A 51,251-nucleotide genomic window follows, 5' to 3' on the forward strand; every position below is an offset into this window, starting at 1 on the left:
AATGAGACCTAAAAATTATACAGGTGTATATGGAAAAAAATACAAATAGTAAATAAGCATAGGACTATATGAACCTATGCTTATCAGAATATTCAAAAATTAATTCCCGAAGGGAGCGTGGCGAAAGCCACTTTTTTTATTGTTTATAATTTTGTAATTATAAGTTTTAAGAATAAAAATTTATAATAAATACTTCATTCTTACTATAATTTATTAAATTAAGGTTTAAGGGGGCATTTAAAATGGTAGTAATATTAAAACCAAAAACAAGTGATGAAGCAATTAAAAAATTAACAGGAGAATTAGAATCTTTAGGGGTAACGGTAAATCCAGTTATCGGTACAGAAATGAGTATATTAGGATTAGTTGGAGATACAACAAGAATAGATCATTCATCTATTGAAGCGAATCCTAATGTTGAAAGGGTAATGCATGTTCAAGAACCTTTTAAGAAAGCAAATAGATTATTCCATCCAGAAAATACAGTAATTGATGTTAATGGACATACTATTGGAGGAAATAAAATTGCAGTAATAGCTGGACCTTGTTCAGTTGAAAATAAAGAACAAATATCCTTAGTTGCAGATGAAGTTAAAAAGTATGGAGCTAGTTTCTTAAGAGGTGGGGCATTTAAACCAAGAACTTCTCCATATAGTTTCCAAGGCTTAAAATATGAAGGTTTAGAATTATTAAATGAAGCAAAAGCTAAAACAGGATTACCAATAGTTACGGAACTTATGTCACCATATGATATAGAAACATTTGTTGAAAAAGCTGATATAATTCAAGTAGGGGCAAGAAATATGCAAAACTTTGATTTGTTAAAAGAGTTAGGTAAAATTAATAAACCAATACTTTTAAAGAGAGGCTTATCAGCAACAATAGAAGAGTTATTAATGAGTGCAGAATACATTATGGCTGGTGGTAATGAGCAAGTTATTCTTTGTGAAAGGGGAATAAGAACTTTTGAAACTTATACTAGAAATACCTTAGATTTAAGTGCTGTACCAGCAATTAAAAAGCTAAGTCACTTACCAGTAGTAATTGATCCAAGTCACTCTGCAGGAAAGTGGTGGATGGTAGAACCATTATCAAAGGCGGCAATAGCTGTAGGGGCTGATGGTCTTATAATTGAAGTTCATAATGATCCACAAAAAGCATTATGTGATGGACAACAATCATTAAAGCCAGATGTATTTGCAAAATTAATGGAAGATTTAAAACTTATTGCAGCAGCAGTAGGACGTGAAATATAAATCAGTTAGGAGTTAGTAGTCGATGAATAGTTTTGAGCTTCATCCTAATTTACTAATTGCTAATTAAGATATAAGGAAGGATAGTAGTATGGAACTAAAGGTTGATTTAAAAGATAGAAGTTATCCAATTATAATTGAGAAGGGACTTATTAATAGAGTTTCAGAAGAGATTATAAAGGTATACAAGGGGAAGAAAATATTTATTATTACAGATGATAATGTAAATAAGTATTATGGAGGAAAAATTAGTGAAGAATTAAAAAATAACGATTTTGAAGTTAAGTTATTATCATTAAAACCAGGTGAGGAAACTAAAAACTTTAATACATTACCTATTGTGTATAATGAACTTCTAGATTTTAATTTAACTAGAAGTGATTTGATAATTGCATTAGGGGGAGGAGTTATAGGAGACCTAGCAGGCTTCGTAGCTTCTACATATTTAAGAGGAGTTGACTTTGTGCAGATACCAACATCACTTTTAGCACAAGTTGATAGTAGTGTTGGAGGGAAAGTAGCAGTAGATTTAGATAGAGGAAAAAACTTGGTAGGAAGTTTTTATCACCCAAAATGTGTATTAATAGATCCAGAAGTATTAAATACATTAGATAATAGATTTTTTATAGATGGAATGGCGGAAGTTATTAAATATGGATGTATTAAGGATAAACAATTCTTTGGTTATCTTGAAAAAATGGAAAATAATCAACAATTGATTAATAATATGGAAGTAGTTATCCACAAATGTTGTGATATTAAGAGGCAAGTTGTGGAGAATGATGAAAAAGATAAAGGTGAAAGAATGCTTTTAAATTTTGGTCATACTTTAGGTCATGCCATAGAACAATATTATAATTATACTAAGTACAGTCATGGTGAAGGTGTTGCCATTGGAATGTATGTAATAAGCAAAATTAGTGAAGAAAAAGGATTAACTAAAAAGGGAACTTCTCAAAGAATTAAGGATATTTTAGTTAAATATAATCTTCCATATGAATTGAATGTTAATATTGAAGAAACTTTAGAAGCAATTAATTTAGATAAGAAGAAGTTAGGAAATGATTTAAATGTAATTATTTTAAAGGAAATAGGAAGTTCAGAAATATATAAAACTACAGCAGAATTTTTTAAGATATAAAAGAGGAGATTGTATGGCAGATTTGAAGATATATCCATCAAAGCTTAAGGGAGAGGTAAAAATACCTCCTTCAAAAAGTATGGCACATAGAGCAATTATTTGTGCTGCTTTAAGTGATGGATTATGCATTATAGAAAATATAGATTATTCAGATGACATTATAGCAACTATTGATGCAATGAATTCTTTAGGAGCTAAAATAGTTAAACACAAAGATTATATTGAAGTAATAGGAGCATATGGAAGTGATGAAAAGCCACAAGAAACTAGAATTATTGATTGTAATGAATCAGGTTCCACTTTAAGATTTTTAGTTCCTATTTCACTATTATTTAAAGGTAGCAGCAAGTTTATAGGTAGAGGTAATTTAGGAAAAAGACCATTAACTACTTATTATAATATATTTGAAAGACAGGGAATTGAATATTCTTACGAAGAAGGTAATCTTAACTTAGTTATAAATGGGGAATTAAATCCTGGAACTTTTGAAGTAGAGGGTAATGTAAGTTCCCAATTTATAACTGGATTATTATTTACGTTACCATTATTAAAGGAAGATTCTAAAATTATAATTACTACTGAAATGGAATCAAAGGGATATATTGATTTAACATTAAGAGCAATGAGTGATTTTGGAGTAGAAATAATTAATAACAATTATAGAGAGTTCATTATTAAAGGAAATCAAAAATATAAAGCAAGAAATTACAGAGTTGAAGGGGATTATTCTCAAGCTGCATTTTTCCTTTGTGCAGATAGCTTAGGTAATGATGTATTATGTAAGGATTTAGATTTAAATTCTCTTCAAGGTGATAAAGAGGTAATAGATATATTAGAAAGAATGAATGTCATATTTAATGCAAATGATATAGGGGTAAAGGGGACTACTAATGGTGAATTAACTAGTACAGTAATTGATGGAAGTCAATGTCCAGATATTATACCAGTCCTTACTTCAGTGGCTGCATTAACAAAAGGTACAACAGAAATGGTAAATGCAGGAAGACTTAGAATTAAGGAATGTGATAGGCTTGCAGCAGTAACATCTGAGCTAAATAAATTGGGGGCTAAGATAATAGAAAAAGAAGATGGATTAGTAGTTACAGGAGTAGAAAAGCTACAAGGAGGAGTGGAAGTATGGAGTCATAAAGATCATAGAATAGCTATGACTTTAGCAATATCTTCTACAAGATGTGAAGAACCAATAGTGATAAAGGATTATGAATGTATAGCTAAATCTTATCCAAACTTCTTTGAAGATTTTAAAGCTTTAGGAGGAAATATTCATGAGTGGAATGTGGGGAAATAATATAAAAATATCTATTTTTGGAGAATCTCATGGAAATGCTATAGGAATAAATATCGATGGTTTACCTTCAGGTTTTCATATTGATATGGATAAGGTAATGGTAGAAATGGCAAGAAGAGCACCAGGAAAAAGTCCGTTATCAACTCCAAGAAAAGAAGGAGATATACCAGAAATATTAAGTGGATATTTTGAAGGTAAAACTACAGGAACTCCACTTTGTGCAATAATAAGAAATTCTAATACTAAATCTAAGGATTATTCAAAGCTTAAAGACGTAATGAGACCAGGACATGCAGATTATACTGGTGTTATGAGATATGATGGTTTTAATGACTATAGAGGTGGAGGGCATTTCTCAGGAAGAATAACTGCGCCACTTGTATTTGCAGGAGCTATTTGTAAGCAAATATTAGAAACTAAAGGAATATTGATTGCAGCGCATGTTAATTCTATAGGAAGTATTAAAGATAAAAGCTTTTTAGATGTAGATATAAATGAAGAATTAATATCATCATTCAATGGAAATGAATTACCTTTAATTAATTCAAAATTAGAAGAAGCTATGAGACAAGAAGTTATGAATGCAAGAAAAGATATGGATTCTATAGGTGGAACTATAGAGTGTGCTGTTTTAGGTATAAAGCCTGGAATAGGTAATCCATTCTTTGATTCAGTAGAATCAACATTAGCTCATTTAATGTTTTCAGTACCAGCAATTAAAGGTATTGAATTTGGAAAAGGATTTGATATCTCTAAAATGAGAGGGTCAGAAGCTAATGATGAATATTACTTAGATGATAAAACTATAAAAACAAAAACTAATAATAATGGTGGAATTTTAGGTGGAATAACTAATGGAATGCCAATAGTATTCAAGGTTGCAATAAAACCAACAGCATCAATATTTAAAGAACAAAGTACTGTTAATATAGCTACAATGGAGGAAACTAAGTTAAGCATAGAAGGAAGACATGATCCATGTATTGTACAAAGAGCACTTCCAGTTATAGAAGCAGTAACTGCCATTGGAATATTAGAATTGATGTAGCATAATCCAAATATTGGAGTTACCTCCGGGGAGCATACAAATATTGGATTATACTAGGAGGTGAAGAAGGAGGTAAAACATGAATCTTTCAGAATGTAGAAATGAAATTGATAAAATAGATAAAGAGTTAGTTGAATTATTTGAAAAGAGAATGAATGTTGCGATAAATGTAGCGAAGTATAAGATAGAAAATAATATTCCAATTTTTAATGGAGCGAGGGAAGCTGAAGTTATTGAAAAGAATATTAATAGACTTAATAATAAGGATTATTCGAAGCTTACAGAAAAATTTTTCACTCATTTAATGGAATTAAGTAGGAGCCTTCAAGCAAATATTATTGATGAGAATAATAAAGATAAGATGATAGGATCAATAGAAGAAAATATATCAGCTAACGAAAATAAAAGAGATTTAAACAATATTAAAATTGGATATCAAGGTGTAAAGGGCTCTTTTAGTGAAGAGGCTATGATTAAATACTTTGGTGAAAATCATACAACTACTGATTATGAAGAATTTGAAGATGTATTTGTAGCTTTAAAAAATAATGAAATAGATTATGGAATATTACCTATAGAGAATTCAAGTACAGGAGCAATAACTACTGTTTATGACTTATTAGTTGAGTATGGACTTTATATAGTTGGGGAAGAGTGTATAAAGATAGATCAAAACTTAATAGGAGTAAAAGGAAGTAAGCTTGAGGATATAAAAGAAATATATTCACATCCTCAGGGATTTGAACAAAGTAGTGAGTTTTTAAGCAAACAAAATAATTTAAAGCTTATACCATTCCATAATACAGCCATAAGTGCTAAATATGTTTCAGAGCTTAATGATAAATCAAAGGCTGCTATTGCAAGTTTAAGGGCAGCAAAAATTTATGGATTAGATGTAATTCAAAAAGAAATAAATGATAAGAATAATAATCATACAAAGTTTGTTATAGTAGGAAGAAAACTTGAATCAGCTAAGGAATGTAATAAGATTACTGTTGTATTTTCATTAGATGATAAGGCTGGTACTTTATATAAACTTTTAAGACACTTTGCAGAAAATAATATTAATATGCTAAAGATAGAATCTAGACCAAGCAAAAATGAACCTTGGCAATATCTTTTATATGTAGACTTTGAAGGTAATATAGAAAATGAAGATGTTAAAAAAGCAATTAAGTTAATTGAAGAAAAAAGTGAATATTTCAAATTGCTTGGATGCTATGAAGGAGTTAATGAGTTAAGAAGTTAAGAAAGTTCTTAATTTTAGAGGAAATAAATATTAATATTTTAAATTATATAAGGGATGTTTATAATATTAATTTCTTAGTTACTAAAAGGTTAGGTGTTTAAATGGAGTTCTATGGATTATTAGGTGAAAAGTTAAGTCATAGCTTATCCCCAAAAATCAATAAGATAATATTAGAGAAAAGTAATACAGAAGGTGCTTATAAATTATTTGAGGTTCCTAAAGATAAATTAGATAGTTTTGTTGAAGCAGTTAAATTGCTTAAGATAAAAGGGTTTAATGTTACAATTCCATATAAGGAAAGTATAATGAAATATTTAGATTGTATTTCAGCGGAAGCAAATAGAATTGGTGCTGTTAATACAGTAATGCTAAAGGATAATAAGCTTTATGGATATAATACTGACTATTTTGGAATTGAAGTTATGATTAAAAGTAAAAATATAAATATAAAAAATAAAACTGCAGTTATATTAGGTTCAGGAGGAGCTTGTAAGGCTGTAATTACTTATTTATTAGATAATGAAATAGAAAAAATATATATAGTAAGTAGGAGACCAGAAAGTGTTAATTTAAATAATATAAATAAAAGGATATCAATAATTAACTATTATGAATTAGATAATATAAGTGGATATCTAATAATTAATACAACTCCTGTTGGAATGTATCCTAATAGTGATAAATCTGCAGTTGATAATAATATAATGAAAAATTTTGATGTGGCTGTAGATTTAGTATACAATCCTACGAAAACTAAATTTCTTAAAATAGCAACAGAAGAAGGAAAAGTTGCTATAGGTGGATTGCATATGTTGGTTGGTCAAGCAGTTAAAAGTCAAGCTATCTTTAATGATGGGCAAATAAGTGAAGAATTAATAAATTATATATACACTGAGGTGGCAAAAGATTTTAAGTAGGAGAGAGAGTATGAAGGATATGGAGAAGAGTATTACACTAATAGGGTTACCTGGATGTGGAAAGACTACAGTAGGAAATTTACTTTCAGATAAATTAAATTATAAGTTTATAGATATGGATTATTATATTGAAGAAAATCAAGGAAAGACTATTATTGAATTATTTAAAAATGGTGAAGATTATTTCAGAAATATAGAAACTGAAACTTGTAGAGAACTTGGTGAAAAAGAAAAAACAATTATTTCTTCTGGTGGAGGAGTTGTTAAAAAGGGAATAAATATAGAATATTTAAAGAAAAATTCTATAGTAGTTTTTATTGATAGACCAGTAGAAAATATTTTAGGTGATATAGAAGTTGAAAAGAGACCTTTACTAGCAAATGGTAAAGAAGTATTATATAAGTTATACGATGAAAGATATGAGCTTTATAAAAATTATTGCGATTACAGAGTTGAAAATATAGGAAGCTTAGAGGATGTTGTAAATAGTATTGCAAGTCTTATATAAATTGAAAATTAAAATGAAACTTACTACTCACGTTTGTTTGTAGGAGTAACTTCTAATAAGCAAATTAAAATTTAGATTATCAGTTAGGTAGTATGGAGGTATGGTAGAAATGATTATTGTAATGAATTCAAAATGTAGTGAAAGAGAAATTACTAATGTAAAAGATGAATTAACTAGACAAGGGTTAGGAGTTCATCTTTCTCAAGGTGAAACTTTCTGTATAGTAGGGATTGTTGGGGACACTAGAAGGATAGACTCAGACAGTTTATTAACTTTTGATGGTGTTGATAAAGTATTAAAGGTTGAAGAACCTTTTAAAAAGGCAAATAGATTATTTAAGCCAGAAGATACAATTATTAATGTAAATGGAACATTAGTTGGTGGAAATAATCTTGGAATTATGGCTGGACCATGTTCTGTTGAAAGTGAAGAACAGATAATAGGAATAGCTAAGGCTGTTAAAGAATCAGGAGCTAACTTCTTAAGAGGGGGAGCTTTTAAACCGAGAACTTCACCTTACAGTTTCCAAGGATTAGAACTTGAAGGGTTAAGATTATTGAAGCGTGCTAAAGAAGAGACAGGACTTTCAATAGTAACAGAAATAATGTCTACTGATTATATAGATGAATTTGTAAGAGATGTTGATGTAATTCAAGTTGGAGCAAGAAATATGCAGAACTTTGATTTATTAAAGCAACTTGGTAAAACTAACAAGCCGATTTTATTAAAGAGAGGGTTATCTTCAACTATAGAAGAGTGGCTTATGAGTGCTGAATATATAATGGCTGGTGGGAATGAAAATGTAATTCTTTGTGAGAGAGGAATTAGAACTTATGAAGGATACACTAGAAATACTTTAGATTTAAGTGCAATACCAGTAATTAAAAAGTTATCTCATTTACCAGTGATAGTTGATCCAAGTCATGCTTCAGGATATTGGTACTTAGTAGAACCATTAGCAAAAGCAGCAATAGCAGCAGGTGCAGATGGACTTATGATAGAGGTTCATAATGACCCACAACATGCATTAAGTGATGGGCAACAATCAGTAAAGCCTGAATTATTTGATAAGATAATGAAAAAAGTAAAAGTTTTAGCCGAGATGGAAGGAAAGACTTTATAAAGTGATAAGTGGCAAGTGAAAAGTTTAAGGAAAAATATATTTTAGAAACTACCTTAGGAAGTTTCAACCTTAACTTGAAACTTGCCACTAAAATAATAGGGGGTATTATGAAAATAGTTATTGTAGGTCTTGGTGTTATTGGTGGTGGATATGCAATGGCACTTAAGGAAGCAGGATATGAGGAAGTTTACGGAATAGATAAAGATATAGATACATTAAGGAAGGCAAAAGCTTTAGGAATTATTAAAGAGGACTATGAAGATGAGAGGGAAATAATAAAAAGTGCCGATTTAATTGTGTTAGCTGTTTATCCTAATTTAGTTAAAAATTTTATAATTAATAATAAAGATAATTTTAAAGATGGAGCTATAATTACAGATGTTACAGGGATTAAAGAGTTGTTTATTAATGAAATAACAAATATATTACCAGAAAATATTGATTTTGTTTTTGCTCATCCAATGGCTGGAAGAGAGAAAAAGGGGATAGATTATGCTACAAATCAAGTTTTTAAAGGTGCAAATTTTTTAATTACAGTAACTGATAAAAATAAAGGTAAAAATTTAGATATAATTGAAAATTTGGCATATAAAATGGGATTTAAGAATGTCAAAAGAATATGTCCTAAATACCATGATGAAATGATAGCATTTACTAGTCAATTACCCCATGCTTTGGCTGTAGCTCTTATAAATAGCGATATTGAGGGACGAAATACAGGTGAATTCATAGGGGATAGTTATAGAGACTTAACTAGAATTGCAAATATTAATGAATCTTTATGGAGTCAATTATTTTTAGGAAATAAAGAAAATTTACTAAAAGCCATTTATAAATTTGAAAAAGAATTGGATAAAATTAAAGATTCTGTGAAAAATGAAGATAAAGAAACTCTACAAGAGTTATTTATTAAATCTTCTTTAAGAAGAGAAAAGTTGTAATATATTAATTAATAAGATAGTTATTATATTTGAATTTGTACTGTATAATATTTACATACTAGTTTAAGGGGGAATTAATATGTATTGTAAAAATTGTGGAGAAAAATTAAATGAAGGTGTTAATTTTTGTTTTAATTGTGGCTTTAAGTCAGGAGAAGGACAAGGGTATTGTGATAAGTGTGGAGTAAAATTAAATAGTTCTACTTGTAGTAATTGTGGAAATATTATAGAAGATTATAAGGAAAATTTAAATAGAGAGAGTTATAATAATCAAAATTACTATACAAATAACAATCAAGGTTATTCTAATAACTACAATAATCAAAATTATAATTCAAATTATGTAGAAAGAAAGCCAAAATCTAAGGTTGCAGCAGGAATATTAGGAATTTTAGTAGGTGGACTTGGCATTCATAGATTTTATTTAGGTTATGTGGGAATAGGGATTTTACAAATTGTAGTTACTATTTTAACTTGTGGTGCAGGTAGTCTTTGGGGATTTATTGAAGGGATACTTATATTGTGTGGTACCACAATAACTAAAGATGCAGATGGTATACCTTTATCAGATAATTAGCTATACTAAAAAAAGGGTGATTATAGATGAGTGAAAAAATTGAGAAAATAGTAGAATATGAATTAGAAAAGGGGAATTTAGCTGGAGCAAGTATTTATGTAATTAAAGATGGAAAGGAGATTTTTTCTAAACAATTTGGCTATTCTAATTTAGAAGAAAAAATAGAAATGAAAAGAGATACTATTTTTAGTATATATTCAATGAGTAAACCAATCACAGCTGCAGCTACAATGCTTTTAATTGAACGTGAGTTATTATCATTAGATACTCCTGTGTCTAAATTTTTAAATGGATTTAAAAATCAAAAGGTATTATGCAATGGAGAGATTGAAGACATTAATAGAGAGGTAGTAATAAAGGATTTATTAACTATGACTTCAGGTGTTGCATATCCAAGTGATAGTGAAGTTGGACAGAAAGTTAATGCTATAGTTAATGAAGTTATTGAAAAAGAGTTAATGAGAACTCCACTAACTACAGTAGAATTTGCAAATAAATTAGGACAAATTCCTTTAGAATTTCAACCAGGTGAAAAATGGGCTTATGGATTTTCAGCTGATATTCTTGGAGCTGTAATTGAAGTTGTATCAGGAAAGTCATATAGAGATTTTTTAAGAGATGAATTTTTTATACCATTAGAGATGGTTGATACAGATTTTTATGTTCCGGAAGAAAAGTGGAATAGATTTGCGAAAGTATATGAATATTTTGAAGAAGAACCTAAATTAAGACCATATGAAGGATATAATTTAGCAATAATGAGACAGAATAAATTACCGGGCTTTCAGTCTGGTGGAGCAGGGCTAGTATCAACATATGAAGATTATTCACATTTTGATAGTATGATAATTAATGATGGAGTTTATAATGATAAGCAAATTTTAAAAAAGGAATCTATAGACTTTATGAGAACTAATCATTTAAGTGAAAAACAATTAAAAACTTATGACTGGGAAGATTTAAAAGGATATGGATATGGAACTTTGGTTAGAGTTTTAGAAGATAAAAAAATAGCTAATACTCCATGCGATGTAGGTGAATTTGGATGGGGAGGATGGGCCGGAACAGAGTCTATAATCGATCCGAAAAATAACACTATAATATTATATTTTATTCAAAGAATTAATAAGTGTGATAGCGTTGAAAAAGAAATAAGAAAGTATATTTATAAAGAATATTTGAATAAATAGTTTTTTATTAAGTATTGAATATATAATTAAGAGGACAGGAAAAAACTTGTCCTTTTTATTTTGCTTTAATAAAGAGTTAAAGTAGAAATAGTATTTAGATTTAGTAAAAGAATTTTGGAAGAATATTTTTATATATGATATTATAATAGTGCAATTTAAAAAAATAGGGGGATGAGCAAAGATGATAGGAAGAGACTTCAATAGAAGTAAATACAGAATGAAAAAAAATAAAAAAAATGCTATTATCTTAGTGATATGTATTTTAATAATTAGTGTAGTAGGGATAGGAATTAAGGTTATTCTAAAACAAAATAAAGAAAATGTACAAATTACTACAAAACCTAATGAGAAAATAGACTCTGAGGATAAAGAGTTAACAGATAATTCTGAAGAAGTAGAAAGTAACATATTAGATAATAGTGGTTATTTATTACTTGAAGAAGATTCTAATGCGGATGATGCAGCTATGGTTGCTGAAAATACTAAAGGACTTTTAAATGGAACTAAACAATATCCAGTAAGAAATGATGGTAAAAAAGTTGTTTATTTAACTTTTGATGATGGACCATCAACGACCAATACTCCAGGAATACTAGATGTATTAGATAGATATAATGTTAAATTTCCAGGAGGATACTGGTCATGGGAAGATCGTACGGCAATGAAGGAAGCTATGGAGCAGAATGGATACTATAATGTAGATTGGAATGCATTAAATAAAGATGCTGAAGGAAAGGCAAAGAATGCAGATGAATTATTACAAAGCACTAAGGATACAATAGAAGTATTAGGACCTAATGCAGATAGTGTTGTTCTTTTAATGCATGATACATATGGAAAAGAAGAGACAGTAAAGGCACTTCCGCAAATAATAGAGTATTTACAAGGGAAAGGCTTTGAATTTAGAACTATTAAGTAGTAAAAAAATTAAGATTAATGGAATGAGTTTTAACTTATCCCTATTATGTTTTTAGAGTGAAATTAATTTGTAACACTTTTGTAACGAATTTACCAATGAGTATAATGTATATTAATATTATAGAGAAAAATAAGTTTAAAGTAAGAAATTAGCTTGAAAAAATAATTTAAAATACAAAATGTGGAGGAAAACATAGAATGATGAGTAAAAATAAGAGTAGAGTTAACAGGAAGAAAAAAAGACAAAGAAATCAAGCAATTTTGATAACAAGTGTTTTAGTGATATTAGGAATATTTGTAGTTATTAAATTTATTCCTAAACATAAACAAGAAAATGTACAAATTGCAAACCCAGGTGAGAATAAAACTGGGACAAGTGATAATACAGAATCTAACAATAAAGATCATGTAGAAAATAATAAGGAGCAAGTTGAAGATAATGAAAATGAATCAAATGATAACAATAAAGAGGAGAATAATAAGTTAGATAATAGTGGTTATTTATCATTTGAAGAAGATCCTAATGCAGATGATGCAGCTATGGTTGCTGAAAATACTAAAGGACTTTTAAATGGAACTAAACAATATCCGGTGAGAACAGATGGTAAAAAGGTTGTTTATTTAACTTTTGATGATGGACCATCGACAACAAATACTCCACAAGTATTAGATATATTAGATAATTATAATGTTAAGGCAACATTTTTTGTATTAGGTTCATCAATAGATAAGAGTGAAGGTGCAAAAGATATATTAAAGGAAACTGTTAATAGAGGACATGCAATAGCAAATCATACATATGGACATGATTATTCATATTTATATCCTAATAGAGTTATGAATGTAGATAATATTTTATCAGACCTTGAGAAAAGTCAAAATTCAATGAAGGCAGTATTAGGCCAAGATTTTTCTACAAGAGTTATTAGATTACCAGGTGGATACTGGTCATGGGAAGGACGTACTCCTATGAAAGAAGCTATGGAGCAAAATGATTATTATAATGTAGATTGGAATGCATTAAATAAGGATGCAGAAGGAAAAAAGAAAAATTCTGATGAATTAGTGCAATGTGTAAAAGAAAGTGTAGAGGTTCTAGGACCTAATGCGGATAGTGTAGTTTTATTAATGCATGATACATATGGAAAGGAAGAAACAGTAAAGGCACTTCCAAGAATAATAGAATACTTACAAAGTCAAGGTTTTGAATTTAGAACTATAAAATAAAAAAACTGCTCACAGTTGTGGGCAGTTTTTTGTTATCTTCCTTTAATTTTACCTTCAATTCCTCTTTCAGATAAAATTTCATATATAGTTTTAGATGTAGTATCAGCTAAGGTGTAGCCAATTAATTTTAAAATTTCCTCAAGCTTTTCTTCAGAAGTAGTTTCGATTTCTAAATAAGGGAAAGGACAGAAACTCTTATCATTAATATCAATTTCAATTAAAGAATCATTAAGTTTATAACTTTCTCTATATTTAGAAATAGATTCTTGAAGTACAAGTCCTAAAGATTTGAATATTCTTCTAGCCATTTCTCCATCTTCAACAATAGTTTCATTTTCCTCCATAACTTTAAATGTACCTTGACTTAACATTTTTTTAGTAGTCATAAATACAGTTTCTTTTCCAGTAAGTCTATCAATAGTAGTTCTAACTCTAGCATATCCCTTATCAGCTAGAAGCCTACCATCTTCAAAATCATATATTTCATTAACTTGATCTTCAGATTTAACTTTAATTGCTCCTAAAGATTCCATTTTATTTCTAATATCATCAACATCAATATCCATTACTCTAGTTTCTAATTCTTTCATTAATAATGCTCCTTTCAATTTTAAAATAACAATATTTATATTATACAATAAAAAGCATAACAATAAGCCAAAAAGAAATTTAAACATAAAGATTTCCTTTATAAATTTAAACAAAATTACAGGAAAAGATTGACAAATAAGATTAACAGTCATATAGTTAATTATATAAGTAATTAACCAATTAACCAAGTAAGAGAAGGGAGGTTAAAAATATAATATGATTATAGAATTTAATAATGATATTCCTATTTACATTCAAATAGCGCAGGCAATAGAGGACAATATTATAAAGGGAATTTTTCAAGAGGATGAAATGATACCATCAACTACAGAAATATCAGTAAAGTATAAAATTAATCCTGCAACTGTAGGAAAGGGATTTAATATTTTAGTTGATGAAGGAATTATATATAAAAAAAGAGGTGTTGGGATGTTTGTTTCAAAGGGAAGTAAAGAGATATTAATGAATAAAAGAAAAGAGAGCTTTTTCAATAATTATATAGTTACACTTTTAGATGAGGCAAAAAAGTTAAATATATCAACTGAAGATATTATAAAAATGATTAGTAAAGAGAGGTAAGTATATGGCTATAATAGAGGTTAAAGGGGTCAATAAAACATATAATAAAAAACAAGTTTTAAAAGATATAAATATAATATTTGAAGAAAATAAAATTTATGGGTTGTTAGGAAGAAATGGGGCAGGAAAAACAACTTTATTAAATTTAATTACTGATAGAGCAATAGTAGATTCTGGTGAAATCACAATTAATGGAGAAAATGTATATGAAAATGATAATGCTTTAGAAAAGATATATTTTATGACTGAAAGAACTCTTTATCCAGAAGATTTTAAAGTAAAAGATGTATTTAAATGGACTAAAGAATTTTACAGTAATTTTGATAGCAACTATGCCTTAGAGTTATCAAAGAAATTTAGTTTAAATATTAATACTAAAATGAAAAATCTTTCTACAGGATACATTTCAATATGCAAAATAATAACTACACTTGCTTCAAATGCTGAAGTTTTGATATTTGATGAGCCTATACTAGGGCTTGATGCAAATAATAGAGAGTTATTTTATAAAGAGTTAATGGAGAATTATATTGAAAACCCTAAAACTATAATTTTATCTACTCATATTATTGAAGAGGTTTCAAATTTAATAGAGAAGGTAATTATTTTAAATAATAGTAAGATTATTAGTAGTGATGAAGCTGAAGAATTATTGGATAAAGCATATACTGTTTCTGGATTAACTGAAAATATAGATAAGTTTATAAATGCAAAAAATATAGTTAATATTGAGGAGATAACATCATTTAAATCTGCCACTATAATAGGTAATTTAACTAAAGAAGATAAAAAATTAGCAGAAGATTTAGATTTAAAGTTTTCAAAAGTTGAATTGCAAAAGTTATTTATATATTTAACTGAAAAGGAGGAGGTTTAAGATGAAAAGTCTAAAGATTGCAAAGATGAATTTTGAAAATATTATGAAATCAGCAATTTTATATTATTCAATGTTTATTTTTATATTTTTAGTTTTATGTATAATAAATTATACTAGTGGTCTACAAGGCACAATGTCAGGAATAGAGTTTGTAACTATAATATTTTTATTTATTTCTGGATTAAATTCTTTTAAATCAAATTTCTATTTTGCAAAAAGTAATGGTATTTCAAGAAAGACATTTATAAAAGGTCTAATAATTTCAAGTTTACCAATAGCGTTAGTAGTATCAATTTTAGATATTACAATTAATAGAATAAATAATATTTTTATTAAAAATCCAACTCTTTATGATATGACCTATGGAAGTTTATTAGGAAATATGGCTAATGTTTTTAATGATAGCTGGGTACAAAGTAATAGTTTTACCACTATAATAAATACATTTTTATTTCAATTTTCATTTTGTCTTTTAGCTTATGTAGCTGGAATAGTTATTAATATGATTTATTATAGATCTAATAAATATGTAAAAGTATTGGTATCAGTTACGCCAGTAATGCTTATAATATTTAATACTACTCTTCCAATAAGAAATCCTAGGTTAGCAATGAAATTAAATGAGTTTCTTGATTATATATTTGGATTTGATCCATTAAATGTTTTTGCATGTATAACTACATTTTTAGTAATTACAGTAGTTTTATCAGGAATAGCATTTTTATTAATTAGAAAAGCTGTAATTAAAGAAAGATAATAAATTAAAATATTATATAAAATAAGAAACTTACATTAATTTAGGTTTCTTATTTTATTAAATAATAAGAAAACGTTGACGAATAACATTATTTGAGTTATTATGTAAGTGGAACTGGGTAGTAATTGCTTAAGTGCAAGCTAAGCCTATTCATTAATGTGCAGAGGATATCTATAGGTATTTTGTGCATTATAATGAATAGGTTTTTTTGTTTTTATAAATAAATTATAAGGTAAAATATTAATATACTTTATAAAGTTTAAAAGGAGAAGATAAGATGATTATTACTAGGTTATTGAATAATAATGTTGTAATTACTTTAGATTCTAATGATGAAGAAATAATAGTAATGGGAAAAGGAATAGGATATCAAAAATCAAAAGGTGATACTATTGATGAAGAAAAGATAAATAAGGTATTTAGAATATCAAATAAAGAAGTTTCAAATAAATTTCAAGAGTTGTTTAATAAAATTCCAATGGAACATATGAATCTATCTAGTGAAATAATTGAATATGCAGAAGGCGTATTAGGTAAGAAACTAAATGATGGAATTTATATATCTTTAAGTGATCATACTTACACAGCTATAAAAAGAATTAAAGATAATATTACAGTAAAAAATGCTCTTTTATGGGATATTAAAAGATTCTATAGAGATGAATTTAAAATAGGTATGAAGGCATTAGATATTATAGAAGAGAAAACAAAAATAAGGCTTCCAGAAGATGAAGCTGGATTTATTGCTCTTCATATGGTAAATGCACAATTAAATGAAGAACAACCTCAAGTTCAAGGAATTACAAAATTAATAGAAGAAATTCTTACTATTGTTAGAATAAATCTTAGGGTAGAGTTTAAAGAAGAATCAGTATTTTATTATAGATTTATAACACATTTAAGATATTTTGCACAACGACTATTTTATAATAATACATATAATGGAGATTCAGATGATGAACTATTAAGTATAATAAAAGGTAAGTATCCAAAGGAAGCCGAGTGCATAGATAAAGTAAAACTTTTTATTAATAAAAAATATAACTATGAGTTATCTAGTGATGAGTATATATATTTAACTATTCATATTGCAAAGTTGCTACAAGACTCAAAGTTATAATTATATATATTTTACAGGAAGGGATGTGACAAGTATTTAAAATTATTAATTTAACTATAAGCTGGATGGTAACATTAAGTTGGCCAAACCTTCAAATTTCAAAAAATAGAAATATGGAGGAATAGAAATGGGAAAGTATAATGAATTAGCAAAAGAGATTGTCAAAAATATTGGAGGAAAGGAAAATGTAATTAGCTTAACACATTGTATTACAAGATTACGTTTTAAGCTTAAGGATGAAAGCATAGCAAATGATGATGTGTTAAAGAATATGCAAGGTATTGTTACAGTTATGAAGAGTGGTGGACAATACCAAGTAGTAATAGGAAACCATGTACCAGAGGTATATGCAGATATATGTCAATTAATAGATATTGATAATTTAAGTAGCGATGAAGAACCTAAGAAGTCAGGAAAATTATTGGATAAGGGAATAGATATTGTATCAGGTATTTTTCAGCCAATATTAGGTATTATGGCTGCTTGTGGAATGGTAAAGGGTCTAAATGCATTATTTATTGCACTTGGATTATATAGTGATACATCTGGTGGAGCTTTAATTATAAATGCAATAGGAGATGGATTATTTACATTTTTACCACTATTTTTAGGCTATACATCAGCTAAAAAGTTTGGATTAAAACCAATGATAGGATTAGTTATTGGTGCAATTATGTGTTATCCAGGCATTCAATCCGGAGCAATATCATCTATGGGTGATGCAATGTATACAATGTTTGCTGGAACTATGTTTGAGTCACCAGTTTACATTAGCTTCTTTGGAATTCCTGTAATATCAATGGATTACACAGGAACAGTTATTCCAGTAATTTTATCAGTTTATTTTGCTTCAAAATGTGAAAAGGTATTTAATAAAATTGTACCAGATTTAGTTAAATTTTTCTTTGTGCCAATGTTAACTCTTTTAGTAGCGCTACCAATTACATTTATAGTTATAGGTCCAATTGCAACATTTGGTTCAACAATAATTTCAGAATTCGTATTCGCAGTAAGAGATTTTAGTCCTTTAATTGCAGGTGCTATTGTAGGACTTACTTGGCAGATACTTGTTATCTTTGGAATGCATTGGGGATTTATACCAGTGTATATAAATAATATTATGACTAATGGATATGATAATGTAATGATGCCGTTCTTTGCATGTACATTTGCTACTTCAGCAGTTGTTTTAGCTATATTCTTTAAGTCAAAAGATAAAAAGATTAAAGAAATGGCATTGCCTAACTTTATATCTGGAGTTTTTGGTGTAACAGAGCCTGCTATATATGGTATATTATTACCATTAAAAAAACCATTTATAATTAGCTGTATTACAGGTGGTATTGGAGGAGAGTTTTATGGTTTCTTCAATTTAAGAAAGTTTATGGTTGGTGGAATGGGAATATTTGAATTACCAGCAATGATTGAACCAGATGGAGCTATGGGAAATTTAATAGTAGCATTATTTGGTATTGTAATTTCAATGGTAGTAGGATTTGTTTTAACTATGATTTTCTATAAGGATAAGGAAGAAGTTACAGAAGTTAAGGAAGTAGTTGAAGAAAATAATAGTGAAGATAAATCTAATTCTTTGAAGAAGATAGTTATTTCTAGCCCTATAAAAGGAGAAACAATAAAATTAGAAGATATTGAAGATGCTGCTTTTGCTACAGGTGTATTAGGACAAGGTTTAGCTATTAAACCAACAGAAGGAAAAGTAGTTGCACCAGTTAGTGGAGAAGTTACAACTTTATTCCCAAGTTTGCATGCTATAGGTATTACTAGTGATGAAGGTGTAGAAATACTTATTCATGTAGGATTAGATACTGTGCAATTAGAAGGTAAAGGCTTTAAAGCACATGTAAAACAAGGGGATAAAATTGTTAAGGGACAAGAGTTAGTAACCTTTGATATTGATTTTATACAAAAGTCAGGCTATAGCATAGTTACACCAGTAGTAGTAACAAATTATAATGATTATTTTGAAATAGCTGCTACTGAAAGTAAAAATTTAGAGCTTGGTGATAAAGCTATCACTGTAATAATTTAATATTTAATTTAAGCTCTGTTTTAACTTGGTTGAGGCAGGGCTTAATAAATACTGTAAAAATTTTTATATTACAATATGGAGGAAAGTATGAAGTTTAATGATAATTTTTTATGGGGTGGAGCTACTGCTGCAAATCAATGTGAAGGTGGATATAATGAAGATGGTAGAGGATTAGCTAATGTTGATGTTTGTCCTACAGGCAAAGATAGATCTTCTGTAATTACAGGGAATTTAAAAATGTATGATTTTGATGATGAGCATTTTTATCCTGCTAAGATAGCAATAGATATGTATCATAATTTTAGAGATGATATTAAGTTGTTTGCAGAGATGGGATTTAAGGTTTATAGAATGAGTATTGCTTGGAGTAGAATTTTTCCTAATGGAGATGAAGAAACTCCAAATGAAAAAGGATTAGCTTTTTATGATGAAATATTTAATGAATGTAAAAGGTATGGAATAGAGCCCTTAGTAACAATATGTCATTTTGATTGCCCAATGTATTTAATAGAGAATTATGGTGGATGGCGTAATCGTAAGATGATTGGATTTTACGAAAAATTATGTAGAACTGTATTTGAAAGATATAAGGGAAAGGTAAAATACTGGATAACATTCAATGAAATAAATATGATTTTACATGCACCATTTATGGGAGCAGGGATTTGCTTTGAAGAGGGAGAAAATAGAGAAAAGATAAAATATCAAGCAGCACATCATGAATTGGTTGCTAGTTCTATTGCAACTAAAATTGCAAGGGAAATAGATAAGGATTATAAGATTGGATGTATGTTTGCAGCAGGAAGTGCATATCCATATAGTTGTAATCCAAAGGATGTTTGGGAGGCTACAAAGGTAGATCGTGAAAGTTATTTCTTTGTTGATGTTCAAGCAAGAGGTAAGTATCCTAATTATGCTTTAAAAGAAATGGAACGTAAGGGAATTACTCCAGTTATGGAAGATGATGATACAGATATATTAAAGAAATATACTGTGGACTTTATTGCATTTTCTTATTATAACAGTCGTTGTGTAAGAACAGATAATAGCGATGATGTAGCAGAGGGAAATTTATTTGCATCAGCAAAGAATCCTTATCTTTCATATAGTCAATGGGGATGGCCTATAGATCCATTAGGGTTAAGAATAACATTAAACCATATTTATGATAGATATGAAAAGCCATTATTTATTGTTGAAAATGGATTAGGAGCAAAAGATAAAATTAATAAAAATGGTGAAATAGAAGATGACTATAGAATAGACTATTTAAGAGAACATATTAAAGCAATGAGGGATGCTGTAAACTTAGATGGTGTAGATTTAATTGGATATACAACTTGGGGACCAATTGATTTAGTTAGTGCTGGATCTGGAGAAATGGAAAAAAGATATGGTTTTATATATGTGGATAGAGATAATGAAGGAAATGGAACATTAGAAAGAAGAAGAAAGAAGAGTTTCTATTGGTATAAAAAAGTTATAAAATCAAATGGATCAGATTTAGATTAAATAAAGTAAAAAATAAAAGGCTGTGATTAATCACGGCCTTCTATTATATATGTAATTAACAATTATAGATTTCTTTATTTAAGCAGCCTTCGGAATTAGCTACAACTACTGCAGTAGCAGAGTCACCAATTACATTCAAGCAAGTAATAAGCATATCTATAGGTCGATTTATAGCAATAATTAATGAATAAGCTATAAGTGTAGCTTCATTATTAAATCCCATTCCTGTTAATACTGTAAAAAGTATTATTGATGATGAACCAGGTGCAGATGGTGTTCCTACAGAAGCTATTAATGCTAAAACTGCTATTAAAATTATATTTTGAATAGTAAGAGTATATCCAGAGCTAGCTGCAATAAAAATAGCTGCTATTACTTGCATTATTGCAGTACCATTCATATTAATAGTCATACCTAATGGAAGTACAAAAGAAGCAATATCCTTATTAACTCCAAGCTCTTCAACAGTTGTTTTTTCATTTAGTGATAAAGCAGCAGAAGAAGCTGCAGCTGAAAATCCTAAAAGAGCAACCTTAGCAACTTTTTTCATAAATATAATAGGATTTAGTTTTGTTCCTAAATAAACAAACAATGGATAAGCAGTAATAAAAAATAGTGTTGAAGTTATAGCAACTGTAAGCATATATGCTAATGCTGGTTTCAAACGATCTAAACCATATACAGCAAAAGTTCTAGTTACTAATATGAAAACTGCTAATGGACTAAATTTAGTTATAACGAATTCTAAAAATACACCAATTATATTATTTAAATCAATAAGTAAATTCTTTAAAATTAATATTTTTTCACCAAGAGTATTTATACATAAACCAACAACTACAGCTAAAAAAACTATAGATAATACCATTGAATTATCTGACATAACATTAGTTATATTACTAGGAACTGCATCAAGTATTACAATTAATGGATTGCTTCCATTAGATGTAGCTACAGGTGTAGAAGAACCACTAGAAAGATTAACATTGAAAAATCCAAGCTTATAAGCTGTAAATCCAAATATACAGGCAGTAGCTAATGCAAATATGGATGTTGTTAAAAAGCCTAGGAGTGTTTTAGATGATATTCTTCCAAGTTTTTTAGTATCACTAATATGGCACATAGCAAGAGCTATTGATGAAAATACCATTGGAATTATTATTAATTGAAGGCAATTAATAAATAACTGACCAAGTATATAGAAAATACCTAAAGAGTTTTTACCTTTTTCAGTAGTTATATCTTGAAATAGAATACTATTAATAGAATTCCATATATAAGCTTTATTATTAGCAATTAATGATTCTCTTAGTAATATAAAAGCAGTACCAACAAGTATGGCTAGTATAAGAGAGAGGGCCATTCTTATAGCTAGTGCAGTAGATTTATTTTTTGCTTTTGTAAACTTAAATTTCATAAAATTATCTCCCAATAATTAATATTATAATTATGCTAATAAACAAGTGGTGTAAAAGTTGTAAATTAACATATTAAAATTAAGTGTTGAATATTTTATTAAAGGAATATAATTATTTAACGTTATGATAAATAATATATTAGATGAAATAATATGTCAATAATTTAACTAATGAATGTGGTATTAATAGTCCATATATGGAAGGTAGTAAATAAAGTTAAGAAAACTTATAGATAAAAACTATTAAATTGATAGGAAATATCTATAAAAAACATTACTAATTGAATTTAAAAGTGATAAAATATATATAATAATTTAATTATAAGGGGGCTTATGAGATGAAATTTAACAAATTAAATAAGGGGCAACATAATATGATGGAAGTTAAAGAAACACTTAAGTGCAGTATTTGTAATGAAGATACTAATTATATAGATTATTGGAATGGAAATAAGTTCTGTTCTATAGAATGTCAAGAAAAGTACTATAATTGGATGAAGAAAAATAATGAGTCAATTGCATAAATAGTTTATAATGATGAATCAAGATAGTATTATCTAAAATTCATCATTATTTTTATATGATTAAAAGAAAATTTTATCTATTATTAATATATAAAATTATAAAGGATAGTTATGTAATATTATTAATATATAGGTTATATCTATAGATAATGTGGTTAAAATCAATTGGATTACTATAGAATAGTGGAATATAATAAAAGTAAATTAAGTGTTAAATATTTAACGTTCATTATTTTATTAAATACTAAGACGGTTTAAATTGATTAGAGTAGCTTAAACATAAATAAGCTATTGAGATAAAGGAGAGAATACAATGGAAAGACGTATTTCAGGTTATACTACATTAATAGGATTATTAGCAACGCCAATTAAGCACACAAGTTCACCAAAGATGCACAATGAAGCATTTAGATACTTAGGATTAGATTATGCTTATCTTGCATTTGAAGTTGGAAATGAAGGTTTAGAAGATGCAGTAAAAGGATTAAGAGCCATGCAAGCTAGAGGATGCAATGTATCAATGCCAAATAAAACTGTTATCCATAAATACTTAGATAAATTAACTCCAGCTGCAGAATTAGCAGGTGCTGTAAATACAGTTATAAATGATGATGGTGTTTTAACTGGACATATAACTGATGGTGTTGGTTACATGAGATCATTAAGTGATGCCGGATTCGATGTTATTGGTAAGAAGATGACTATAGTTGGAGCTGGTGGAGCAGCTACAGCAATTTGTATCCAAGCAGCTTTAGATGGAGTAGCTGAACTTTCAATATTCAACCAAGATGATGAATTCTTTGCAAGAGCAGAAGAAACAGTTAAGAAGATAAATGAAAAAACTAACTGTAAAGCTAAATTATTTAGATTAGAAGATAAAGAAGCTTTAAGAGCAGAAATTGCTGATTCTGTAATATTCACAAATGGTACTGGAATGGGTATGAAACCATACGTTGGTCAAACTTACATAGAAAAAGATATGTTAAGACCAGATCTTATAGTAAGTGACGTTGTATATCAACCAGCAAAAACTAGATTATTAGAATTAGCAGAAGAAGTTGGATGCCCAACAATTAATGGATTAGGAATGATGTTATTCCAAGGTGCAGAAGCATTCAAATGTTGGACAGGACAAGAAATGCCAATAGATCACATGAAAGAATTCTTATTTGGAGATAAGTAATCTTGTCAAAATAAGTTACAGCTTTTAATGAAAAGAGATATTTAAATAAAAAATAGAGTAAAATTAGTTATATTTAGAAATATAGAGTAATGAATTAATTTAGGAGGAAATAGATATGAAATTCATGGTAATAAACGGACCAAACATAAACATGATAGGTGTTAGAGAAAAAGGAATATACGGATCAAAGAGCTTTACTGAAATATGTGAATATATAAAAGAAGAAGGAGAAAAGAGAGGACACGAAGTTACTCTTCTTCAAAGTAACTGTGAAGGAACTATGATAGACTTCTTACAAAGAGCATACTTTGAAAAGTTTGATGGAGTTGTTATAAACCCAGGTGCATACACTCACTACAGCATAGCTTTACATGATGCAATAAAAGGAAATACAGGAATTCCAACAGTTGAAGTTCACATTTCAAATGTACATGCTAGAGAAGAATTTAGAAAAGAATCTAAAACAGCTCCAGCTTGCATAGGACAAATGTGTGGATTTGGTGAAAAAGGTTATGTTTTAGCTATGGAAGCTTTAGAAGACTATATTACTAGAAATAAATAAGATATTAGCAAATTATGGCTGTTGCAATATGCACAGCCTTTTTTAATTTTTGCAAATTAATAGAATATATCTATAAAAAAAGATAAAAATATTCATTAGATTTATATTTTTTTTAGAGTTATACTGAAATAAGAAGTTATATGAAAATAAAAGTTAAAACTTTATCAATATATATTTATAGGAGAATGTAGGATGAATAAGTACCAAAACATATTTACACCATTAACAATAAAAAATATGACAATCAGAAATAGAATTGCCATGCCTCCAATGGGAACTAACTATGGTGGAGCAATGGGAGACTTCACTGAAGAGCATGTTCAATATTATGAAAAGAGAGCTAAAGGTGGAACTGGTTTAATAATAGTAGAAAATGCTTGTGTTGATTTTCCAATGGGTTCAAACGGAACAACTCAAATTAGGTTAGATCATGATAGATACATGCCAAATCTATTTAGATTAACTGAAAGATTACATAGACATGGTGCTTGTGTTGCTATTCAAATAAATCATTCTGGAGCATCAGCTGTACCAGGAAGAATAGAAGGAAATACTCCAGTATCATCTTCAAATGTTCCTTCAAAAACAGGTGGAGCAATTCCAAGACCATTAACAGTTGAAGAAATATATGCAATTGCTGATAAGTATGCAGAAGCAGCAAAAAGAGCTCAAATGGCTGGATTTGATGCTGTTGAAATTCACGGAGGACATTCATATTTACTATGTCAATTCTTATCACCTTTATATAACAAGAGAACTGATGAATTTGGTGGAAGTTTAGAAAATAGAGTAAGATTCCCTAAATTAGTATTAGAAAAAGTTAGAGCTGCAGTGGGACCAATGTTCCCAATAAGCTTTAGATTTAGTGCAGATGAATTCATGGAAGGTGGAAATACATTAGAAGATACATTAAAAATGATGGAATATCTTGTTGATGAAATTGACATATTAAATGTATCAGCGGCAGTTAACGATACACTTCAATATCAAATAGATGCTAACTACTTAAAGGATGGATGGCGTTCATACATGGCAAAGGCTTTCAAAGAAAAGTTCAATAAGCCAGTTATAACATCAGGAAACATAAGAAATCCAAAGGTTGCTGAAAAGATATTAGCAGAAGGACATGCTGACTTATTAGCAATGGGACGTGGACTTATAGCTGATCCAGAATGGGTTAACAAAGTTAAGAGTGGAAGAGAAGATGAATTAAGAAAATGTATATCTTGTAACATCGGATGTGCAGGTCACAGAATCGGAATAAATAGACCAGTAAGATGTACAATAAATCCAGAAGTTATATTAGGAGAAGAAGCACATACTTCTATGAAAGTAAATAAGCCAGTAAATGTTGTTGTTATTGGTGGAGGAACTGCAGGATTAGAAGCTGCTTGTACTGCTGCTGAAGTTGGATGTACAACATTCTTATTTGAAGCTAAACCTTACTTAGGTGGATTAGCTAGAGAAATAGCTAAATTACCAGCTAAAGATAGAATTAATGATTTCCCAGATTACTTAATCAATAGAGCTAAGAAATTAAGAAATCTTTATATATTTACAAATACTGCTGCTACAATAGAAGCAATAGAAAATTTAAAACCAGATGTAGTTATTAATGCTACAGGATCAACTCCTCTTTTACCTCCAATTACAGGATTACATGATAGAGTTGATAAAGAAGATTCAAAAGTATTATCAATCTTTGGATTAATAAGCAATATTGAAAAGTTCAATGGAATGGACTTAGAAGGAAAGAAAATAGGAGTTATCGGTGGAGGAGCAGTTGGACTAGATGTAGTTGAATACTTTGCTCATAAGGGTGCCCAAGTTATTATAGTTGAAAGAATGCCAGCTGTAGGAAATGGAATGGATATAATAACTAAGCTTGACTTCATGACTATGCTTAAGAAGAAAGAAGTAGATGTAAGAGTTGAAACTTCATTATTAGAAATAAAAGATAGTAGCTTTATAGTTAATAAAGATGGTGTAGATGAAGAAATTAACTTTGATTATGGATTTGTATGTTTAGGAATGAGAGCATACTCTCCATTAATGGCACAATTACAAGAAAAATTTGCTGGAACTAATGTAGAAGTTATTAACATTGGTGATAGTGTAAGGGCTAGAAGAATTATTGAAGGTGTTGAAGAAGGTAGACATATGACTGATACACTTAAGAGAATTGGTGCCATTTAATAGATAATATGGAATAGGTTTTTATATAACCCGGCTGAGAAAATCAGCTGGGTTATTTTCAAGTTTATATAAAGATTAATATTATCTCTTTTATAAATTATTTAAATATAATCATTAAAAAGTCTTTTAAAAATATTGTTAATTCATAGATTTACTTTTAATTAAAATAATATGAATTGGTTAAAATAAAATTAGGTGGTGAAGCATATGGAAAATAAAAAAAAGAGTTTTAATATAAAAAATTCTTTAATAGGGCTATTTACAGGGTTCATAAATGGGTCTTTTGGTTCAGGAGGAGGAACTCTTTTAGTACCAATTCTAAATGATATTATTAAGTTAGAGGAGCACAAGTCTCATGCTACAGCATTAGCCATAATTGTATTTTTAACGGCAGCAAGTTCAACTATTTACATTTTAAAAGGTACTTATGATTTTCAACTAACATGGAGAGTTGCCATAGGAAGTATAATAGGGGGAATTATTGGAGCTAAATTATTATGTAAAGTTACAGGAAAGTTTTTAAGAATAATCTTTGGAATAATAATGATAATAGCTGCATTTAGGATGGTGTTTTAATGATATATACAATAATAGGTTTTTTTGCGGGAGTAATTGGTGGAATGGGAATGGGAGGAGGAACTATTCTTATACCGGCTTTAATTATGTTTGTAAATATTGATCCTAAGATTGCGCAAAGTATTAATTTGCTTTCATCTATACCAATGGCTATTTTTGCTCTTATAATTCACATTAAAAATAAAAATGTTGTACTTAAATTAGTAATACCAATAGCTTTATTTGGAGTATTGGGATCTATTGCAGGTGCTTTTTTAGCAAATTACTTATCTTCTGAATGGTTAAAAAAGGCTTTTGGTGTTTTTTTATTTTTAATTGGATGTTTTGAAGTTAAAAAGGGCTTTTCTCAAAAACAAGTTAAAAAATAAGCAAATAATAATATAAATTAAAAAAGTTGCAATAGATTAAATTAATACATTTGATCTATTACAACCTTCTTTTAGCTATGAATAATTTTATATACTTATTTAATATCCAAAAATTCTTCAAGAGATCTTATATTAGTTTTTTTACCGATAACTACAATTAAGTCATCTTTCCTTAGTATATAGTTAGGATCAATTTCTATTATTGTATTTCCATCTCTTTCTAAGGCTATAATATTTAAATTAAAATTGTCACGTATCTTAGCCTTAGATACTGTTTTTAAATCTAATCTATCAGTTATTTTTACTTTTTCTATATGAATATCATTATTTAATTCAATAAACTCTAAAGCCTCTTCATTTAATAATCTATTTGCAATTCTAATAGCCATATCACTTTCAGGATATACAACTTCTGCACCTATTTTTTCTAAAACACAACCTTGTTCATAAGTTATTGCCTTAGAAATTACCCTAGGTACACCTAAATTAATAACATTCAATGTAGTTAAGATATTTACATCTATTTTTTCACCTATGCATACAAATACAGTTTCGCAATTTTGAATTCCAGTTTCCTGTAAAGTTTCTTTATCTAAGTTATTAACTACAAATGCATTATCTGTAAGGGATCTGATATTCTTTATTTTATTTTCATCACAATCTAAGACAATAACATCTCTTCCTGCCTCTATTAATGCTTTTGCTAGGGAAAATCCAAATCTACCTATTCCTATTATTCCAAATTCTACTACTGATTTATAATTAAACATAAAAATTTCTCCTATCCTATTATAACTGTTTCTTCTGAGTAACGTGCATTTGATGGCTCTTTACAACACCAAATAGTAGCTATTGTCATAGGGCCTAATCTTCCAATAAACATAATTAATGAAATAATAACTTTACTTATATCAGAAAGGTCTGGTGTTATTCCAGTTGACAATCCTACTGTGCCAAAGGCGCTAGTTACTTCAAATAATAATTGCATAAAGGTATAATTTGGCTCTAAAATACTTAAGATAAATGTTCCTATACATATAATAAACAAAGCTAAGATAGTAATGTTAAATGCTTTTAATATTACAGCAAGAGGTATTTTTCTTTTAAAAGCTACGCAATGCTTGTTAGTTGATGTACTGTAAATACTTTTATATAGGGTAAATAAAGTTGTAGTTTTTATACCACCACCAGTTGACCCTGGTGATGCACCTATAAACATTAAAATAATTATCACAAATAATCCGCCATTGGTAAAACTACTTAATGGATAAGTACTAAACCCTGCTGTTCTAGCAGATGTACTGAAAAAGAATGCTCCAAGCCATGATATATTTTCAGTAAGCTTTAATAATATAGTTCCTACTATTAATAATATTACTGTCATTATAATAACTATTTTTGTATGTAGAGTGAATTTTTTAAAGGACTTTACCTCAATAATTTCTTTAATAACTAAAAATCCTATTCCACCAAATATAATTAATCCACATGTAGTTAAATTTAAAAGTATATTATTTTGATAAGGTATTAAGTTTTGAAGTCCCCCTAATATATCAAATCCTGAATTGTTAAAGGCAGCAACTGAGTGAAACAAACTAATTCCTAAAGCATCCAAGGGTGCATAATCTTTTGAGAATACAATATAACTTAAGATTACTCCTATACTTTCAAATATTAAGGTCATGAGCAAAATAGACTTAACTAATTTTACAACTCCCTTTAAGGAATCTAAATTCATAGATTCTTTTATGAGAGTTCTCTCCTTAATACCTATTTTTCGTTTCATTAGCATAATAAATCCAACTCCAACAGATGTAACTCCAAGGCCTCCTATTTGAATTAATAAAGCAACTACGGTTCGTCCAAATATAGTGAAGGTATCTGCTGTATCTATTGCTATTAAGCCAGTTACACAAACAGCACTTGTAGATGTGAATAGTGCATCTATAAATGATACATTTTTACCTTCATTTATAGATATGGGTAACATTAATAATATAGTTCCTAATAATATTACCATTAGAAAACCTAATACAATTATTCTACTAGGTTTAATTTTTTTAATCAATTTCATTTAAAAGTCACTCCCTAAATAAGTAAGATATTGTTATTAACATTGCTTACTAAGTTAAATAACTAACTACTATTAAATTCATAACTTTTATTGAGCATTATTTTGGTAATATATTTAATATAATTGGTTGTGAAAAAATATAATAATTTTATTGAAAAATATATAATAGCTTGTTCAAAAATATTAATTGTTACTTTATACAAAAAATATTCTTGATTATCATCTTCCATAATAGAAATCTTACTCCTTTTTTATTAAATCACTACTAAGATAATTTCTATGTAAAAAGACATAATTTACAAATAAATATGTAAATAATGCCTTAATAGTTTAAATTGTTGTTAAGTTTTAACAGTATAAATACTTTATATTAACTAAAATATTCCGTTAATATAAAGTATATCCATGTTGTTTTATCGATAATTATATATAATCTAGTATTCAATTTCAATAACTTTATTAATGTAATGGTGTTAAAAAAATATAACCATAATTTAACATTAATTTAACATTACTAAGTTGTGTGTAAATATATATATCATATAAAAATAGTTAATTTTTAATCTAATTTTAATCTTTCTTATATTTTAGATTAATTTAATAAATGTATTATATAGCTATAGTAAATGAGGAAAATAAATTTATGGAGGCTATATAAATGGAAAACAATGAAATGATTAAAAAATTAATGGAAAAGGCTTATGTAACTCATGAAGAAGCACAAGAGATATTAGAGAGATGTAATTGGGATCTTTTAGATGCAATAATATATTTAGAGAGAAGTGGAAAAGTAGGAAATAATGATACTACAACTATTATTGAAATAAAAGAAGAGGATCAAAAGAAAGAGGACAACACTAAAAAAAAGCAAGAAAGCTATGGTGGAGTTGGAGAAATTATTGGAAGAATATTTAAAGGTTTAGGAAAGGTTATAGCTAAGGGAAATAAGAATTATTTTGAAATTAAAAAAGATAATGAAAAACCAATAAGAATATCTTTAACAATTTCAATACTTTTAATATTATTCTTTATGCCACCAACTGTAATATTATTAATAATAGGTTTATTCTGTGGATATAAGTATTCAATTGGAGGGCCTAATATGAATTGTGATGGAGTAAATGATGTTTTTGAAAAGGTATCAGAATCAGCAGATACTATAAAAAAAGATTTTAAAAAGGGATATGAAGGAAACTAGAATATTATAAGAAATAGGCTTTGAAGATAACTCAAGGTCTTTTTCTTTTTATGAAATCTTTAGAAATATTTTATCGGATGTTATAATTTAATAAATAATAATAAAATTAAGATGGATTATTATAAAGTAAGGGCTGGAGGAAAATTTGTGGATAAGCTTAAGCTTGTAGAAAAGTTAAGGGAAAAGACAGGAATAACATACGATGATGCAAAAAGGGTATTAGAAATAAATAACTGGGATATACTTGATGCTATTTTAGATTTGGAAAAACAGGGAAAAGTAAAGGGGCCTTCTGTTAGTATATTTTATACTAATGAATATAAGGAAAATTATGAAGAAAAAAGTACAGAATCTAACTTTGATGAAGTTAAAAAAGATAGTAACTATAAATCTAATAATACTTTTGAAGGGATTTTTGAGGTTATATGTAAGGTTATAGATACCTGTAACAATATTTTTATAGAAATAAAAGGCAAAAATAATTTCTTTTTGAAGCTTCCACTTACAGTAGTTATTGTTCTTTTAATATTTGGATTTTGGCTACTAATACCTCTTGTTGCTATTGGATTATTTTTAGATATAGAATTTTCTGTAGAATCTAAAAAGATTAATACAGATAAAGTTAATGATATGTTAAGTAAAGTATCAAAAGAAGTGCAGAAGATTAAAACAAAAGGGAAATTTGGAGGGAAGTAATGGTTAAGATTTTAATAGTTGAAGATGAAGAAAAAATAGCAAGATTTATAGAGTTGGAATTAGTTCATGAGGGATATAAAGTAGTAAAAGTTAATAATGGTAGAGAAGGTCTTGAAATTGCTGAAAAAGGCGAGGTAGATTTAGTACTTTTAGATGTAATGCTACCAGAACTTAATGGTCTTGAAGTATTAAGAAGACTTAGAAAGACTTCTGATATACCAGTAATAATGCTAACTGCAAGAGATGCTGTTATGGATAAGGTATCAGGTCTTGATGCAGGTGCAGATGATTATATAACAAAACCTTTTGCAATTGAAGAGTTACTTGCAAGAGTAAGAAATTCTTTAAAAAAGAGAATACTTACTGTAAAAAAGGATGAAAGTGTATTAAAGTGTGGTCTACTATTGCTAGATAAATTAAGGCATAAAGTAATTTATGATAATACAGAAATTGAATTAACTAATAGAGAATTTATGCTTTTAAAAATATTAATGGAAAATAAAAATATAGTATTAACTAGAGATGTACTTATAGAAAAAGTATGTGGTTATGACTATGTTGGAGAAACAAATGTAATAGATGTATATATAAGATATTTAAGAACAAAAATTGATGATAGATTTAATGTTAAAGTAATTACTACAGTTCGTGGTGTAGGATACGTAATAAAATATGAATAAGAGAAGAAAAGCAAAAAATGTTACATCTATTGCAATAAAACTTAATGCTATAAAGATAAGAGATTTATTTTTAAAATTTCTTATAATTAATGTAGTTTTAATGGTAATTTTAATAGGATTATGGTGTATTGATTCTGAGAAAAACTTTTATGGAGAATTAGTAAATAATGCTCAAAGAACAATTAATTTTTATCCCATAGAAACAGCAACTTATACAGTAACATGGGATGATGGAAAAACTATGGTTAAAGAAGCTAGTTATTTTTTATATAATCTAAGAAAAATAATAATAATAATTGGAATAGTAGAAGGTATATTTTTATTAGAAGAAATAATATTTGGAACAGCAAGAGTCAGAAAAACATTAAAGCCTCTTAATGAAATAGCAGAAACTGCAGAGAGGCTTAGTAATATGGTATTTGATGAAGAAAAATTTCATAGTTTAGAAGATGCTATATCAAAAATTAGTCCAGTTGCCTCTGACGAAAGAATTCATATTGGAGATAGTGAGTTTAAGGGGTTAGAAGATGCTATTAATAAATTATTAGACAGAATGAGGGATTCTTATAGACAGCAAGCAAGGTTTGTATCAGATGCTTCACATGAACTTAGAACTCCCATTTCAGTAATTCAAGGTTATGCAAATATGCTTGATAGATGGGGAAAAAGTGATGAAAGTGTATTAGATGAATCTATTATAGCTATAAAATCTGAATCAGAAAATATGAAGAATTTAGTTGAGCAGTTATTATTTTTAGCAAGAGGTATTAATGGTAAAACACAGCTTACTATTGAAGAGTTTTCTTTAAATAATATGATTAAGGAAGTTGTAGAAGAGTCTAAAATGATAGATGACAAGCATTTATATAGTTATATTAATTTAGAAGAGATTAATGTTTATGGAGATGTAGGACTTCTTAAACAAACTGCTAGGATATTAGTTGAAAATGCAGTTAAATATACAGAATCAGGGGAAAGTATAGTACTTAAAACAGGAAGAAATAATAAGGGGGAACCTTATTTTTCTGTACAGGATAATGGAATAGGAATGGATACGGAAGATATACCACATATATTTGAACGTTTCTTTAGGGCTGATACAGCAAGAGTTAGAAAAAATGGAGGTACTGGTCTTGGATTATCTATAGCTAAATGGATTATTGATAATCATAATGGATATTTTAGTGTTGTAAGTAGAAAAGAAATAGGTACAAGAATAACAGTGTATCTACCATAATTATAAGTCAATAAATGGTATAAATATAAAGATTATCATATTATGTATGTAGTAGAAATAGAAAAATATTAGAAAATGAAATGAAGGGAGAGTAGATATGTTTGTGAAAAAAGGGAGAGTAGATAGATTTGTGTAAAAAACAAATCTATCTACTCTTTTTTTGTATGAATCCTTGTTTAATTTAGTTAAGATCCAATATTTAAAATAGAATCGTCACTGTTAAAAGTGTTAGCATTATATAAAAACAATACATCTGTTATTTCTTTATTTTCAATAAGTTTATCTAAGTCATCATAAAAATATCTTAAATCAACTACATTAATTTCACCATAATGAGATGTTAAAAATGGTAAGAAACAATTTGCATAGGAGTCTTTTATAACTAATAATTTCTTACTTGGATCACCTAAGGTCTTTATATTAATTAAAGGGTGATTTCCACCAGTAAATATACTATATTTATCTTTTTTATCTAAATATGTACTATCAAAGAGACTTGTACTTTTCTTTTGCTCATCTACATAATTCACAATAAAATCTGATTCTTTAGGAATATACACATCAATGCTATCTGATTTTTTGTCTTGTATACCTATTTTAGAGGATAAGCTTCCATAGAATGAATCAGTAACAGTAATAATTTTAAAGTTATCAATAGGAGTTGGAGTTAAACCTAATTTTTCACACATTACTGTATAAGCAATATAAGCTCCTTTACTTGTCCAGTGATGATCTGTTTTATAAAATATATACTTATTTTTATTTTCACTTAAAGCTTCATATGGGTTTATAGTTTTAACATTATCATTTAATCCAGAAAAAACATTATTTATATAAGATAATTCATCATCATTAGGAGCATATTTAGGCAAATTATTTTCAAGGACTTTAGTTGCTGTAGGTGTTAGCATAAAACTTATATTTAAGTTACTATATTTCTCAGAAAAAGAGTTTATGGCAGCAATTTTAGCAGAAGTTTCTTCTTCTGAGCCCTCTTTAAACTTTTCAAATAACTGTCCATCTTCTCCTATAAAGATAGAGTTAATTTCAGTTTTTCCAGATAGAGTTTCTAAGTTAGTCTTGATACTTACAAAGCCCTTCTTACCGGCAAAATTATCTTCTACATATTCTGTGTACTCCTCAGTGAAATCTCCACTTAGGAAGCTTTTTATTGTAAACTTAGGCATTGTAGCTAGGGTTCTATTTTCTTCTTCAGAGAATGTTTTATCAGTCTTTAAAATATTAAGAAGTATTACAATTACGATAAAGGTTATAAACATCAGAGTCATAAGTCTGTTTAGGGCTCTGTTATAAATTCTAACCTTTCTTTTGCTTAGTTTATTTATTTTATGTTTATATTCTTTTTTTTGATTTTCCATAAAAACACCTCCTTAGAATCTAAAGTATAAGAATGGATTATAGCTTGCGCCTACTAAATAAGCAGTAGAAATTATTAGAATTAATAAATTAATTGCTGTTATTAAAAATACATCATTTTCTCTAAAGGTAGATTTAATTTTATTCATATAAATTTTAATTAGTTTTGTACTGCAAATTAATCCTATCAATAGAATAATAAAATTATTAGTTAATATATATTTAGCTAGATTATCAATAAAAATATTATTGCCAAATCCAAACATTATTTTGATATAATGACCTGAATCAGTAAGTGTATTCATATCAAAGATAACCCAACCTATCATTACAATTATTAATGTATATATATGTGAAAATATAGAAGGAATTTTTTTTAGTAAATCCTTTAAGTATATTTTTTCTATAAATAGAATTACTCCAAAGTATAATCCCCAAACTACAAAGTTAGTACTGGCTCCATGCCATAAGCCTGTAGTAAACCATACAATAAATAAATTTCTAACTTGAATAAGTGTACCTTTCTTATTTCCTCCTAAGGGGATATAGATATATTCTCTAAACCATCCACCTAAGGACATATGCCATCTTCTCCAAAACTCAGTTATACTTTTTGATATATATGGATAATCAAAATTTTCTAAAAAGTCAAAGCCAAACATTTTAGCAAGGCCTATTGCCATATCTGAATATCCACTAAAGTCAAAGTAGATTTGAAGAGTAAAAGCAATTATACCTATCCAAGCTAATACAACAGATAAATCATTTAAATTTACTTCTTTTACTTGTGTCCAAATTAGTCCTATATTATTAGCCAGTATTACTTTTTTTCCTAAACCTATAATGAAGCGTTGAACTCCTTCTCCAAATTTATTTATGCTTTCCTTTCTATTAGCAAGTTGTTTATGTATATCGTTATATTTAACAATTGGACCTGCAATAAGTTGTGGAAACATTGTAATATAAGTTGCAAAGTCTATTAAGTTTCTTTGAGGTTTTATTTTTTGCATATAGATATCAACTATATAAGATATTTGTTGGAAAGTATAAAATGATATTCCAAGAGGTAAAGAAATAGATTTAACCTTTAAGTCTAAACCAATAATAGAACCTAAACATTCTATAGCAAATCCATAATATTTAAAGAAAAATAATATGCTTATATCTATAAGAAGTAGTGTTATAAAAATAAATTTAGATTTATCCTTATTTTTAATATTTGATCTAATTAGTAAAGCACCTAAGTAGTTTATAAGTATTGATATAATAATAAGTATAATATATGTAGGTTCTACCCAAGCATAGAAGAGTAGACTAGCTAAAAGGATAACAGTATTTCTTAATCTTCTAGGGACAATATAATAACTTACTAAAACTAGTGGTAAAAATATAAATATAAAAATTAAGCTGCTAAAAACCATAGTTATTCACTCCAATTATTTCCTTATTTAAAGTTATCTTTAATTATTTTGTATATAGATGAAGAATTCTCAGAAATAATAAATATTAAATATTGACCTTCTTCTTCTAATATAGCGTCTTCAATAATTTTATATTTTTCTGGACTATAGTTTTTAAAGCTTTCTCTTTGCTTTTCTAGTCTCTTATTAACTTTTGCTTTTATTTCAGACATATTTTCATCTTTTTTTACTTTTAAGATTAATATTTCTTCAACATCCATATTACTTTTAGGTGCATAGGATACAAAATCTTCAATAGAATTTATATTTATATAGTATAGATTTTTTAATGTTTTTTCATCACCAACATTTATAAATTCTGAGTCTATATTTTTTTCTAAATCACTTTTTATTGAAGTTATATCAGCACTTTTAACACTTAATATAGGATATAAACCTATGAATAAAGAAATAATTATGGCTATTTCAATTAAATAATAAATTGTATATTTTTTTGATTTCTTAAATTTAATTTTTGTATTTTTATGTATCATATAGTCCTCACTATAAATTAAATAATATAATAAATTATAAAAGTTTAAAGTTTATAACAAGATTAATATTTAGAGTTAAATTTGTTATATATGAAATTTATATTTTACTGTATGTAGTTCTTGAGAAGATCTAGCCATAGTGTATAGAAATCATATTTATAGTGAATTCCATCTTGTTCATGCAGATAATCTTTTTCAGTTATTACGCTTGCTAAATCTATATAAGTACTACCTGTAGCAGTGGAAACTTCAGCAACCTTCAATCTAAATTCATTTAAATTTTCATTAGTTAATCTATAATTTGTATTAACTGCATTATTCATTACAGGAAGTGGTGATATTAAATAAATATTTGTTTTTGGTAGTACTGCTTTAATTGAATTAATAAGTTCAATATAATTCTCTTTAAAGGCATTAGAGCTTTCTTGAGATGAATTACTATCAAAAGCTATAACATCATTCATTCCATATAATAAAACTAAATTTTTAGGGTTAATACCTTGAAGCTTGTCTATATTCTGCGAAGCCTTTATTACAGTATCACCTTTGTTAGCAATTACGTTATAGCTATCTAAAATACCAAATTCAGATAATGCTTCAGTTATGGAATCGCCCATAAAAATAGTATTTTCATAGTATTTAGAATAATTCATATCTTCATTTGATAGGATATTATTATTGGTATTTAAAATATCATTGTGATAAGTATCAATTTTATTTTGTAAATCATCTAAAGGTTGATTTTCTAATTGTACTAAATAATCTTTTTTAGATTTATTTTTGTTTTTAAAAACTCCATTTAACATACCAATAATAAATGAAAATATAATATAAAATGACATGATTAGAGTGATTATACTCAATATTTTTCTTCTCATTAGGATTTCCTCGCAATTATTACTATTAATAAGATTATAAGGTAATTTTTCAAGGAAATTGTTACAAAAGAGTTACAGATTTATCATAAAAACTCTCTAATAATAGCTATAAATTATTAGAGAGTTTTTTATAAGTGTTAAGTTTATAGTGTACATTTCTTTTATAGTCCAATTTAAAAAATTCAGTATACATACAATCATTTTTAGTACAATTTCATGTTCTGTTTCATTTTGTTTAAAGGGATAATTATAGTCTAGTGAGCTACTTTCTATTAAATATTCATTAATTGATGAAGAAGCTTGTACTTTTAATTCTGATAGTCCTGATAAGTCAAGTTTTTGACATAATCTATAGATTGTAGATGTTGAAACAAAACAAGCTTCACTAATTTCAGAAGCACTCATTTTGACAAATATTTCAGTATTATCTTGTATATATTTAACTAATATTTTTTTATTTTCAGTTAAGTTAGTAAGTTTATTTAATTTGAAAAAAATGTTCATGAAGATCACCTCATGAACATTATATAATATTTGACTATGTAATTTTAATATCTTATTAAAATTCTATTTCTTTAACATATTTACTTAGTGTATAGGCAATACCATCTTCTTCATTAGATAAAGTAACCTCATTAGCTATGGCTTTTAAGTCATCTACGGCATTTTCCATTGCTACACCAATGCCTGCATATTCAATCATTGATACATCATTATCTCCATCTCCAAAAGCAATCATTTCTTCTCTTTTAAAGCCCATAGGAGATAAAACTGTATCTAAAGCTTTTGCCTTATCTATACCTTTTGCAGTAAATTCAAAGTAAAAAGGTGCTGTAAACATGCAGCTTAATTTATCTTTAAAAGGATCCATCATGTTTTTATAATTTTCCTGTAAATAATCAGGATCGCCAGCAGTTAAAATTTTATTTAAAGGATAATCAACAAAAGCTGCTAAATCATCTTTTTCACATAACTTAAATTTACCACCACGAGATTCATATTGAATTATATTAAAAGGTTCACCATTTATTAGTATTTCATTATCAAACACGTTATTTACATACATGTAATTTCCTTTATCAATCATTGGCTTAACATTAAATTTTTTCATATGCTCAAGAACTGCTTGTCCTTCTTCGACACTCATGGTTTCATTGAATAAAACTTTATTTGTTTGACAATCAACAACTTTAGAGCCATTAAAAGATACTAGAAGACCATCATGTTTATCCATATCTAACTCTCTAGCAAAATCCATTAATCCAGAAGTAGGTCTTCCAGAGGCCAATATTAAAGTTACTCCTAGTTCTTGTGCTTTAATTAAAGCATTTTTAGTTTTTTTAGTTATTTCTTTTTTTCCATTAGTTAATGTACCATCAACATCCATTATTATTACTCGTATATCACTCATATTTTACCTCCATAGTGTTTTATTTAATTATACTAATTTTGTATTAGAAAATTAATATATTAGATGGAGATTGAGGAATATGTTGCAAAAATAATTAATTTCATAAAAAAATTTTGAAAGAAGTATGTCAAATTTTAAATTTTCTAAAGGCTAAGGGTGTTTTTCCATGAGTTTTTTTAAACATTTTTACAAAGTTACTACTATAATTATATCCAAGATTTTTAGAAATTTCATCAATACTTAAGTCAGTAGTAGATAATAAATTTTCAGCCATTGTCATTCTAATAGAGTTAGTATATTCACTAATGGACATATGATATTTTGCAGAAAAACCAGCTTTTAATTTTTGTTCATTTAAAAATACCATTTTACTTAAACTTTTTATGGTAGGAGGATTGCAAGCTTCTTCTGTTAATATATCATGAGCTTTTTGTATTGCATTAGCATCAGCGGCAGTTAAAGTAACATATCTATCTTTTCCTATCTTAATTTTTCCATAATTTAATTGATTAGTAAAAACATTCCCTGGAGATGAGTATATTTCATTATATAGTAGAGCAATACATTCTAATATTTTACTTTCTAAATAAATAGGAGTTATTTTATCAACTTCAGACATACTTCTTAATCCTTGAATGATAGAAGATATCTCAAGTGGTAAATATCTATAAGTATAGTTACTAATAAAATTATCAAAATCTATAGTTTTAGGAAAGCTTGGTCGTATTATTTCATCAAAATATTTTTTATAAATTGTTATTTCAGCACCATGAAAGTGTTGACCTTTTTTCCACGTTTGCTTTCCTTTTATTCCTTTTTCAGACACAAAAAAAGATGAAGGACTAAAAGAGGATATAGGATTATTTTCAATTTCAAATTGTGTTTCGCCTGTATAGACAGTACCAAATCTCATTAAATGTTCATGATGTTCGAAAGATATAGAGAAATCTACAGGAATAGTATAGTCTCCTATTCCAAAATCATAATATCCTTCTCTACTATATTTAATAAAATATCCAAGTTCAGGTTTAGCTTCATTTTTATAAATTGTATAATTTTCAGTTTTATAAGGTTTAAAGGTCATTTTATTTAAAACTTCATTTTGAAAATCTTTTGTTGTTTTAGAAATCATAATATCCCTCAATGCTTATTAAATTAGATTATTAAATAATATAACATAAAAATAATTAATGCACATGTGAAATTTTTAATTTTGCATGTGTTTTTAATTTATAACGCAATAATTATTTATAAAAGATATGGAAATACTAGTTTAAAGGAGAGTAGTAACTTAAAAATTATTTAATAGGATGATAAAATTATTAAATTAGGTGCAATAGTTGAAATGAGAATGACTCTCATATACAATCAACTCATGTAGAACAAGAAAGATAAAAATAGTTTATGAAATATATATGGAGGTATACTAATGAAGAAGAAAATATTAAAAACTTTAGTAGCTACTTGTATGACAGCTATGATGTTTGTTGGATGTGCAAGTAATGGTGCGAAAAATGAAGATAAAACTTCAGAAAATACTGTAACAATTACAGATGTAAGAGGGGAAGTAGAAATACCAGCAGATCCTCAAAGAATAGTAGATTTAAGTGGTAATAGTGATATTTTATCAATCTTAGGATATAAAGTTGTAGGGACTGCAAATAGTGATGCTTATGATTACACTAAATTCCCTTCATACTTAGAAGAGACATTAAGTGGAGCTGAAATATTAGGATATAGCATGCAAGATACTATGGATGTGGAAGCAGTTATGAACTTAAACCCAGACTTAATAGTTATATCAACAGTTCAAGAAAAAATGTATGATCAATTAAGTGAAATTGCTCCAACAGTTATGATTCAATTAGAAGCTTTAAACTGGAAAGATGATGTTAAAGCTTTAGCAAAAGTATTTAACAAAGAAGATGATGCTAATGAATGGATAGCTAATTATGAAGCTAAAGCAAAAGAAGCTGGAGATAAAATCAAGGCAGAATATGGTGAAGATACAACATATCTTTCATTCTTAGCAAGTGGTGGACAGTTCTTTATCTTTGATGGTGCAGGATTCGGGGATGTATTATATAACGATATGGGATTAGCTAAGCCAGCAGGAATGCCAGAACAAACAGATATTAGTTTACCAGTTGTAACTTATGAAGGATTAGCAGCAATTCAATCAGATTATATCTTCTTAATTGCAACAGATGAAGATTTAGCTCAATTAGAAGCAAATAGTATTTGGAATAACTTACCTGCAGTTAAAAATGGTAATGTAGTAGTATTAGAATCATCACCATACTTTAACCAAGGATACAGTTCAATCGGAAGAGAAATATTAGTAGACGAAATAGGTGACATGTTAAATGAAACAAAGTAATAAACGTACAATAATATTTGTGATTTGTAGTTTGTTGCTCTTAATAGGAGGATTGACTTTAGCCATTAGGCTAGGGTCAGTCCATATTACGTTTTCAGACATTTGGAATAGTATATTTAATTATAGTGAAACTTTAGAGCTTATGTTAGTTAGAGATGTACGTATTCCAAGAGCTCTTGCTGTATTATTTACAGGTGGAGTATTAGGAGTAACAGGAGCAATGATTCAAGGTGTTACGAGAAATCCAATAGCTGAACCATCTATTTTAGGTATAAGCCAAGGAGCAACTTTAGTAATAGCTATTTTTTATGCAGCAGGAATAGGAATAACTACACAAAATGTAATGATAGCTTCTTTTATAGGAGCATTAATAACTGGAATAATAGTTTTAGGATTTATATCAAAAAAAGCCAATAATAATTCAATTGCAAAGATACTTTTAGCAGGAACAGCCATGAGTACGTTTTTTATTTCTTTAACTACGGTAATTGGTTTATTATCAAATCAATCTCAAATGATAGGATTTTGGGTATCAGGTGGATTTAGAAATGCAAGCTGGGCAGATTTTAGATTGATTTTTATAGTAGGAGTTATAGGGCTTATTATAGCAATATTATTATCACCAAAGATAAATATATTGAACTTAGGTGATGATGTTGCAATTGGACTTGGAGAAAATCCAGAAAAAATAAGATTTATTACTCTTATGGTTATGATACCAATGTGTGCAGCAGCAGTTGCAGTTGGTAAAAATATAGCTTTTGTAGGGCTTATAGTTCCTCAAATAGTTAGAAAAGTATTAGGAGAAGATTATAGAAGAAATATTCCATGTTCATTTTTACTTGGAGCAGTTCTTCTAACTTTTGCAGATATTGCAGCAAGAATGATATTTGATCCTTATGAAACACCAATTGGAGTGTTTACAGCATTAATAGGAATACCATTCTTCATATCAGTAGCTAGAAAGGAGAGGGGATAATGAATAAGAAAAAATTTAAAATAGTTATATCAGTTTTACTTGTTTTATTAATAATCTCCTTTATGGTTACATTATGTTGGGGTACATATAAGGTTTCACCAGGAGAGGTTATTAATACTCTTTTAGGAAATGGAACGAAACTTCAAAATACAGCAATATTAACTATTAGACTTCCAAGGTTATTAGTTGGAATGTTTGTAGCAATTGCACTATCAACAGCAGGAGCAATTCTTCAAACTATAACAAAAAATGATTTAGCAGATACAGGGATAATAGGTATAAATGCTGGAGCTGCTGTGGCAGCAGTATTGTTTATTACATATTCAACTGGGGCATATTATAGTGAGCTTGGACAATTATCTATATTTGTACTACCTGCTATGGCTATAATAGGAGCAGCAGTTACTGCATTCATAATATATATGATGTCTAGTAGAAAAGGAATAAAGCCTAAAAAACTTTTATTAATTGGAATTGGATTAAATGCAGGACTTAATGCATTTATAACATTCTTCACTTTTAGGGGTGGTGTTGGAGACTATAATAGAGTTTTAGTTTGGACCTCAGGAAGCCTTTGGGGATCTGGATGGAGCTATGCAAAGGTAATAATTCCAATAGTAGCTTTAATGTTTATAGTAGTTCTATTAAATCATAAAAAGTTAGATGTTTTAAATCTTTCAGATGAACTTGCTATATCATTAGGTTTAAATCTAGAAAAAGAAAGAAAGAAATTTTTAACTTTTGCAGTTATATTAGCAGGAACTGCAACAGCATTTGCAGGTAATATTGGATTCTTAGGACTTATATCTCCTCATATTGCAAGAAAGTTAGTTGGACCTTATCATAAAAAGTTTGTTACAGTTTCAGCAATTATAAGTGTTATTATAGTTCTTCTTGCAGATGCAGTTTCAAGAAATTTATTCTCTCCAATTGAAATTCCAGTAGGAATAACAGTATCAATATTTGGAGTACCATATTTTATTTATTTAATGATGAAGGAGAAATAATTATGGAAGCTATTAGTGTAAAGAACTTAAGTGTGGCATATGAAAATAATACTATAATTGAAGATATGAGTTTATCTATACCAAAGGGAAAAATAAGCATAATAATTGGAGCAAATGGATGTGGTAAATCAACTTTACTTAAAACTATAGCAAGAATTAATAAACCTAAGACTGGTGATATCTTAATTAATAATAAAAATATAAAAAAGATAAAAGAAAAGAACATAGCAAAAGAAGTTGCATTTTTACCACAAGGGCCAGTTTGTCCAGATGGACTTACAGTAAGAGAACTTGTTGCATTTGGTAGATTTCCACATCAAAAAATGATTGGTGGTCTTACTAGTCAGGATAAAGAAATTATTGATTGGGCAATAGAAGAAACAGGTCTTAGTGAATTTGCTGATAGAGGAGTTGAAAACTTATCTGGTGGTCAAAGGCAAAGAGCTTGGATTGCTATGACTTTAGCTCAAGAAACTGAAATAATAATGCTTGATGAACCTACAACTTATCTTGATATGTCTTATCAACTTGAAGTATTAGAAGTGCTTCAAAAGCTTAATAAAGAAAAAAATATTACAGTAGTTATAGTTCTTCATGAGCTTAATAATGCTTGTAGATTTGCAGATAATATTATTGGTCTTAAAAAGGGAAAGATTATCTGTCAAGGAAGACCAGTGGATGTAATTAATAAAGAAAATTTAAAAACTATATATGGAATAGATGCCAACCTTACAGTAAGTGAAGATGGACAATATCCAATATGTATGGAGTATGACTTATTTAGGGGGACAGATGAAAAATAAAAATTTTATAATAATAGTTATAGGACAGATTATTTCTTTATTTGGAAATGCAATTCAAAGATTTAGTATGTCATTATACTTATTAGAATTTACAGGTAGTACAGCTACTTTTGCTAACATATTAGCCATATCAACAATACCTTATATTTTATTTGCACCAATTGCAGGTAGATTGTCTGACAATATAAATAGAAAAAAGATAATGGTATATTTAGATTTATTTTGCTCGATACTAATTGGAGTATATGCATTCATATTACTTAGAGGAAATGATAGTGCCTTAATAGTTGGTACTGTTATGTTTATGTTATCAGTATGTGCTACTTTATATGGACCAGCAGTAACATCTTCAATACCGCAAATAGTAGAAGAGGATAAACTAACTTCAGCAAATGGAGTAATTAACCAAGTTGGTTCAATAGTTAACTTTGTTGGGCCAATACTAGCTGGTATTCTTTATGGATTGTTAGGTATAAAAGTAATAGTAATAATAAATGCAGTAAGCTTTTTGGTTTCTGCAATAATGGAAATGTTTTTAGATATTCCAGACGTGGTAAAAGATAAAGTTATTAGTGAGAAGGAAATAGCAGTTAATAAGGATAATGAAAAAATATTATCTATGGATTTTGTTAAAAAGTCTTTTGTAGATATGAAAGAAAGCTTTGTTTATTTAAAAAATCAAAAGAAAATTGTACTTGGAATTATAGCTTCTTATGCGTTATGTAATATTTTCTTAGTACCAATACTATCTATAGTTGCTCCATATTTTATAAATGTATTTTTAGGACTTCCATCAGAGGTTTTTGGAATTGTAGAAGCAATATGTGTATTAGGAATGATATTAGGTGGATTTTGGATTAGTGTAAAACCTAATATGTTTTCTATGAAAAAGGTACATTATACATATTTCCCGATGATAGCAGGTGTTATTGTAATGTCTACATTAGGGTTTATAAAGTTAAATAATTATGCTCTAGCTGGGATATTTGCACTTGGAGGTCTTGCAATAATGTTATCTTTATCATTATCTAATGTATTAACTTTAACATTTATACAAAAGCAAGTGCCAAGAGAAATGCTTGGACGTGTATCAGCATTTTCAACAGCAGTAGCAACTATAAGTGTTGCGCCGGGGCAGTTATTATTCGGACAAGTTATAGATATGGGAATACCAATAGGAATTATACTATTAGTTTCAGCTATATTTAATATTGGACTTATGTTGTTTGTTAAGTGGAATGTAAGGGGGTTGAAAAGTTCTTAGAATTTAATAATTTAATTTTTATAAAACCATGTAGAAATATATAGTTATATGGTTTTTATTATACATTTTGAGTATATTTGACAATATCACTAATTAGTTATAAATTAAGAGAGATTTTTTAATATTTATTGTATTAAGTGGAGAACTTATAAATGAACCAATAGTATCACATGGATTATTGGTTATGAATACAATGAAAGAAATATATCAAGCTTATGAATATTTTGAGAGTAATAAGTTTGGAACAGAAGAATTTTAAAAAGTAGAAGTTATAAAGAGGAGAAAAAATTATGAGTAAAGTATTATATATTAAAGCCAATATTAAACAAGAAGGAGAATCTAGAACTTTTAAAGTATCAGATAGTTTCGTAGAAGAATATAAGAAAAATAATCCTAATGATGAAGTTGTTGTATTAGATTTATATAAAGAAAACATAGATTTCTTAAGACAAGAAGATTTAGGAGTAATATTTGGGCCTAAAAATGATGAGAGCAAAAATAATCCAAAATTAAAATATGCATATCAATTTGCAGAAGCAGATAAGTATATAATTGCAGCACCTATGTGGAATTTAAGTTTCCCAGCAATTTTAAAGGCTTATATAGATTATGTAAGTGTAACAGGTATAACATTTAAATATACAGCTGAAGGTCCAGTAGGTCTTTTAAATAATAAAAAGGCTATACACATAGTAGCTAGAGGTGGAGAATATGTTAATGCACCATATGAAATGGGAGATAGATATTTAAGAACTATATTGGGATTCTTTGGTATAACAGAAGTAGAAACACTTGCAATAGAAAACTTAGATGTTATGGGTGCTGATGTTGAAGGGAAAGTAAAGGATGCAATAAATAATGCTAGTAATATTGCAAAAAACTTTTAGAATTTAATCTACAATATAGATATAATTGAGAATCAAAGAGAGTATAAAAACAAACCTAGTTCGAATTTAAACTAGGTTTATTTTAGATATTCTTCCAAAGTTAATTGGTTATCATTTATTTCTTTAGCAGCATTTTTCCCAACATATCGTAAATGCCATGGTTCGTAGCTATATCCTGTAATATCTTCTTTTCCTTTAGGATATCTAATTATAAAGCCATAATTGCTAATATTTTCGGATAACCATTTAAAGCTTTCTGTATTTTCAAAGCCTTCATCTAAATTGCTATATTCATCAGATAACACATCTATTGCTAAACCGGTTTGATGTTCGCTATGACCAGGCTGAGCAACATAATTATCAGCAGATATAGCTCCATCATTAGCAACAGCATCATTATAAACTGTAGTTTGATAATCGCATGAACGGTATCCCGAAATTCCAATTAGATTAATACCAACCTTTTTAGCATCATTAAACATATTTTCTAACTCTACAGCCACTTGATATCTAACATGAGCTGTCATATCAGATGAGGTTTGTAGTGGAATGTTAGGAATAACTAAATCATCAGGTTCATAATTTTCTTCAAGCGAATTTTCTTTATTAACTAATACAAGATATTCATCATTAGGATTATTATAAACTAAATTTATTTCTTCAGATTCAGACTCTGATTCAGCTTGAACATTATTTTTAGAGTTTATACCAGAAACGTTATTAGTACTAGATGCTTTACTGTTAAGATCGGTATTAATTTTCTTCTTATTATTAATAATAGAAAAGATTATAATTAATAATAGAATAAATACAATAAAAATATTAAGTGAAATTATAAGCTTTTTATTTGATTTTAAAGTTTTCATGGCAATCCCCCCTTTTATATTGTATTCTATATTTAAGCTATTGCAAATGTTTATCATTGTTATAATAAAGTGAAATTATAAATTTTAATATTGAATTCATATAGATTTCACTCAATCTATATAAATAAAGAGTTTAAAAACTAAAAAAGAGATTGCACAATTTTTGTACAATCTCTTGAAATTTATTAAGAAGCTTTATTAGCTTTTAATTCATTTTTCTTAACTATGTTATATCTGATATTAACTATAAGTGCTAAAATAACACCTAAAGCAGTTATTCCGATATCAAATAATATTACATGGCTTAAGTTTATATCTGCTAATATACCAGTTATACTTGGTACTATAGTAGAAGCTAAACTTGAAGATGTGAATACTATACCAGTAATTTTACCTTTGCTTGATGGGAATAACTCTGACATTGAAGTTAATGCTAATTGTAGAACTCCACCAGCAGCTGAGAAACCAATTACGAATGCTGCAACTATACAAGTCATAGTGCTTGGGAACATCCAAAGTACTGTTAACATAATTAATGATATTAATGGGTAAACAAATGTAAATCTAACTTGTTTAATCCATTTAGCAACTAATATAGAAGTAACAAATACAGATACTATTGAACCAGTACTATATATACTTATTAGCTTAAGTGAAATAGTTTGTTCAACACCAGCTACTTCTCTTGCAAATGATGGTAACCAGTTTGCGATTACTTGGAATGTTGCAGTAGCAGTGAATCCGATTAAGATTAAGCAAATACCTTCAATCCAGAAGTTGGCTTTAACATTAGATTCAACATTTTCTGTAGTAGTTTCAGCTTTTTCAACAGGTTTGAATTCAGGGAATTTAAGTTTGAATATAAATAATCCGTTGATTACAAATACTATAATACAGAATATGAATGACCATCCGTAGTAAAGGTTATTAGCAATTAAGAAGCTTATTATCCATGGTAATATAAATTGACCAGCTGAAATGAATGCTTTAATTGCAACGTTAGCACTTCCTGATGCATTAGGGAAACATTCAGTTAATGCAGGATAAGTACCAGCATCCATGAATGAGTTAGCCATACCAGCTAATAAAGCAAAGAAGAATGCCATAGTAACGTTCGTACTAATTAATATACCACCCATAAATAATACGTAAGTCCCCATACCTAAAAGTACGAAAGGTTTTCTACCATATTTATCTGATAATACACCTGATACAAATAACACAATTAATCTACCTAATCCTAAAGCTGAGATAACATATGATACACCAGCTTTGTTAGTATTAAGTTGCTCCATTAAGAAATCAATGTTTTGAGCCAGTATGATAGCTCCCATACCATGTATAAAGTAGTTAATATACATAGCTAATGCCGTTGGCATGTACTTATTTTTAGTAAGCGTATTTTGCATTTTTAATACTCCTTTTGATAAAAATTTAACGTAATTATGTATAAAGTCCTTGTTTAACTTACAAATTAAATTTTAATATATTATTTTTAATTATTCTAATACATATTATTGTATTTATTTATAGAAAAAATCTATAGATATGTTATAATATTATTAAAATATTAAAAAATAAGGTAAAAATAATAAGTTCAATTTATAACAAAGTAATGGTTTTCTTTAAAGAATCATTATAATAGTTAATAAATATGGAGGATGTTATATATGAATTTAAATCACTTAAGTTATTTTAGAGTTCTAGCAAAATTAGAACATTATACACAGGCAGCTGAAGAATTATCAATAACTCAACCAAGTTTAAGTCATGCTATGTCAACATTAGAGAAAGATTTAGGAACTTATCTATTTGAAAAGCAAGGTAGAAATATTAAGTTAACTAAATATGGAAAAATATATTTCGAATATGTAGATAGGGCATTGAGTGAGTTAGAAAAGGGTGAGAAAAAGATTAGGGAATTAACTAATGTATCGACAGGAACTATAGAATTAGGATATATATATACATTAGGACCAAGATTTATACCACATCTTATAAAAGATTTTACAGATAACGATAAAAATAAAGATATAAAATTTTTATTTAGTCAAGGAACTACAAAGACACTTATTGAGGGACTAAAGGAAGAAAAGTATGATATGGTATTTTGTTCAATAGTAGAAAATGAACCTGATATAGATTTTATTCCTATTGCCAATGAGGAGTTAGTACTTATTGTATCAAATGAACATCCTTTAGCAAAAAATGAATCTGTAGATTTAACTGAAGTGGGGAATTATCCATTTATAGGTTTTAGTGAAAAGAGTGGAATTAGATCAATTATAGGAGATTTATTCGAAAAAGTAAATATTGTACCAAATACTATATGTGAAGTTGAAGAAGACAATGCCGTTGCAGGATTAGTTGAAATAAACTATGGAATTGCAGTTGTTCCAAGAATATCATCTTTAAAGTATTATAATGTCAAGGTATTGCCAATAACAAATCCTAAGCATGAAAGATTTATTTATTTGGCTACTTTAAAAAATAGATATCTTACCCCATCTGTAAATTTATTTAAAAAGTTTAGTTTAGAGTATAGTAAAAAGGTTTTTAAATAAGTATTTTAGTAAGTGTTATAATGTTTCTGTAGAAAATATTATTAGTATTAGTATAATACATATAGAGGTGATATTTTGGAATACATAAATGATATAAATATTCAGGAAGCAGTAATACATATTCTTGATAGTAACTCAACAGAACCAATTTTAAATGAATACACATTAGAATTAAGTGAGGATATTTATAAGTTTTTACATAAGCATATTGAAAAGTGTCTAAAGGATGAAGAACTAAAAACAGCAATTTTTAATTCGGAAAGAAATATTGTAAAAGAAATAGTACAGGATTATTTAAACGGGGTAGATAATGATTTTCTTGGGTTGTCCAAGGAATTATCTAGACAACTTTTTTCTATCATGAAAGGAAATGTTAATATTCCAGCTTGTGATTTAATAGTAGCATCTTTAATTACAGATGTTGGTCCAATGATAGGAATACTAAAAATGGATTATGTTAAAAACTTTACTCATTCTGTAGAGTTTGTTAATGATAAGATTGGAATAGGAATAGTTCCACAAGCAGCAGGGTTACCAGGTAGTAGTCAAAGAATTCAAAAGGCAGCATTTATAAAACCAATTAGAGAAGGGCAAATATTTGATTTATATGTCATTGATAAGCAAAAGAAATCTAATGAAGATGATGAATATGGAGCTAATTATTTTATGAATAGCTTTTTAGGCTGTAGTATTGTTGCTAATAAAAGAGATATGACAAAGACATTCTTAAAGGCTACAGAAGCTTGGACTAGAAGTAATATTACAGAAAATGCTGAAAAGGCAGAATTAATTAGAACAACTGTTAAGAGTAAATTAAAAGAAGAAGATTCAATTAATATCCAAGAAATTTCTAATGAATTATTTAAAGAAGATCCAACAAAAAAGCAAGACTTTGAAGTTTTTATGAAGGGAAATGGATTAGAAGAGGAGGTTGCAGTTGATAAGGCTTGGGTTGAAAAAAAACTTAAGAGAATTAGACTTAAAATTGATAAAGATATAGATTTATATATTAATGAAGATGCTTATCATGATAATAGTAAATTTGAAATTCAGCGTAATGGTGATGGAAGCATTAATATGATTATAAAACATGTAATTAACTACATAGAAAAATAGAATTCTATTGCGCACCACGTGGAAGAGAAAAAATGAAATATTTATTTTCCGGGAACTGTGAAATTTTTGCCTAGAATTTATATCTTTGTTTCATTGAACTTGCTAAAGTTGTAAAAGTCGCTTACGCTTCAATACAACTTCTTTACGCAAGTTCAATTCCACAAAGA

General features: G+C 27.9%; 51 protein-coding genes. 38 read left to right on the top strand and 13 right to left on the bottom strand.

Translation table 11 applies throughout. The features are described from left to right. Positions 1–242: 242 nt before the first annotated feature. From aroF (Q0Y03_RS08565) to Q0Y03_RS08625, 13 genes are all read left to right on the top strand, one after another. The gene (aroF, locus tag Q0Y03_RS08565) at positions 243–1,256 is read left to right on the top strand and encodes a 3-deoxy-7-phosphoheptulonate synthase (protein WP_297713413.1); all 1,014 of its coding nucleotides are present in this window, start codon (positions 243–245) and stop codon (positions 1,254–1,256) included. 88 nt (positions 1,257–1,344) lie between these two features. Further along, positions 1,345–2,394 carry a 3-dehydroquinate synthase gene (aroB, locus tag Q0Y03_RS08570; protein WP_297713414.1) on the top strand — a complete coding sequence of 350 codons (1,050 nt, stop codon included), beginning with the start codon at positions 1,345–1,347 and terminating at the stop codon, positions 2,392–2,394. Positions 2,395–2,407: 13 nt separating this feature from the next. Further along, positions 2,408–3,703 carry a 3-phosphoshikimate 1-carboxyvinyltransferase gene (aroA, locus tag Q0Y03_RS08575; protein ID WP_297713416.1) on the top strand — a complete coding sequence of 432 codons (1,296 nt, stop codon included), beginning with the start codon at positions 2,408–2,410 and terminating at the stop codon, positions 3,701–3,703. Then, positions 3,681–4,751, top strand: coding sequence for a chorismate synthase (gene aroC, locus Q0Y03_RS08580; protein ID WP_297713417.1), 1,071 nt, complete (start codon positions 3,681–3,683; stop codon positions 4,749–4,751). Before aroA ends, aroC begins: the two co-directional genes overlap by 23 nt. A 79-nt stretch (positions 4,752–4,830) precedes the next feature. Continuing rightward, positions 4,831–6,000 (top strand): prephenate dehydratase, encoded by a 1,170-nt coding sequence (gene pheA, locus Q0Y03_RS08585; protein WP_297713418.1) that lies wholly within the window; start codon positions 4,831–4,833, stop codon positions 5,998–6,000. 101 nt (positions 6,001–6,101) lie between these two features. Beyond that, on the top strand, positions 6,102–6,917 hold the full coding sequence (gene aroE, locus Q0Y03_RS08590) for a shikimate dehydrogenase (protein WP_297713419.1): 816 nt from the start codon (positions 6,102–6,104) through the stop codon (positions 6,915–6,917). Between the two features lie 19 nt (positions 6,918–6,936). Further along, entirely contained in the window at positions 6,937–7,425 is a 489-nt protein-coding gene (locus tag Q0Y03_RS08595; protein WP_297713462.1) for a shikimate kinase, read from the top strand. 109 nt (positions 7,426–7,534) lie between these two features. Next, the gene (gene aroF, locus Q0Y03_RS08600; RefSeq protein ID WP_297713420.1) at positions 7,535–8,548 is read left to right on the top strand and encodes a 3-deoxy-7-phosphoheptulonate synthase; all 1,014 of its coding nucleotides are present in this window, start codon (positions 7,535–7,537) and stop codon (positions 8,546–8,548) included. A gap of 107 nt (positions 8,549–8,655) precedes the next feature. Next, entirely contained in the window at positions 8,656–9,489 is an 834-nt protein-coding gene (locus Q0Y03_RS08605) for a prephenate dehydrogenase (protein WP_297713421.1), read from the top strand. Positions 9,490–9,568: 79 nt separating this feature from the next. Further along, positions 9,569–10,066, top strand: coding sequence for a TM2 domain-containing protein (locus Q0Y03_RS08610; protein WP_297713422.1), 498 nt, complete (start codon positions 9,569–9,571; stop codon positions 10,064–10,066). Between the two features lie 26 nt (positions 10,067–10,092). Continuing rightward, positions 10,093–11,256 carry a serine hydrolase domain-containing protein gene (locus Q0Y03_RS08615; protein ID WP_297713423.1) on the top strand — a complete coding sequence of 388 codons (1,164 nt, stop codon included), beginning with the start codon at positions 10,093–10,095 and terminating at the stop codon, positions 11,254–11,256. A 181-nt stretch (positions 11,257–11,437) separates the two neighbouring features. Next, positions 11,438–12,175 carry a polysaccharide deacetylase family protein gene (locus Q0Y03_RS08620; protein WP_297713424.1) on the top strand — a complete coding sequence of 246 codons (738 nt, stop codon included), beginning with the start codon at positions 11,438–11,440 and terminating at the stop codon, positions 12,173–12,175. A 197-nt stretch (positions 12,176–12,372) separates the two neighbouring features. Then, on the top strand, positions 12,373–13,401 hold the full coding sequence (locus tag Q0Y03_RS08625) for a polysaccharide deacetylase family protein (protein ID WP_297713425.1): 1,029 nt from the start codon (positions 12,373–12,375) through the stop codon (positions 13,399–13,401). A gap of 32 nt (positions 13,402–13,433) precedes the next feature. Here the strand turns inward: Q0Y03_RS08625 and Q0Y03_RS08630 are convergent, their stop codons facing one another. After that, positions 13,434–13,991, bottom strand: coding sequence for a CYTH domain-containing protein (locus Q0Y03_RS08630; RefSeq protein WP_297713426.1), 558 nt, complete (start codon positions 13,989–13,991; stop codon positions 13,434–13,436). Between the two features lie 217 nt (positions 13,992–14,208). Between Q0Y03_RS08630 and Q0Y03_RS08635 the strand changes: the two genes are divergently transcribed. The 6 genes from Q0Y03_RS08635 to Q0Y03_RS08660 all read left to right on the top strand — a co-directional run bounded on the left by Q0Y03_RS08635 (position 14,209) and on the right by Q0Y03_RS08660 (position 20,887). Beyond that, positions 14,209–14,571 carry a GntR family transcriptional regulator gene (locus tag Q0Y03_RS08635; protein WP_297713427.1) on the top strand — a complete coding sequence of 121 codons (363 nt, stop codon included), beginning with the start codon at positions 14,209–14,211 and terminating at the stop codon, positions 14,569–14,571. 4 nt (positions 14,572–14,575) lie between these two features. After that, a complete protein-coding gene (locus tag Q0Y03_RS08640) occupies positions 14,576–15,448 on the top strand; it encodes an ABC transporter ATP-binding protein (protein WP_297713428.1) in 873 nt (290 codons plus the stop codon). Position 15,449: 1 nt separating this feature from the next. After that, complete coding sequence (locus tag Q0Y03_RS08645) at positions 15,450–16,205, top strand: hypothetical protein (RefSeq protein ID WP_297713429.1); 756 nt, start codon at positions 15,450–15,452, stop codon at positions 16,203–16,205. A 277-nt stretch (positions 16,206–16,482) separates the two neighbouring features. Then, positions 16,483–17,325, top strand: a complete 843-nt coding sequence (gene licT, locus Q0Y03_RS08650) for a BglG family transcription antiterminator LicT (RefSeq protein ID WP_297713430.1) — start codon at positions 16,483–16,485, stop codon at positions 17,323–17,325. Between the two features lie 127 nt (positions 17,326–17,452). Then, positions 17,453–19,375, top strand: coding sequence for a beta-glucoside-specific PTS transporter subunit IIABC (locus Q0Y03_RS08655; RefSeq protein ID WP_297713431.1), 1,923 nt, complete (start codon positions 17,453–17,455; stop codon positions 19,373–19,375). An 87-nt stretch (positions 19,376–19,462) separates the two neighbouring features. Further along, positions 19,463–20,887 (top strand): 6-phospho-beta-glucosidase, encoded by a 1,425-nt coding sequence (locus tag Q0Y03_RS08660; protein WP_297713432.1) that lies wholly within the window; start codon positions 19,463–19,465, stop codon positions 20,885–20,887. Between the two features lie 55 nt (positions 20,888–20,942). Here Q0Y03_RS08660 and Q0Y03_RS08665 read toward each other — a convergent pair whose 3' ends face one another. Continuing rightward, positions 20,943–22,304 (bottom strand): dicarboxylate/amino acid:cation symporter, encoded by a 1,362-nt coding sequence (locus Q0Y03_RS08665; protein ID WP_297713433.1) that lies wholly within the window; start codon positions 22,302–22,304, stop codon positions 20,943–20,945. Positions 22,305–22,642: 338 nt separating this feature from the next. Here Q0Y03_RS08665 and Q0Y03_RS08670 point away from each other — a divergent pair, with 338 nt between their 5' ends. The 6 genes from Q0Y03_RS08670 (at position 22,643) to Q0Y03_RS08695 (ending at position 27,713) form a co-directional block, all read left to right on the top strand. Beyond that, positions 22,643–22,828, top strand: a complete 186-nt coding sequence (locus Q0Y03_RS08670) for a hypothetical protein (RefSeq protein WP_297713434.1) — start codon at positions 22,643–22,645, stop codon at positions 22,826–22,828. A gap of 313 nt (positions 22,829–23,141) precedes the next feature. Beyond that, a complete protein-coding gene (locus tag Q0Y03_RS08675; RefSeq protein WP_297713435.1) occupies positions 23,142–24,011 on the top strand; it encodes a shikimate dehydrogenase in 870 nt (289 codons plus the stop codon). A 115-nt stretch (positions 24,012–24,126) separates the two neighbouring features. Beyond that, positions 24,127–24,573: a type II 3-dehydroquinate dehydratase gene (gene aroQ, locus Q0Y03_RS08680; RefSeq protein ID WP_291678095.1), complete on the top strand. Its 447-nt coding sequence runs from the start codon at positions 24,127–24,129 to the stop codon at positions 24,571–24,573. Between the two features lie 192 nt (positions 24,574–24,765). Then, complete coding sequence (locus Q0Y03_RS08685; RefSeq protein WP_297713436.1) at positions 24,766–26,769, top strand: FAD-dependent oxidoreductase; 2,004 nt, start codon at positions 24,766–24,768, stop codon at positions 26,767–26,769. A 207-nt stretch (positions 26,770–26,976) separates the two neighbouring features. Beyond that, positions 26,977–27,345, top strand: coding sequence for a sulfite exporter TauE/SafE family protein (locus Q0Y03_RS08690; RefSeq protein ID WP_297713437.1), 369 nt, complete (start codon positions 26,977–26,979; stop codon positions 27,343–27,345). After that, a complete protein-coding gene (locus tag Q0Y03_RS08695) occupies positions 27,345–27,713 on the top strand; it encodes a sulfite exporter TauE/SafE family protein (RefSeq protein WP_297713438.1) in 369 nt (122 codons plus the stop codon). The genes Q0Y03_RS08690 and Q0Y03_RS08695 overlap by 1 nt, the downstream gene beginning before the upstream one ends. A 95-nt stretch (positions 27,714–27,808) precedes the next feature. On the opposite strand, the gene Q0Y03_RS08700 is transcribed toward Q0Y03_RS08695, so the two are convergent. Beyond that, entirely contained in the window at positions 27,809–28,483 is a 675-nt protein-coding gene (locus Q0Y03_RS08700) for a TrkA family potassium uptake protein (RefSeq protein WP_294139785.1), read from the bottom strand. Positions 28,484–28,494: 11 nt separating this feature from the next. Next, positions 28,495–29,787, bottom strand: a complete 1,293-nt coding sequence (locus tag Q0Y03_RS08705) for a potassium transporter TrkG (protein WP_297713439.1) — start codon at positions 29,785–29,787, stop codon at positions 28,495–28,497. A 658-nt stretch (positions 29,788–30,445) separates the two neighbouring features. Between Q0Y03_RS08705 and Q0Y03_RS08710 the strand changes: the two genes are divergently transcribed. From Q0Y03_RS08710 to Q0Y03_RS08725, 4 genes are all read left to right on the top strand, one after another. Beyond that, positions 30,446–30,985 carry a DUF4342 domain-containing protein gene (locus Q0Y03_RS08710; protein WP_297713440.1) on the top strand — a complete coding sequence of 180 codons (540 nt, stop codon included), beginning with the start codon at positions 30,446–30,448 and terminating at the stop codon, positions 30,983–30,985. Between the two features lie 147 nt (positions 30,986–31,132). Continuing rightward, a complete protein-coding gene (locus Q0Y03_RS08715) occupies positions 31,133–31,681 on the top strand; it encodes a ubiquitin (RefSeq protein ID WP_297713441.1) in 549 nt (182 codons plus the stop codon). After that, the gene (locus Q0Y03_RS08720) at positions 31,681–32,361 is read left to right on the top strand and encodes a response regulator transcription factor (protein ID WP_297713442.1); all 681 of its coding nucleotides are present in this window, start codon (positions 31,681–31,683) and stop codon (positions 32,359–32,361) included. The genes Q0Y03_RS08715 and Q0Y03_RS08720 overlap by 1 nt, the downstream gene beginning before the upstream one ends. Continuing rightward, positions 32,354–33,598 (top strand): HAMP domain-containing sensor histidine kinase, encoded by a 1,245-nt coding sequence (locus Q0Y03_RS08725; RefSeq protein ID WP_297713443.1) that lies wholly within the window; start codon positions 32,354–32,356, stop codon positions 33,596–33,598. Before Q0Y03_RS08720 ends, Q0Y03_RS08725 begins: the two co-directional genes overlap by 8 nt. 185 nt (positions 33,599–33,783) lie before the next feature. Here Q0Y03_RS08725 and Q0Y03_RS08730 read toward each other — a convergent pair whose 3' ends face one another. From Q0Y03_RS08730 to Q0Y03_RS08760, 7 genes are all read right to left on the bottom strand, one after another. After that, entirely contained in the window at positions 33,784–34,977 is a 1,194-nt protein-coding gene (locus tag Q0Y03_RS08730) for a DHHW family protein (protein ID WP_297713444.1), read from the bottom strand. 12 nt (positions 34,978–34,989) lie between these two features. Next, on the bottom strand, positions 34,990–36,396 hold the full coding sequence (locus Q0Y03_RS08735; protein WP_297713445.1) for an MBOAT family O-acyltransferase: 1,407 nt from the start codon (positions 36,394–36,396) through the stop codon (positions 34,990–34,992). 23 nt (positions 36,397–36,419) lie between these two features. Further along, complete coding sequence (locus tag Q0Y03_RS08740; protein WP_297713446.1) at positions 36,420–36,929, bottom strand: DUF4358 domain-containing protein; 510 nt, start codon at positions 36,927–36,929, stop codon at positions 36,420–36,422. A gap of 104 nt (positions 36,930–37,033) precedes the next feature. Then, a complete protein-coding gene (locus tag Q0Y03_RS08745) occupies positions 37,034–37,807 on the bottom strand; it encodes a GDSL-type esterase/lipase family protein (RefSeq protein ID WP_297713447.1) in 774 nt (257 codons plus the stop codon). A gap of 96 nt (positions 37,808–37,903) precedes the next feature. Then, positions 37,904–38,311: a hypothetical protein gene (locus Q0Y03_RS08750; protein ID WP_297713448.1), complete on the bottom strand. Its 408-nt coding sequence runs from the start codon at positions 38,309–38,311 to the stop codon at positions 37,904–37,906. 55 nt (positions 38,312–38,366) lie between these two features. Continuing rightward, on the bottom strand, positions 38,367–39,218 hold the full coding sequence (locus Q0Y03_RS08755) for a Cof-type HAD-IIB family hydrolase (RefSeq protein ID WP_297713449.1): 852 nt from the start codon (positions 39,216–39,218) through the stop codon (positions 38,367–38,369). A 127-nt stretch (positions 39,219–39,345) separates the two neighbouring features. Beyond that, positions 39,346–40,350, bottom strand: coding sequence for a helix-turn-helix domain-containing protein (locus Q0Y03_RS08760; RefSeq protein ID WP_297713450.1), 1,005 nt, complete (start codon positions 40,348–40,350; stop codon positions 39,346–39,348). Between the two features lie 297 nt (positions 40,351–40,647). Between Q0Y03_RS08760 and Q0Y03_RS08765 the strand changes: the two genes are divergently transcribed. The 7 genes from Q0Y03_RS08765 (at position 40,648) to Q0Y03_RS08795 (ending at position 46,538) form a co-directional block, all read left to right on the top strand. Next, positions 40,648–41,598: an iron-hydroxamate ABC transporter substrate-binding protein gene (locus Q0Y03_RS08765; RefSeq protein ID WP_297713451.1), complete on the top strand. Its 951-nt coding sequence runs from the start codon at positions 40,648–40,650 to the stop codon at positions 41,596–41,598. Next, positions 41,585–42,577, top strand: a complete 993-nt coding sequence (locus tag Q0Y03_RS08770; RefSeq protein ID WP_297713452.1) for an iron ABC transporter permease — start codon at positions 41,585–41,587, stop codon at positions 42,575–42,577. The genes Q0Y03_RS08765 and Q0Y03_RS08770 overlap by 14 nt, the downstream gene beginning before the upstream one ends. Further along, positions 42,577–43,584 (top strand): iron ABC transporter permease, encoded by a 1,008-nt coding sequence (locus Q0Y03_RS08775; protein WP_297713453.1) that lies wholly within the window; start codon positions 42,577–42,579, stop codon positions 43,582–43,584. The genes Q0Y03_RS08770 and Q0Y03_RS08775 overlap by 1 nt, the downstream gene beginning before the upstream one ends. A gap of 2 nt (positions 43,585–43,586) precedes the next feature. Further along, entirely contained in the window at positions 43,587–44,387 is an 801-nt protein-coding gene (locus Q0Y03_RS08780) for an ABC transporter ATP-binding protein (RefSeq protein WP_297713454.1), read from the top strand. Further along, positions 44,377–45,651 carry an MFS transporter gene (locus Q0Y03_RS08785; RefSeq protein ID WP_297713455.1) on the top strand — a complete coding sequence of 425 codons (1,275 nt, stop codon included), beginning with the start codon at positions 44,377–44,379 and terminating at the stop codon, positions 45,649–45,651. Before Q0Y03_RS08780 ends, Q0Y03_RS08785 begins: the two co-directional genes overlap by 11 nt. A gap of 127 nt (positions 45,652–45,778) precedes the next feature. After that, positions 45,779–45,910, top strand: a complete 132-nt coding sequence (locus tag Q0Y03_RS08790) for a pirin-like C-terminal cupin domain-containing protein (protein WP_297713463.1) — start codon at positions 45,779–45,781, stop codon at positions 45,908–45,910. Between the two features lie 31 nt (positions 45,911–45,941). Beyond that, the gene (locus Q0Y03_RS08795; RefSeq protein WP_297713457.1) at positions 45,942–46,538 is read left to right on the top strand and encodes an FMN-dependent NADH-azoreductase; all 597 of its coding nucleotides are present in this window, start codon (positions 45,942–45,944) and stop codon (positions 46,536–46,538) included. 77 nt (positions 46,539–46,615) lie between these two features. Here Q0Y03_RS08795 and Q0Y03_RS08800 read toward each other — a convergent pair whose 3' ends face one another. Together Q0Y03_RS08800 and Q0Y03_RS08805 are read right to left on the bottom strand one after the other, a co-directional pair. Continuing rightward, on the bottom strand, positions 46,616–47,404 hold the full coding sequence (locus tag Q0Y03_RS08800; protein ID WP_297713458.1) for a M15 family metallopeptidase: 789 nt from the start codon (positions 47,402–47,404) through the stop codon (positions 46,616–46,618). Between the two features lie 185 nt (positions 47,405–47,589). Then, entirely contained in the window at positions 47,590–48,813 is a 1,224-nt protein-coding gene (locus tag Q0Y03_RS08805) for an MFS transporter (protein WP_297713459.1), read from the bottom strand. Positions 48,814–49,074: 261 nt separating this feature from the next. On the opposite strand from Q0Y03_RS08805, the gene Q0Y03_RS08810 reads away from it, so the two are divergent. Both Q0Y03_RS08810 and Q0Y03_RS08815 read left to right on the top strand, forming a co-directional pair. Then, positions 49,075–49,968 (top strand): LysR family transcriptional regulator, encoded by an 894-nt coding sequence (locus Q0Y03_RS08810; RefSeq protein WP_297713460.1) that lies wholly within the window; start codon positions 49,075–49,077, stop codon positions 49,966–49,968. Positions 49,969–50,043: 75 nt separating this feature from the next. Next, positions 50,044–51,084, top strand: coding sequence for a nucleoid-associated protein (locus tag Q0Y03_RS08815; protein WP_297713461.1), 1,041 nt, complete (start codon positions 50,044–50,046; stop codon positions 51,082–51,084). Positions 51,085–51,251: the final 167 nt, after the last annotated feature.

This window comes from Clostridium sp. (assembly GCF_026168755.1).
GTDB lineage: Bacteria > Bacillota > Clostridia > Clostridiales > Clostridiaceae > Clostridium.

Bases quoted from the DNA above. Each gene is read 5' to 3' on its own strand.
- aroF (WP_297713413.1), top strand. From the start codon at position 243: ATGGTAGTAATATTAAAACCAAAAACAAGTGATGAAGCAATTAAAAAA.
- aroB (WP_297713414.1), top strand. From the start codon at position 1,345: ATGGAACTAAAGGTTGATTTAAAAGATAGAAGTTATCCAATTATAATT.
- aroA (WP_297713416.1), top strand. From the start codon at position 2,408: ATGGCAGATTTGAAGATATATCCATCAAAGCTTAAGGGAGAGGTAAAA.
- aroC (WP_297713417.1), top strand. From the start codon at position 3,681: ATGAGTGGAATGTGGGGAAATAATATAAAAATATCTATTTTTGGAGAA.
- pheA (WP_297713418.1), top strand. From the start codon at position 4,831: ATGAATCTTTCAGAATGTAGAAATGAAATTGATAAAATAGATAAAGAG.
- aroE (WP_297713419.1), top strand. From the start codon at position 6,102: ATGGAGTTCTATGGATTATTAGGTGAAAAGTTAAGTCATAGCTTATCC.
- Q0Y03_RS08595 (WP_297713462.1), top strand. From the start codon at position 6,937: ATGGAGAAGAGTATTACACTAATAGGGTTACCTGGATGTGGAAAGACT.
- aroF (WP_297713420.1), top strand. From the start codon at position 7,535: ATGATTATTGTAATGAATTCAAAATGTAGTGAAAGAGAAATTACTAAT.
- Q0Y03_RS08605 (WP_297713421.1), top strand. From the start codon at position 8,656: ATGAAAATAGTTATTGTAGGTCTTGGTGTTATTGGTGGTGGATATGCA.
- Q0Y03_RS08610 (WP_297713422.1), top strand. From the start codon at position 9,569: ATGTATTGTAAAAATTGTGGAGAAAAATTAAATGAAGGTGTTAATTTT.
- Q0Y03_RS08615 (WP_297713423.1), top strand. From the start codon at position 10,093: ATGAGTGAAAAAATTGAGAAAATAGTAGAATATGAATTAGAAAAGGGG.
- Q0Y03_RS08620 (WP_297713424.1), top strand. From the start codon at position 11,438: ATGATAGGAAGAGACTTCAATAGAAGTAAATACAGAATGAAAAAAAAT.
- Q0Y03_RS08625 (WP_297713425.1), top strand. From the start codon at position 12,373: ATGATGAGTAAAAATAAGAGTAGAGTTAACAGGAAGAAAAAAAGACAA.
- Q0Y03_RS08630 (WP_297713426.1), bottom strand. From the start codon at position 13,991: ATGAAAGAATTAGAAACTAGAGTAATGGATATTGATGTTGATGATATT.
- Q0Y03_RS08635 (WP_297713427.1), top strand. From the start codon at position 14,209: ATGATTATAGAATTTAATAATGATATTCCTATTTACATTCAAATAGCG.
- Q0Y03_RS08640 (WP_297713428.1), top strand. From the start codon at position 14,576: ATGGCTATAATAGAGGTTAAAGGGGTCAATAAAACATATAATAAAAAA.
- Q0Y03_RS08645 (WP_297713429.1), top strand. From the start codon at position 15,450: ATGAAAAGTCTAAAGATTGCAAAGATGAATTTTGAAAATATTATGAAA.
- licT (WP_297713430.1), top strand. From the start codon at position 16,483: ATGATTATTACTAGGTTATTGAATAATAATGTTGTAATTACTTTAGAT.
- Q0Y03_RS08655 (WP_297713431.1), top strand. From the start codon at position 17,453: ATGGGAAAGTATAATGAATTAGCAAAAGAGATTGTCAAAAATATTGGA.
- Q0Y03_RS08660 (WP_297713432.1), top strand. From the start codon at position 19,463: ATGAAGTTTAATGATAATTTTTTATGGGGTGGAGCTACTGCTGCAAAT.
- Q0Y03_RS08665 (WP_297713433.1), bottom strand. From the start codon at position 22,304: ATGAAATTTAAGTTTACAAAAGCAAAAAATAAATCTACTGCACTAGCT.
- Q0Y03_RS08670 (WP_297713434.1), top strand. From the start codon at position 22,643: ATGAAATTTAACAAATTAAATAAGGGGCAACATAATATGATGGAAGTT.
- Q0Y03_RS08675 (WP_297713435.1), top strand. From the start codon at position 23,142: ATGGAAAGACGTATTTCAGGTTATACTACATTAATAGGATTATTAGCA.
- aroQ (WP_291678095.1), top strand. From the start codon at position 24,127: ATGAAATTCATGGTAATAAACGGACCAAACATAAACATGATAGGTGTT.
- Q0Y03_RS08685 (WP_297713436.1), top strand. From the start codon at position 24,766: ATGAATAAGTACCAAAACATATTTACACCATTAACAATAAAAAATATG.
- Q0Y03_RS08690 (WP_297713437.1), top strand. From the start codon at position 26,977: ATGGAAAATAAAAAAAAGAGTTTTAATATAAAAAATTCTTTAATAGGG.
- Q0Y03_RS08695 (WP_297713438.1), top strand. From the start codon at position 27,345: ATGATATATACAATAATAGGTTTTTTTGCGGGAGTAATTGGTGGAATG.
- Q0Y03_RS08700 (WP_294139785.1), bottom strand. From the start codon at position 28,483: ATGTTTAATTATAAATCAGTAGTAGAATTTGGAATAATAGGAATAGGT.
- Q0Y03_RS08705 (WP_297713439.1), bottom strand. From the start codon at position 29,787: ATGAAATTGATTAAAAAAATTAAACCTAGTAGAATAATTGTATTAGGT.
- Q0Y03_RS08710 (WP_297713440.1), top strand. From the start codon at position 30,446: ATGGAAAACAATGAAATGATTAAAAAATTAATGGAAAAGGCTTATGTA.
- Q0Y03_RS08720 (WP_297713442.1), top strand. From the start codon at position 31,681: ATGGTTAAGATTTTAATAGTTGAAGATGAAGAAAAAATAGCAAGATTT.
- Q0Y03_RS08725 (WP_297713443.1), top strand. From the start codon at position 32,354: ATGAATAAGAGAAGAAAAGCAAAAAATGTTACATCTATTGCAATAAAA.
- Q0Y03_RS08730 (WP_297713444.1), bottom strand. From the start codon at position 34,977: ATGGAAAATCAAAAAAAAGAATATAAACATAAAATAAATAAACTAAGC.
- Q0Y03_RS08735 (WP_297713445.1), bottom strand. From the start codon at position 36,396: ATGGTTTTTAGCAGCTTAATTTTTATATTTATATTTTTACCACTAGTT.
- Q0Y03_RS08740 (WP_297713446.1), bottom strand. From the start codon at position 36,929: ATGATACATAAAAATACAAAAATTAAATTTAAGAAATCAAAAAAATAT.
- Q0Y03_RS08745 (WP_297713447.1), bottom strand. From the start codon at position 37,807: ATGAGAAGAAAAATATTGAGTATAATCACTCTAATCATGTCATTTTAT.
- Q0Y03_RS08750 (WP_297713448.1), bottom strand. From the start codon at position 38,311: ATGAACATTTTTTTCAAATTAAATAAACTTACTAACTTAACTGAAAAT.
- Q0Y03_RS08755 (WP_297713449.1), bottom strand. From the start codon at position 39,218: ATGAGTGATATACGAGTAATAATAATGGATGTTGATGGTACATTAACT.
- Q0Y03_RS08760 (WP_297713450.1), bottom strand. From the start codon at position 40,350: ATGATTTCTAAAACAACAAAAGATTTTCAAAATGAAGTTTTAAATAAA.
- Q0Y03_RS08765 (WP_297713451.1), top strand. From the start codon at position 40,648: ATGAAGAAGAAAATATTAAAAACTTTAGTAGCTACTTGTATGACAGCT.
- Q0Y03_RS08770 (WP_297713452.1), top strand. From the start codon at position 41,585: ATGAAACAAAGTAATAAACGTACAATAATATTTGTGATTTGTAGTTTG.
- Q0Y03_RS08775 (WP_297713453.1), top strand. From the start codon at position 42,577: ATGAATAAGAAAAAATTTAAAATAGTTATATCAGTTTTACTTGTTTTA.
- Q0Y03_RS08780 (WP_297713454.1), top strand. From the start codon at position 43,587: ATGGAAGCTATTAGTGTAAAGAACTTAAGTGTGGCATATGAAAATAAT.
- Q0Y03_RS08785 (WP_297713455.1), top strand. From the start codon at position 44,377: ATGAAAAATAAAAATTTTATAATAATAGTTATAGGACAGATTATTTCT.
- Q0Y03_RS08795 (WP_297713457.1), top strand. From the start codon at position 45,942: ATGAGTAAAGTATTATATATTAAAGCCAATATTAAACAAGAAGGAGAA.
- Q0Y03_RS08800 (WP_297713458.1), bottom strand. From the start codon at position 47,404: ATGAAAACTTTAAAATCAAATAAAAAGCTTATAATTTCACTTAATATT.
- Q0Y03_RS08805 (WP_297713459.1), bottom strand. From the start codon at position 48,813: ATGCAAAATACGCTTACTAAAAATAAGTACATGCCAACGGCATTAGCT.
- Q0Y03_RS08810 (WP_297713460.1), top strand. From the start codon at position 49,075: ATGAATTTAAATCACTTAAGTTATTTTAGAGTTCTAGCAAAATTAGAA.